Consider the following 56,323-nt stretch of genomic DNA (forward strand, 5'->3'; position numbering starts at 1 on the left):
AGTGATAGCACAGCGTATGCCAAGTAGAGATATCTATTTTTATTGTTATATAACAATGACTTAATAAAATACTCAGTTAAATTCAAGGTGTTTTGGCAGGTCAATTCACTGCCAGACTGCCAAGATGACAGACATTGACAGTCAAGATGCGGTACGGGGACGCCGTGTTCAATCCTCGAAACCATATGTCCCACGACAGAAATCAATGAGATTTGTCCTATGTCATCTGCCGGGGAGTCGAACGTGGTCAAACTGACTGAGCTCATAGCGGGACGACGCTATCGCATTTCTGCGGATACTGCTGATTGGCACATTGCTGTTTACTGCGCTGGCCCCCGGCGCAGCCATTGATCGGGAGATCGCCATGCACGCAAACATTGGAACACTTGATCGTAGTCTACGCATTGCCGTCGGCCTGCTGCTCATTGGCCTCAGCCTGTCCGGCGTGATCGGTTTGTGGGGCTGGATCGGCCTGGTGCCGCTGGCCACCGGCGTTTTCCGTTTCTGCCCGGTCTATACGCTGCTGGGCATCAGAACCTGTAAGCGCAGTTGAAAGATAACAGCCGCGGGCACCTGGGTTGCCCGCGGCTGTTCAGGTATTGCGGCGCTGATCAGGTTCTTCGCTCACGGCTGATCAACCATCATATTTTTCGCGGTTTCACTCTAGCCGTTGCCTCGGCGACCAATGGATCATCCGGCCAATAATGCTTGGGATACCTCCCCTTCAGATCCTTCTTCACTTCGGCATAGGTACTGCGCCAGAAGTTCGCCAGGTCCTGGGTCACCTGCACCGGTCGCCGGGCCGGCGACAGCAGGTGCAGTTTCACCACTTGGCGACCGCCGGCAATCCGCGGCGTCTCGGCCAGACCGAACAATTCCTGCAGGCGTACCGCCAGAATCGGCGGCTGCTCGCTGTAGTCCAGGCGGATCGACGAGCCCGAGGGCACGCTCAGATGGTGTGGCGCCAGCTCGTCCAGGCGTTGCGGCAACGGCCAGGGCAACAGGCTGTGGAGGATCCCGGCCAGTTCCAGGTTGGCAAAATGACTGAGCCGCGAGACCCGCCCCAGATACGGTTTGAGCCACTGCTCCAGGGTCGCCAGCAAGATCTTGTCACTGACATCCGGCCAGTCGCTCTTGCCCGGGCCGCCCAGGTCGAGTTGGCGTAACAAGGCCACCCGCGCCTGCCATTGGCGCAGCTCCGGGGTCCAGGGCAACAGCTCCAGCCCCTTGCGCCGGACCAGGTTGACCAGCGCCTGGCTACGCGCCGCCTCGTCCAGTCCGGTCAAGGGTTCGCGGCTGAGGATCAACTCACCGACCTTGCGCTGGCGCTCGGCCCGCAGCACGCCTTCGCGCTCGTCCCAGTCGAGTTGGTCGACCGTGCTCACCTGCTCGGCCAGCACCGTGTCAAACAGGCCAGGATCGAATTCCGCCGCCAGGTAGATACGCTCTTCGCGCTGGCCTTGCCGGCTGCCCAGGTCGGCCACCACCAGCCAGGGCTGCTTCATCAAACTGTCGGTTTCGCTGAACAAGGCCGCACGACCGTTGGCCAGCCGATATTCCGCTCCGCCCTCGCGGCGCTGTTGCGCGACCCGGTCCGGATACGCCAGGGCCAACAGGGCTCCCAGCCAGCGCGGGTGATTCGGGTCGACCACCGGTGCACTCGCCACGCCGCGCAAGTAGCCGCGATACTGCCGCGCCAGTTGCCGGGCACGCTGCACACCGCCCTGGGCACTACGTGCCGCGCGCTCCTCCCCCGCCAACAGGGCCAACCGCGTGTGCAGGTCGGCACCGCCACCACGCTGGATATCCCGTTCGCCCAGCAGTGCCGCGACGTCGCAGGCCATGCTCGCCAGCCCCAGCGCCTGACCGCGCAGGAGCAAATGGGCGATACGCGGGTGCGCCGGCAACTCGGCCATGGCCTGACCATGGTTCGTCAATACGTACTCGGCGTCGGCCTTCTCAGCCAGCGCACCAAGCCGCTGCAACAGTTCCTGGGCCTGGGCATAAGCAGCCACCGGCGGCGCATCCATCCAGACCAACTCGCCGGGCGCCACGCCCCAGCGCGCCAGTTGCAAGGCCAGCCCAGCCAGGTCCGCCTGGAGGATTTCCGCGCTGCCATAGGCCGCCAATTGCTCATGCTGGGCCTCGGACCACAACCGATAGCACACCCCCGGCTCCAGGCGCCCGGCACGGCCGGCACGCTGGGTGGCGCTGGCCCGGGAGATGCGTTGAGTGTCGAGACGGGTCATGCCGCTGCCAGGGTCGAAACGCGGTACCCGCGCCAGCCCGGCATCGATCACCACCCGCACGCCGTTGATCGTCAGGCTGGTTTCCGCGATGTTGGTAGCCAGCACCACCTTGCGCTTGCCGGCCGGAGCCGGCTCGATGGCCGCACGCTGGGCCGCGAGGTCCAACTCGCCATGCAACGGGCACAGCAACACATCAACCCGCCCGCCCAGGCTCTCCTCCAGTTGCTGGTGCACCCGACGGATCTCCGCCTGGCCGGGCAAAAACACCAGCAGGCTGCCGTGCTCGGCGTCCAGCGCCTCGTGCACCGTCTGCACCACCCGTGGCTCGATAAATTCGCCGGGTTGAAAGGCCCGCCCCCAGCGCAGGGCCACCGGAAACATGCGCCCCTCGCTACGCACCACCGGTGCGTCGTCCAACAGCCCGGCCAGGCGCTCACCTTCGAGCGTGGCGGACATCAGCAGGATCTTCAGCGGCTGCTCGTCACGAAACATCTGCCGCCCGTTGAGACTCAGGGCCAGAGCCAGGTCGGCGTCCAGGCTGCGCTCGTGGAATTCGTCGAAGATCACCAGCCCGACGCCCTCAAGGGCCGGATCATCATTCAGGCGACGAGAGAGAATGCCTTCGGTCACCACTTCAATGCGCGTCCTGGGGCCGACCCGGCTTTCCAGGCGGATACGATAGCCGACGGTTTCACCGACCTTTTCCCCCAGCTCGCTGGCCAGCCGCTCGGCCGCCGCACGCGCCGCAAGGCGCCGGGGTTCGAGCATCAGGATGGTTTGCCCGGCCAGCCACGGCTCGTTCAGCAGCGCCAGCGGCACCCGAGTGGTTTTACCGGCCCCCGGGGGCGCTTCCAGCACCGCTTCATGGCGTTCGCTCAACGCCTGGCGCAAAGCCGGCAATACTTCATCAATCGGCAACGAATTCATGGTGGCTCCAAAACAGTGAGCCGAGTATAACGGCGAACTGCCCGGTCTTAATCGCGGTCTTAACAACTGATCCAGACGCGGCCCCAGCGGCTTCACGTTTCCTTCAGGAGATATCCATGCGTATTGCTTCCCGTGTTATTGGCACCGTTCTGGTTGCTACCCTGCTGACCCAACTGAGCGCTTGTGGCTCGATTTTCTACCCGGACCGTCGCGGCCAGATCGAAGGGCAGATCGACCCGCTGATCGCCGGTCTCGATGCCATCGGCATCCTGTTCTTCGTCATCCCCGGCCTGATCGCGTTCGGCATCGACTTCGCCACGGGCGCCATCTACCTGCCCCACGGCAAGACGGCGCAGATCGCCCCGGAAAAACTCCAGCAAGCCATCACCGCCGATGGCCAGGTCGACAACCTCAAGTTGCAGGCGATTCTCAAGACCGAACTGCACCAGACCCTGCCGCTGAACGACCCGCGCCTGATCCAGCAGAAAGGCAATCTGCAACAGTTGGCGATGTACAACCTGCGCCCCGCGGCCTGAGCCCCGGGTCACTGAAAGAGGACCGCGACCTTCATGACCAGCAGTCCGGAACACGCCCGCCTGTTACGCCTGGCCACCCGGGCGTCGATGGCGGTAGCCTGTACCCTGATCGTGATCAAGGCCATCGCCTGGTGGCTGAGCGGCTCGGTGAGCATGCTCGCTGGCTTGACCGATTCGCTGCTCGACGGCGTCACCTCGTTTCTCAATCTGCTGGCGGTGCACTACGCGCTGCGTCCGGCGGATAACGATCACCGCTACGGGCACGGCAAGGCCGAGTCCCTGTCGGGCATGGCCCAGGCGCTGTTCATTGCGGTGAGTGCGGTGCTGATCGCGATCCAGGCATACGAGCGCCTGAAAAACCCGGAGCCGATCGGCGCACCGTGGATAGGTATCGCCGTGATCGTGTTGTCGCTGATCCTGACCGCCGGGTTGCTGCTGTTGCAGCACAAGGTGGTCCGCGAGACCGGCTCCACCGCCGTGCGCGCCGACTCCCTGCACTACCGCTCGGACCTGCTGCTCAACGGCAGCATCCTGCTGGCATTGGTGCTCGCCGGCTTCGGCTGGCCGCAGGTAGACGCCTGGTTCGGCCTGGGGATCTCGGTCTATATCCTCTGGAACGCGATCCAGATCGGCCGCAAAAGCTTCGCCGTGCTGATGGATGAGGAGCTGTCACCGGATATCAGCCAGCACATGCTGGAGCTGGCCTGCGGCGTGCCCGGGGTATTGGGTGCCCATGACCTGCGAACACGGATATCCGGCAACCGCTGGTTTGTGCAGTTGCACCTGGAGTTGCCGGGAGAATTGACGCTGTCGGTGGCCCACGGCCTGAGTGACCAGGCCGCCGATGCCATCCAGACCGCCTACCCGCAAGCCGAGGTGCTGGTGCACGCCGACCCGCGAGAAGAGGTAACCCCCCGCCACTGATCCGTCAGTAGTTGACCTGGTAGCCGCGACTGCTCAGGCAGTTGCCCTGGGCCTGGCGATAGGCCTGGACCACCGCCGGTGCCGGCGCATAGGTCACGTTGGCCGGGTCGAAGCCGCTTTGCTGCACTGCCCAGCGATAGCAATCCTCGCCATCCTGCTGGACCTGCTGCGGGCTCTGGCCGTTGGCCGGATAGGCCACCACATCGTAGCCGTTGCCTTGCGGCTCGGGCGCCACCTGTGGAGCGGCGGCCGGTGGATCGACCACCACGTAGTCCTGGGTATCTTCCTGGTAGAGGTAATAGGCGCCGGCCGCGAGGAAAAACAGCGAACCACCGATCCAGACTTCCCGCGCATAGTCAGGCAGGTAAGTGGTGCGAATCCCTCGTGGCGGAGCGACGACTATGTAGCGTTCGCCCTGGGGGCGATACCAGTAACCGCCGGAGAAGAAATAGTCCTGCCCACGGTAAGGCACCCGCCAGTTGCGATCAGGAAAGCGATCGATCACATAGCCCGGGCGATATTGCGGGCCTGGACCCCAGCCATTGCCATGGCCGTCGGGACGACCTGGCCAGCGACGATCATCGTGGTGCTCGAAGTTGCCGCCAGGGCGGTTGTTGTTGCCACCCTGCCAGTTCGGGTTGTTGCCGTTGCGCCGGGGGATATCGGAATAGTTGCCACGCAACGGTTCCTGGGTCTGGCGCACGCTATCAGGGTGAGGCTGGATCGGCAGGTTGTTCTGCGGAGCCGGACGCGGCGCTTGATTGGGCTCGTTCTGCGGCGGGCGACCTTGCCATTGGCCGCCTGGGTTCTGGTCGTGTCGCTCGAAACGCTGATTGTTTTCCGGGCGAACCTGCGGCGCGGGCGCAGGAACAGGTGGTCGCGGTTGCGGTGCCTGGGGACGGACTTCGGGAGCGGCTGGCCGCGGAGCCGGCGCCTGGGGGCGGACCTCTGGCGCGGCTGGCCGTGGGGCCGGAGCCTGGGGACGCGGTTGATTGTTTTGCGGATGCGCCTCGTTACCTCCCGGGCGTCCTTCAGGGCGATGCTCACCCTCGTGTTTCTGATTATCTTCACCCTGGTTTTCTGCCAGCGCCTGCGCACCAACACTCATACAGAGCAAGCCAACACCTGCCAGACGCCAGATGCGCGATTTCATTCCATTCCTCACTGCGGTTCAGGGCTTAACCATAAGACTGGTAAAGCGGATTCCGGTTCTGTGACACTCTACCAGTCGCGCAACTTATTTTTCGCCCATTAAAAAAGGGAGACCCGTCGGCCTCCCCTTGAGAACTTCGTCCGTGCTCGGCGCTTTTGACGCCGGCTCACCTCACACCGTCTTCTGGACAGCGTGTAGCCCGGTGGCCGGCGCAACCCTGTGGGATTGTCGGCCGCGGCAGGCCTGATTCGGCGAGCCGCATTGGACTGGGGTGTCTGTCTCGAATGTGAACAGGCTTGCGAGACAGGACACTTGTCCGGGCAGTGATTCTGCTGATAAGCATAGGCCCGGGGCAGCGGCACAGGATTGCGAACATTGCTCAAATAAACATCTCTTGCGCAATTTTTAACTTCAGATAGATAATTTGCCGCAATAGTTATTGTAAAGGCCCTGATGATGAGCAAACTCGACCGATACGACCTGAGCATTCTGGCGGAATTGCAGCGCGATGCCCGTATCTCCAACCAGGAACTGGCTGAGCGTATCGGCCTGTCGCCGTCGCCCTGTTCGCGGCGGGTCAAGCAATTGGAGGACGACGGTTATATCTCCCGCCAGGTGGCCTTGCTCGACCGCAAGATGCTCGGTCTGAGCCTGACCGCCTATGTGCTGATCGGCATGGACCGGCATACGCCGGAGCGCTTCGAAAACTTCGAGGCGGCGATCCGCAGTTTGCCGCAAGTACTGGAGTGCAGCCTGGTGACGGGGATGGACGCTGACTACCAATTGAAAGTGGTGGTGCCGGACATGGACCACTATCAAAAACTGCTGCTGGGGCACCTGACGCGCATCGAAGGGGTGACCAGCGTGCGCTCCAGCTTTGTGCTGAACCAGGTACTCAACAGCACGGAGTTGCCGTTGACCCATCTGCGCAACTGATCGCTACGGCCGCGATCGCCCGTAGGAGCCTGCGGTTGACCGATAGCGCGCTTTATTGCCGGAGATCAGATGCGCTGCCGCTAGCGGCGTATAATCAGAGGGTTTTCCACCCCGCTCACGCTGGAGAGGTTTGATGGATCCTGCCGTTTTCGAAGAGTGGATGATGACCAGCCTGGTCAGCATCCTGATTATTTTCATGGGCTTTATCGTCTGGGACCTGGCGAAGAAATCCAAGGCCGGGCGCTTCGGCACCTTTATCCTGTTCTTCGTGCTGGGCCTGGGCATTTTCGCGTTTGTGGTCAAGAGCGTGGTAATCGGACTGATCGAGTCCGGCTCACTGTAACGCCACGGCCCGCTACAAGCGCGCCGGCACTTCCCGCCACTGACCTTGATCCAACCCGTCCAGGGTCCAGTCGCCGATGCGCACCCGCACCAGGCGCAAGGTCGGCAGGCCTACCGCCGCCGTCATGCGTCGAACCTGGCGGTTACGCCCCTCGCGAATAATCAACTCCAGCCAGCCAGTGGGAATGCTCTGGCGAAACCGCACCGGCGGGTTGCGTGGCCATAGCGCAGGCTCGTCGATCTGCCGCGCCTGGGCGGGCAGGGTCATGCCGTCGTTCAGTTCCACGCCCTTTTGCAACCGCTCGATCTGCTCGGCGCTCGGCACACCCTCGACCTGCACCCAATAGGTCTTCGCCAACTTGTGCCTGGGGTCGGCAATGCGCGCCTGGAGCTGGCCGTCATTGGTCAGCAATAGCAGCCCTTCGCTGTCGCGGTCGAGCCGGCCGGCGGGGTAGACGCCGGCCACGTCGATAAAATCCTTGAGGGTCGCGCGCCCTTCGCCATCGCTGAACTGCGTCAGCACATCGAAGGGTTTGTTGAACAGGATCAGCTTGGGTTCGGCCGGCGGGGCCTTGGCGACCCGACGCGGCGCGACAGGAGCTTTCGCGGCCGAACGGCGCGCAACGGGACGGGGTGGACGAGACATGGCAACGAGGACATCTGAGGATCAGGAGCCGCCATGCTAGGGCGTGTCGGTCATTATTTCCAGAAGTGCGTCCATAGACTCATTGGCTACTACCTTCTCAAGGCCGCCAGAAGCTTCGCGGGCAAGCTCCGCTCCCACATTAGTTTCGTGTCGTACACAAAACTCGTGATCGGCATCCAACTGTGGGAGCGGAGCTTGCCCGCGAATAGGCCCTCAAGATCGCTAAAAATCCGAGCCCTTAACGGAACGGCGGCTCGTCAAAGCTGCGCAGCTTGCGCGAGTGCAGCGAATGCAGCTCGGTACGCAGCAGGTCCACCGCGGCGATGCCGATCTTCAAATGCTGGCTGACGGCGCGCTCATAGAACGCGTTCGCCGAACCCGGCAGCTTGATTTCACTGTGCAGCGGTTTGTCCGAGACACAGAGCAAGGTGCCATAGGGTACCCGCAGGCGATAACCCTGGGCGGCGATGGTGCCGCTTTCCATGTCCACGGCCACCGCGCGGGACAGGTTGATCAACGGCCGTTCCTGAGCCCAGCGCAGCTCCCAGTTGCGGTCGTCGTAGGTCAGCACGGTACCGGTGCGCAGACGCTTCTTCAAATCGTCGCCACGCTCGCCGGTGACATTCGCCGCCGCCTGCTGCAAGGCCATCTGCACTTCGGCCAGGGCCGGGATCGGGATATTCGGCGGCACCACCCGGTCGAGAATCCCGTCGCGACGCATATAGGCGTGGGCCAGCACATAGTCGCCGATGGTCTGGGATTGGCGCAGGCCGCCACAGTGGCCGATCATCAGCCAGCAATGCGGACGCAGCACCGCCAGGTGATCGGTGATGTTCTTCGCGTTGGACGGACCAACGCCGATATTCACCAGGGTCACGCCATGGCCGTCGGCGGCCTGCAGGTGATAGGCCGGCATCTGGTAGCGGTGCCAGACCACCCCGGCGGCCACGGCCTGGGCCTCGCCGTAGTCCATGCTCTGGTCGATAATCACGTTGCCCGGCAAGACCATGCGCACGAAACGCGGGTCGTCACGCAGTTGCTGCAGGCCATGAAGGATGAACTGGTCGACATAGCGATGGTAGTTGGTCAGCAGGATCCAGGGCTGCACATGGCGCCAGTCGCTGCCGGTGTAATGCACCAGGCGGCGCAGGGAGAAGTCCACCCGGGCGGCGTCGAACAGGGCCAGGGGCAAGGGCGAGGTGTTTTCCCAGTCGTGCAGGCCATCGGCGATATCATCGGTGGCGGCCGACAGGTCGGTGCTGGGGAACACCCGCGCCAGGGCCGAGGCGGTGACGCCGGAGCCGGCCAGCTCATCGCCCTGCTCGACTACGTAAGGGTACGGGATGTTCTGTTCGCTGACGCCCACTTCCACCGTCACGGTGAAGTCGCGCATCAGCGGCACCAGTTGTTCCAGCAGATATTTGCGGAATGCCGCCGGGTGCGTGACGGTGACGCTATAGGTCCCCGGCAACTGGACCTTGGCGTAGGCCCGGGTGGTGGCGGGAACTTCACCCTGGTAGGTGTAGGTCAGGCGCAGTTCGGGGTAGCGGAACAGGGCACGTTGCTCGGCGTCAGGCTCGACGCGGTCCTTGAGGTAGCGCTTGAGCGCCTGACTCAGGGATCGGGTGGCACGCTCGTGGAGTTCGGCCAGACGGTCCACGGCTTGTTCAGGGGATTGCACGACAATAAAAGCTTCGGTCACGGGGAGCATCCTGTCTTCTGATGTTGCAGACCTTCATCTTGCCTGCAACAGCGTCGGACGGGAACACTGGGTTATAGTTCATTGCCACAACCTTGTGGCGAGCGGGCTTGCCCGCGCTCGACTGCGAAGCAGTCGTATAACCTAGCACCGTGATATACCGATACTGCGCGCCCGCAGGTTTTAGGGTGGCTTCGCAACCCAGCGCGGGCAAGCCCGCTCGCCACAATATCCGTGCAAACGCTCAAATATCCGGGCGCCCCCTCAAAAACCCCGCGGCGTCGAGCGGGCGACGATCGCCTCGACATTCACACCACGGGGCAAGGTACCGTAGACCCGCCCACCGGCCTCCAGCCGACTGGCGATAAAACCATCGCTGACCTCGGCATTGCCCGCTTCCAGCAACAACTTGGCCTGCAACGCCAGGGCGATGTCCTCGGTCAGTTGCCGGGCGCGGTACTGGATATCGTGGGTGTCGGTAAACGCCAGTTTCAACTGTTCGATATGCCGGGCCAGGCGCTTGTCGCCATGGCCGTCACCCAACTCGCTGAACAACACTTCCAGCACACCGGGTTCCTTGGACAGCGAACGCAGCACATCCAGGCACTGCACGTTCCCCGACCCTTCCCAGGTCGAGTTGACCGGCGCTTCGCGGTACAGTCGCGGCAGGATGCTGTCCTCCACGTACCCCGCGCCGCCCATGCACTCGGCGGCCTCGTTGATCATCGCCGGGGCGCGCTTGCAGATCCAGTATTTGCCCACGGCCGTCACCAGCCGGGCGAACTTCGCTTCATGCTCATCCCCCAGACGATCCAGCGCCCGGCCCATGCGCAGGCTCAAGGCCAGCGCCGCCTCGCTTTCCAGCGCCAGGTCGGCCAGCACATTCTGCATCAACGGCTGCTGGCTGAGCACGCGGCCGCCGACCAAACGATGGGCGCAATGATGGCTGGCCTGGGTCAGCGCCTGGCGCATCAAGGCACTGGAGCCGACCATGCAATCGAAACGGGTCATCGCCACCATCTCGATAATGGTCGGCACACCGCGCCCTTCCTCGCCAATCATCCAGGCCAGGGCGCCGCGGAACTCCACTTCGCTCGACGCGTTGGAGCAGTTGCCCAGCTTGTTTTTCAAGCGCTGGATATAGAACTGGTTGCGGCTGTCATCCGGACGGTGGCGCGGCAGCAGGAAACAGGTCAGGCCCTTGTCGGTCTGGGCCAGGGTCAGGAAGGCATCGCACATCGGCGCCGAGCAGAACCATTTGTGCCCCACCAACTCGTAAGGCTGTCCCGGGCCGCCGGCGCCGACGGGATAGGCCCGGGTGGTGTTGGCGCGCACGTCGGTACCGCCCTGCTTCTCGGTCATGGCCATGCCGATGGTCGCGCCGTTTTTATGGGCGATGCCGATATTGCGCGGGTCGTATTGGCTGCTGAGGATGCTCGGCAGCCAGTGTTCGGCGATATCCGGCTGCAGACGCAAGGCCGGCACACAGGCGAAGGTCATGGTCAGCGGGCAACCGGTGCCGGCCTCGGCCTGGCTGTGCAGATAGGTCATGGCCGCGCGAGCGACATGGGCGCCGTCCTGCGGATCAGTCCAGGGTAACGACGGCAAGCCGTGTTCGACAGCGGTACGCATCAGTTCGTGATACGCCGGGTGAAACTCCACCAGATCCTGGCGATGGCCATAACGGTCATGACTGACAAACACCGGTTTGTTCTGGTTGGCGAGAAAACCCGCCTCCATCAACGGCCCGCCGGCCAGGGCGCCATAGGCCTCGATCCGCGACTCGGCCCAAGCGGCACCGAAACGCCGCGCCCACTCTTGCAACGGCAGATCGATGCGATAGAGATTGGTCCCGTCCAGTGACGGTGGCTGGTTGGTGACTTCGTGAGTTTCGGCGTATTGATGAAGGTTCATGTCGGGCTCCTTTGAGAAGTGGCTTCGCAGAGAAAGGCCAGGGAACCCAGTGAATCACGCGTGCTGTCGCGAAAAAAGTGACATAAGCGCCTAAGTACCGGCGCTTTCACCCTGTACCGACGTCAACAGACGACGAGCCAGCAGGTTCTTCAACTCCTCGAAACGCACCGGCTTGGACAAGGTGTCCGTGACACCGGCCTCCAGGCAACGCTCACGCTCGCTGACCTCCGTCGAGCTGACCAGGGCCAGGATCAACAGCCCGGCACCGCCGGGCATCGCCCGCAACTGCCGGCAGAGCAACACCTCGTCCACCGGCTGCGCCGGGCAATCGAACAACAGCCCGTCCACGGCTTGCCCGTGCAGGACATCGAGCGCCGCTCGGGCGTCGACCGCGGTGAACACCCGATAGCCCAATTTGAGCAACATGCCGCGCACCACCAGTTGGCTGACGTTGTTGTCATCCACCAGCAAAAGGGTGCAGTCATAGGGATAACGCGCCACCGACGGCATCGAAGGCCGCACCACCCTCGGGATCAGCGCTTCGACCTCCACCTCGAGTTGGAAGCGGCTGCCCATGCCCGGCTCCGACTGATGGGTGAGGTGACCGCCGAGCAAGTCGATCAATTGCCGGCAGATCGCCAGGCCAATCCCCAGACCGCCATATTCGCGGGTCATCGAGCCATCCAACTGGAAGAAACGCTGATAGAGCGTGGCTTCATCCAGGTCGATGAAACCGATGCCGCTGTCGATCACCGCAAACGACAGGGCCCATCGCTGCTCCGCGACCTGCTGGCCGTGCACCCGCAACACCAACCCGCCCTCGCGGGTGAACTTGATGGCGTTGTCCACCAGGCACTCCAGGCATTGCAGGATCTTCTGCGCGTCGCCATGGAGACTGTCCGGCACGTCATCGTCGACTTCAATGGCGAAATGCAGGCCCTTGCCCTGGACGCGGCCGGCAAACTGCTCCTGCAGGCCATCGAGCATGCGTCGCAGGCCGAACGATTGTGTCATCACCTTGAGCCGGCCGGCCTGCAATTCGGTCAGGGTCAGGATGCCATTGACCATGCGCATCATGTCCCGGGCGGAACCGGCCGCCGTCTGCTGGTATTGCGCCAGCTCCGAGTCCAGTTCCAGGGTTTGCATCAGCTCCAGGGAGCCGATCACCCCATTCATCGGTGTGCGCAGTTCATGGGTGACGGTGGCGAGGAACTCGTCCTTGAGCCGGTTGCTGTTGGCCAGCTCGCGGTTCAGCCCTTCCAGCTTCTGCCCGGACTCGAGCAAGGTCTGTGCCTGTTGCTCGCGCATGGTGTTGATCCGATCGGCCAGGGCCAGGGACAACAGGCCGACCTCCAGGGCCGAGCCGATCTGACTGGCGTACATGGTCAGGAACACGTTCGGCAGATAGCCCAGCACCATCAGCGTATTGATCAGGCCGCCGATCAGAAACGCCGACCAGGCGATGATGAAGTAGCGCGCCACTCGCAATCCGCAATACCAGGCGCAGAACCCGGCGACGAAAATGGTCACGGTGAACGCCAGCGCGAGAACGGTCGCCAGGCGCAGGGCCAGGGCATAGCCGGTCATCAGCGACAGCGCCGTGACCACCACGCTGTAGGCCATCAACAGCAGCAACAGCCGGTCCAACCAGCGACTGTGGGTGGCGGTACGCAGGAAACTGCGGGTGAACTGACAGCCGAAGAAGCCTGCCAGGCCGATGAAGAAAGGCGTCGAGGCATTGGCCCACCAAGGGTTGTTCGGCCAGAAATACTGCGCCGCGGCGCCATTGACCGACAGTTGGTAGAAGCCGAACGAGGCAATGTAGAAGATGTAATAGAGGTAGCTGGTGTCACGCACGCTGAGGTAGATGAACAGGTTGTAGACCAGCATCCCCAGCAACACGCCATAAATCAGCCCCAGGACATACAGGCGCACCGGCTGGTTTTCGAGGTAGGCCTGCATCGACCAGAGGGTCAGCGGCGCTTGCATCGAACCTTCGGTTTGCAGGCGCAGGTAGACGGTCTTGCTTTCGTTGGGGGCGAACGCCAGCTGGAACAGGTAGTTGTTCTGCTTGATCGGACGACTGGCGAACGGCAGTTCATTGCCGGTGCGCTGGGCCAGGCGGTAGCCACCCTTGATGTCCGGCACATAAAGCTCGATGTGCTGCATCGGCGGATAGGCCAACTCCAGCAACCAGATGCGCGGGACGTTGGGGGCCTGGGGCTTGTAGGTCAGGTCGACCTTGAGCCAGAACGCCGATAGCGTGTAGCCGGCATTCAGCGAGGCCTTGTCGTGCGAGTGGAACCGGGCGGCCATGGCAGGCGAAGCGACCTGCGCGATATCGGCCTGGCCGCTCGCGTCTTCGAATACCTGCATGACCCGACCCAGAGGCAAGCTCTGAGTGGACTCATCAAACTCGACCGCGCTCGCCGACAGCGGCAGCCAGCTCAACAAAATCAGCAGCAAATAGCGCATACAGCCCCAGCATGGTCAATCAAGTCGCGTCAGGAGCCCCCCTTCCCTTTGAGACGACGTGAAACCTCATGACCTGTTATTCGTTTGGATCCACTCTAGCATAGCCACTGATGGCTAAAACACACCATTGAAATATTTTATCCAAAGGCTCTAGAACGGGCGTCCCAGCGCAAGAACGCGCCCTATAACGAGGGGTTATCGGCCGCATTTTGAAAAGCTTCAGGGCTGACATTCAACGCCCGGCGGGCACTCCCGAAAAAAGCGTTTGGTGGTAAGCTCGCGCTCCATGAATACCTACAGCTCCCGTCCCGTTGTCCTCTGTCTGTCCGGCCACGATCCCAGTGGTGGTGCCGGCCTCCAGGCAGATATCGAAGCCCTGCTCGCCCAGGGTTGCCATGCCGCTCCCGCGGTGACCGCGTTGACCGTGCAAGACACGGTAAACGTCAGCGACTTCCGCGTGCTCGACCGTGAGTGGGTGTTGGCCCAGGCCAATGCCGTGCTCAACGACTCGACCGTGGCGGCCGTCAAGCTGGGCATGCTCGGCTCCCTGGAAATGGTCGACACCGTGGTCGAACTGCTCCTGGCGCATCCGCACCTGCCGCTGGTCTGCGACCCGGTGCTGCGCGCCGGCGGCGGCGGACGCCTGGGCAAGGACGAAGTCGGCTATGCCATGCGCGAACGCCTGCTGCCACTGGCGACCATTGCCACCCCCAACCTCCCGGAAGCGCGCATCCTCGCCGAATTGCCCGAGGGCAGCGCCGACGAATGCGCGGAAAAACTCCTGCCGTTCTGCCAACACCTGCTGATCACCGGCGGACATGGCGATGAAGACGAAATCCACAACCGCCTGTACAGCCGCGACGGCACCCGCCAGACCTTCAAATGCCAGCGCCTGCCCGGCAGCTATCACGGCTCCGGCTGCACCCTGGCGAGCACCCTCGCCGGACGCCTGGCCCTGGGCGAAAACCTGGTCAGCGCCGTACAGACCGCGCTGAACTACACCTGGCGGACCTTGCGCGATGCCGAGCAACTGGGCAAGGGCCAGTTCGTACCCCGACGCCTGCCCCTGGATTTCTGCTCGTAACTTTCAGCGCTACCCAACACCCCGAGGCTGACCCGATGAAACTACGCGGCCTGTATGCCATCACCGACAGCCAGTTGCTGGCCGGTAAGTTCCTGTCTTATGTCGAGGCGGCACTGGATGGCGGCGTGACCTTGTTGCAGTACCGCGACAAAAGCACCGACGAGGCCCGCCGCCTGCGGGAGGCCGAGGCCTTGCGAGTGCTCTGCGAACGCTACAAGACCCGCCTGATCATCAACGACGACGCTGAGCTGGCGGCGCGGCTGGGGGTCGGCGTACACCTGGGGCAGACCGACGGCCCGCTGACACCGGCCCGCGCGCTGCTTGGCAGCCGGGCCATCATCGGCTCCACCTGCCACGCGCAGCTTGAGCTCGCCGAACAGGCAGCCCGGGAAGGTGCCAGCTATGTCGCCTTTGGGCGCTTCTTCAACTCCAACACCAAGCCCGGCGCACCGGCCGCCGACGTGGCGCTGCTGGAACGCGCCCGTCCACGGCTGCAACTGCCGATCGCGGTGATCGGCGGCATCACCCTGGACAATGCCGCTGCGCTGGTGGCCCACGGTGCCGACCTGCTGGCCGTGATCCATGGTCTGTTCGGTGCCGACAGCACCCGGGAAGTGACCCGCCGCGCCCAAGCCTTCAACGCCCTCTTCACTTCATGACTCCTGAGAGCCCGCCCATGTCTCGTTCCGAAACCCTGTTTGCCAGTGCCCAGAAACACATCCCCGGCGGCGTCAACTCGCCGGTTCGCGCGTTCAAGAGCGTCGGCGGCACCCCGTTGTTCTTCAAGCACGCCGAAGGCGCCTACGTCACCGACGAAGACGACAAGCGTTATGTCGACTACGTCGGCTCCTGGGGCCCGATGATCCTCGGCCACAGCCACCCGGACGTGCTCGACGCCGTGCGCAAGCAGCTGGAGCACGGTTTGTCCTATGGCGCGCCGACCGCCATGGAGACCGAGATGGCCGACCTGGTCTGCTCGATCGTGCCGTCGATGGAAATGGTCCGCATGGTCAGTTCCGGCACCGAAGCCACCATGAGCGCCATCCGCCTGGCCCGTGGTTTCACCGGCCGCGACAGCATCATCAAGTTCGAAGGCTGCTACCACGGCCACTCCGACAGCCTGCTGGTCAAGGCCGGCTCCGGCGCACTGACCCAGGGTGTACCGAGCTCGGCCGGCGTCCCGGCGGACTTCGCCAAACACACTCTGACCCTGCCGTTCAACGACATCGACGCAGTGGCGAAGATGCTTGGCGAAGTCGGCCAGCAAGTCGCCTGCATCATCGTCGAGCCGGTGGCCGGCAATATGAACTGCGTGCCGCCGGCACCGGGTTTCCTCGCCGGCCTGCGGACCCTGTGCGACCAGCACGGCGTGGTGCTGATCTTCGACGAAGTGATGACCGGTTTCCGCGTTGCCCTCGGCGGCGCCCAGGCCCACTATGGCGTCACGCCGGACCTGAGCACCTTCGGCAAGATCATCGGCGGCGGCATGCCGGTGGGCTGCTTCGGCGGCAAGCGCGAGATCATGTCCTGCATCGCCCCGCTGGGCCCGGTCTATCAGGCCGGAACCTTGTCCGGCAACCCGCTGGCCATGGCCGCCGGCCTGACGACCCTGCGCCTGATCAGCCGCCCGGGCTTCCACGCCGAGTTGAGCGACTACACCAGCCGCCTGCTCCAGGGCCTGCAAGAACGCGCCGATGCGGCGGGCATTCCGTTCGTGACCACCCAGGCCGGCGGCATGTTCGGCCTGTACTTCAGCGGTGCCGACGATATCGTCACCTTCGACGACGTGATGTCCAGCGATGCCGAACGCTTCAAGCGCTTCTTCCACCTGATGCTCGACGGCGGCGTGTACCTGGCGCCGAGCGCCTTCGAAGCCGGCTTCACGTCCATTGCCCATGGCGAAACCGAGTTGAAACTGACTTTGGATGCAGCTGAAAAGGCTTTTGCCGCACTGAAGTAACCGATGTCCCCGACGCCGGTTTCAGCTGGCGTCGGTTTTCCCGCTTAAACTCCCCCACGTTTCCTACCATCCTCTGTCCAGATACTTGCAAAACAAGGCCATATAGCGCCCGTGCAGCAGAAAAACGAGTAAAGACTTTGTAAGGTGGCCCCCGCTTATTTCATAATGCGCGCCATAGTCATCCCCTGGCCGGGTCCGCCCGCCCTTCAGAGGTACGTCGATTCCCATGAACCGCACCGGCCGCGCCCTTGCATTGGGCTGCCTGTTGCTCCTTCAGCCGCTGCTGGCCTATGCAGGCGGTAACTCGTTGTTGATCCCGGCGATGGGCCGTTGCACCCTCAACTCCCAGCCACAGGACCTCGCCGAGGCCCTGGCCGCCTGCGAAGAAGCCGCGAAGAGTGGCGATGCGCAAGCACAATATGAGTTGGGCGCGTTCTATCACGACGAGAAAAACCCGCAACACGACCTCAACAAAGCCCTCAGCTACTTCGAACAGGCTTCCCTGCAAGGTCACGCCCAGGCACAGTTCCAACTCGGCACCATGTTCTACAAGGGTGAAGGGGTGCCCGCCAATAACGTCCAGGCCTATATCGTGCTGAAGATGGCGGCGGTCAACGGTGCGGAGGATGCACTGGACACGGCGGATGAGGTCGCGGCGCAGATGCCCCGTGACCAGCTGGAGATGGCAACCCAGGTGCTGGGGCAGATCTTCCGCAAATACCTGCTGGAATTGCAGACGGTTGACGGCCGTACGCCGTTTTCACCTCTTCCCTGAATCTGTAGCGTCTGGACCGGCCTCTTCGCGGCGGTCCGGCGTCCCGGCAAGCACCGCTCCCACGGTGTTTGCGGCAGCGCACAAAATCAGAGCTCGACTCAGGGCATTGTGGGAGCGGTGCTTGCCCGCGAAGAGGCCCTGAAGGGCAGCACAAAACTCCCAGGCTTTTTATTTATCGGGCATCGGCATCGGGAACGGCATCACATTGCTCATGCCGCGCGCCTCGCTGATCTTCGGCGTACCCAGGCGCTCGACCTCGTCGATCCGCACGATCGAATGCATCGGCACGAAACTGCGCACCACGCCTTCGAACTGGGCCTTGAGCTTTTCCTCGCCGGGATCGACCACCAGTTGCGTGCGCTCGCCAAAGACAAATTCTTCGACTTCCAGGAAGCCCCACAGATCGCTCTGATAGATCTGCTTGGCGTACATTTCGAACACCTGGCCCTGATTGAGGAAAATCACCTTGTAGATGGGGGCTTCACGTTTGGTCATGGTGGGCGGGCAACACATCGGGGGATAAAAAGAGGGCGCGAACTATAGCATAGCCGCCGAACGCACAGCGCTAGGAAGCAAGCGCGATGACCACTATAATGCGCGGTTCTTTGAACCACATTGATGAATCTCCATGGCCAAGAAGCTTTACATCGAAACCCACGGCTGCCAGATGAACGAGTATGACAGCTCGCGCATGGTCGACCTGCTGGGCGAACACCAGGCCCTGGAAGTCACCGCCCGCGCCGAAGACGCGGATGTCATCCTGCTCAACACCTGCTCGATCCGCGAGCGCGCCCAGGACCGGGTCTACTCCCAGCTGGGCCGCTGGCGCGAACTGAAACTGGCGAACCCGGAGATGGTGATTGCCGTCGGCGGCTGCGTCGCCAGCCAGGAAGGCGCCGCCATTCGCGACCGCGCGCCCTATGTCGACGTGGTCTTCGGCCCGCAGACCCTGCACCGCCTGCCGGAAATGATCGATGCCGCGCGCCTGACCAGACTGCCGCAGGTGGACGTGTCGTTCCCGGAAATCGAAAAGTTCGACCACCTGCCCGAACCGCGCATCGATGGCCCGAGCGCCTATGTCTCGGTGATGGAAGGTTGCAGCAAGTACTGCACCTTCTGCGTGGTGCCCTACACCCGGGGCGAAGAAGTCAGCCGGCCGTTCGACGATGTGATCGCCGAGATCATCCACCTGGCCGAACATGGCGTGCGCGAAGTGACCCTGCTGGGGCAGAACGTCAACGGCTATCGCGGCACCACCCATGACGGTCGCCTGGCGGACCTGGCGGAGCTGATCCGCGTGGTCGCCGCCGTCGATGGTATCGAGCGGATCCGCTACACCACTTCGCACCCGCTGGAATTCTCCGACAGCCTGATCCTGGCCCACGCCGAGGTCCCGCAACTGGTCAAGCACCTGCACCTGCCGGTGCAATCGGGCTCGGACCGGATCCTTTCGGCGATGAAACGCAACCATACGGCGCTGGAATACAAGTCCAAGCTGCGCAAGTTGCGCGCCGCCGTGCCGGGTATCTGCATCAGCTCGGACTTTATCGTCGGCTTCCCCGGTGAAACCGAGAAAGACTTCCAGCAGACCATGAAGCTGATCGAAGACGTCGGTTTCGACTTCTCCTATTCCTTCGTCTATAGCCAGCGCCCCGGCACGCCTGCGGCGGATTTACCGGACGAAACCCCGGAAGCGGTAAAGAAAGAGCGCCTCAACGCCCTGCAACATCGCCTGAACCAGCAGGGATTCGAGATCAGCCGACAAATGGTGGGTACGATCCAGCGCATCCTGGTGACCGATTATTCGAAAAAAGACCCTGGAGAACTGCAGGGCCGCACCGAGAATAATCGTATCGTCAACTTCCGCTGCGACAATCCCCAGCAGATCGGGCAGTTTATCGACGTGCGTATCGATGCGGCGCAACCGCACTCACTGCGCGGCTCGATGCTGCAATGAAGCCCTCCCGGGCTGCTGTGGCGAGCGGGCTTGCCCGCGCTGGGCTGCGAAGCGGCCCCAAAACCGGCGAATCCGGTGCATCAGGCAGACCGAGGTAGCCGGTTTTACGACTGCTGCGCAGCCGAACGGGGGCAAGCCCCCTCGCCACAGGGGACATTCAGCGCTCATAAGAGCTTTCACCCCCGGGCTGCTAGCGTTATCCTTGATTTCATCTCAATTGCCGTCGGGCGGCTAAAAACGACCTTGAACGCACCCATCGAACCTCATCGTTTCATCCTCGAGCCTTTCGAGGCTCGCCGCTTCGCCAATCTGTGCGGGCAGTTCGACGAGCACTTGCGCTTGATCGAACAGCGCCTGACCATCGAGATCCGCAATCGCGGCAATCAGTTCGAACTGATCGGCGAACCCAAGCTCACCTCCTCCGCGGAAAACCTGCTGCGCCGCCTGTACCGGGAAACCAAGGGTACCGAGCTGTCGCCGGACATGGTCCACCTGTTCCTGCAGGAATCGAGTGCCGAAGACCTGCGCAACAACCCGGTGGCCGAAGCCAGCGTGGCGCTGCGCACCAAGAAAGGCATGATTCGCCCCCGAGGCCTGAATCAGCAGCTCTACGTGAAGGAAATCCTCGGCAACGACATCAACTTCGGCATCGGCCCGGCGGGTACCGGCAAGACCTACCTCGCCGTGGCCTGCGCCGTGGACGCGCTGGAGCGCGAGCAGATACGCCGTATCCTGCTGGTGCGTCCGGCGGTCGAAGCCGGTGAAAAGCTTGGCTTCCTGCCCGGCGACCTGGCCCAAAAAATCGACCCGTACCTGCGCCCGCTCTACGACGCGCTGTATGAAATGCTCGGCTTCGAATACGTGGCCAAGCTGATCGAACGTCAGGTCATCGAGGTCGCGCCGCTGGCCTACATGCGCGGTCGGACCCTGAACAACAGCTTTATCATCCTCGACGAAAGCCAGAACACCACCGTTGAACAGATGAAAATGTTCCTGACCCGAATCGGTTTCGGCTCCACGGCGGTGATCACCGGCGATATCACCCAGGTCGACCTGCCCAAGGGCACGAAATCCGGGTTGGCCCACGTGATCAAGGTCCTCAAGGACGTACCGGGCATCAGCTTCACCCATTTCATGCCCAAGGACGTGGTCCGCCACCCGTTGGTGCAGCGGATTGTCGAAGCCTACGAGCGCTTTGAGAACAGTGCCGACGCAGACACCCAAGGTGCCCGCCGCGATGCTTGAGCTTGATCTGCAACGGGCCTCTGACGCCCCCGCACCGACCGACGCCGAGTTTCGCCGCTGGTGCGAACTGGCCCTGCGCCAGCGCACGGCCGATTCCGAGCTGACCATCCGCCTGGTGGATGAAGCCGAGGGCCGTGAACTCAACCACACCTGGCGGCACAAGGACTACGCGACCAACGTGCTGTCCTTTCCCGCCGACGTCCCGGACGAATTGCTGGATATCCCGCTGCTGGGCGACCTGGTGATCTGCATTCCGGTGGTCACGCGCGAAGCCAGCGAACAAGGCAAGGCACTGGAAGCCCATTGGGCCCATCTGGTCATTCACGGCTGCCTGCATCTATTGGGCTACGACCACATAGATGACGAGGAAGCCGAGGAAATGGAAGCACTGGAACGAACGTTGCTTGCCGAATTGGGTCATCCCGACCCTTATATCGATGACGAACACTGATCATTCCACCACCAAGGGATACGAGTAAATCGCTATGAGCGAAGATCGATCGAGCAACGGGCAGAAGTCCTGGCTGGGTAAACTGACCCAGGCTTTTGCCCATGAGCCGAAAAACCGTCAGGAGCTGCTGGAGCTGCTGCGCGAAGCCCACCAGAACAAGTTGCTGGACAGCGAAGCGCTGGCCATCGTCGAGGGCGCCATCCAGGTCGCTGACCTGCAAGTCCGGGACATCATGGTCCCGCGCTCGCAGATGATCAGCATCAAGGCGACCCAGACCCCCCGCGAATTCCTCCCGGCGGTCATCAACGCCGCGCACTCGCGCTACCCGGTGATCGGCGAAAGCCATGACGATGTCATGGGTGTGTTGCTGGCCAAGGACCTGTTGCCGCTGGTGCTGCAGGAAAACGGCGACACCTTCAACATCAAGGACCTGCTGCGCCCGGCGACCTTCGTCCCCGAGTCCAAGCGCCTGAACGTGTTGTTGCGCGAGTTCCGCGCCAACCATAATCACATGGCCATCGTCATCGACGAATACGGCGGCGTGGCAGGCCTGGTGACCATCGAGGACGTGCTGGAACAGATCGTCGGCGATATCGAGGACGAGCACGACGTCGAGGAAGACAGCTACATCAAGCCCCTGCCCAGCGGCGACTTCCTGATCAAGGCGCTGACGCCGATCGAGAACTTCAACGAGTTCTTCGACAGCGAATTCTCCGATGATGAATTCGACACCGTCGGCGGCCTGGTGATGAGTGCGTTCGGGCACTTGCCCAAGCGTAATGAAATCACCGAAATCGGCGCGTATCGTTTCCGCATCCTGAATGCCGACAGCCGTCGCATCCACCTGATCCGCCTGACCCCCATTAGCCGCTAAGGACTGACATGCTGCGCTTAACCCGCCCCGGCTGGCCCGGTAATCTGCTGGCCGTGGTGGCCGGCGCACTGACCACCCTGGCCCTGGCACCGTACGATATCTGGCCCTTGGCGTTGCTGGCGGTGGGCGTGTTCTACGCCGGCCTGCGCGAGCTGTCGCCGCGCCAGGCGCTGGGGCGCGGCTGGTGCTTCGGGTTCGGCCTGTTCGGCGCCGGCACCAGCTGGATCTACGTAAGCATCCATACCTACGGCGATGCTTCGGTGTTGCTGGCGGGTTTCCTGATGCTGGCGTTCACCGCTGCAATTGCCTGGTTCTTCGCCCTGCCCGCCTGGCTCTGGGCGCGCTGGATACGCCGCAACGAAGCGCCGCTGGCCGACGCCCTGGCCTTCGCCGCCTTGTGGGTGGGCCAGGAAGCCTTTCGCGGTTGGTTCCTGACCGGTTTCCCCTGGCTCTATTCCGGTTACAGCCAACTCGACGGCCCGCTGGCGGGTCTCGCGCCGCTGGGTGGGATCTGGCTGATTTCCTTCACCCTGGCCCTGACCGCCGCGCTGCTGTACAACGCCCGCCGCTTGTTCAAGGCCGGGCGCAAGGCTTTTATCGTCCTGGGTGCAGCGTTGTTGGTCGGTCCCTGGGCAGTCGGGATCGCACTCAAGCATCACGCCTGGACCAGTCCTTCGGGCGAGCCGCTGACAGTGGCGGCGATCCAGGGCAATATCGAACAGAGCATGAAGTGGGATCCTACGCAGATCGACGCCCAACTGGCGCTGTACCGTGACATGAGTTTCCGTTCCAAACGCGTGGACCTGCTGGTCTGGCCGGAAACCGCCGTGCCGGTACTGAAGGAATCGGCCGAAGGCTACCTGGCGATGATGGGCCGCTTTGCCGCGGACCGGCGGTCGGCGCTGATCACCGGCGTACCAATCCGCCAGGTGGTGAACAACCAAAAGCGCTATTACAACGGCATCACCGTAACCGGTGAAGGCGATGGCACCTACCTGAAGCAGAAGCTGGTGCCCTTTGGTGAATACGTGCCGTTGCAGGAGCTGCTGCGCGGGCTGATCGACTTCTTCAACCTGCCGATGTCCGACTTCGCCCGCGGCCCGGCCGACCAGCCGTTGCTGCAAGCCAAGGGTTACCAGATCGCCCCGTTCATCTGCTACGAAGTGGTCTACCCGGAGTTCGCCGCCAGCCTCTCGGCGCGCAGCGACCTGCTGCTGACCATCAGCAACGACACCTGGTTCGGCAGCTCGATCGGTCCCTTGCAGCATCTGCAAATGGCCCAGATGCGCGCGCTGGAAGCCGGCCGCTGGATGATTCGGGCCACCAACAACGGTGTCACCGGGCTGATCAACCCATTCGGCGAGATCACCACGCGGATTCCACAGTTCGAACAGGGCATCCTGTATGGCGAAGTGGTCCCGATGCACGACCTGACGCCGTACCTGCACTGGCGTTCGTGGCCGTTGATCATTCTATGTGGCTTGCTGTTCGGCTGGGCCTTGCTGGCCAGCCGTATCGCCAAGACGGTGTAGCTTAAGAGGTAGCCCACACTTGTGGCGAGCGGGCTTGTCGGGACGCCGCACCGCCGCTCTGGGGCGCGAAGCGGCCCTGAAACCAGTGAGCGCGGTGGAACAGCCAGAACACGGTGATCGGTTTTACGACAGCTTCGCAGCCGAACGGGGGCAAGCTCCCTCGCCACAAAATAGCGCCTACGACACACATTTGTGTCCCGTCCTGGTCTAGCGGTAGAACAGCCGGTAACCCACCTGCCCCACCGCCTCATTGATCAAGTGCCCGCTACGCCAGATTGCCTTGAACTCCGGCATCCAGCCGCCCAACGGGCTCGAGTTGTCCCGTCCGTAAAACCCCACCGGCGCCGGCACCACGGTAAAACCGGCCTTCTCGAAACTCCACACCGAACGCGGCATATGCGCGGCATGGGTCACCAGCACCACCCGCTTGATACCCAGCGGCGCCAGCAGCTCATAACTGAATTGGGCATTTTCCCAGGTCGTGGTGCTACGCCCTTCCTGCCAGCGTACCGTCACGTCGAAATCACTCTTCATCGACGCCGCCATCAACGCCGCCTCACTCGGCGGCGTACCGTAGTGCAAACCGCCACTGGTCAGCACCGGCAGCCCTGAAGCCTTGGCCAGGCGCGCCGCATAGCGCTGGCGCTCCAGGCCGATGCCGGTTGGTTGATCGTCGCCCCACGCCGAATCACCGCGCTCACGTCCCGAGCCCAACACCACAATGGCGTCGGCCCGCTGCGCCAATCCCGCCCACTCACTGCGCTCAAGCGGGGGCACCGTCTCCAGCGCCCGCGCGCTCCATTCCACCACCACCGGCAGGCTCATCAACCAGAACCCGCCCAGGCCGAGGGCAAAGCACAGCCCGGCCAGGCGCGGGCGAGTGCGCCGAAACCACCAGGCAAACAGCAGCAAGAGCAACAGAAGGCCGGGCGGCAGGAGCAATTGTTTAAGGATGTAACGAACAGGCATCGGGCATCTCCAGTAGATGCCCGAAGCCTAAGTGCATCGGGGTCAATCAACAACCTCTGGAACAATGACTTCAAATCGAAGCCAGGTTAGCGACAGGAAACAGCATACCGCTGGGCGAACCTTACTTGCCCCCCGCGGACTTGAACTTCGCCGAACCGGGATTGGGCATTTTGTCTTTCAACCAGATGATCTCGGCCGAACGGGGTGGCACCTTGTGCTCCACAACGGAAGGCGGCACAGGTACATCCTGCCCACTGAGATCCAGGTAGGCCCTGATCAATTCGAACTCGGCGTGGCTCAAACCACGCAACTCCAACTCGGCAGGCCGCTCATCACGCAAGCGCGCCGCCGTGCTGGCTGCGTCCAGGGCATTCCCCAGACGGACGATCAAACGCTCATACAACTCAGGTTTCATGACATATCGCTGCGACTCCACCATCCGCTCACCTCATTGAAGATAAGAATCACTCCCCCTCTTCCAAGCTTAGCGGTGTCCGGCAAACCAGCCGACCGCCGCGACCAACGGCTGCGGCGCTGCAATCAGGGTTTCCCTCGATAGAGCAGCGTCATGTATGCTACGGCGCTTCCTGTAACTCCACTTCCAGCACCGCCTGACGGATGCGTTGAAGAGGATTAGGCCACCCTTTCCAGTACAAGTAGCCATGCACGAACACTATCAGCCCCGTGAAATCGAAAACGCCGCCCAATCGTTCTGGGACGCGCAAAAGTCCTTTGAAGTCAGTGAACAGCCAGGCAAGGAGACCTATTACTGCCTGTCGATGTTCCCTTACCCCAGCGGCAAGCTACACATGGGGCATGTGCGCAACTACACCATCGGTGACGTGATCGCGCGTTATCAGCGCATGCAAGGCAAGAACGTCCTGCAACCCATGGGATGGGACGCCTTCGGCATGCCGGCGGAAAACGCCGCGATGAAGAACAATGTCGCACCGGCCAAGTGGACCTACGAAAACATCGCCTACATGAAGACCCAGCTGCGCAGCCTGGGGCTGGCAGTGGACTGGTCCCGCGAAGTGACCACCTGCAAGCCGGATTACTACCGCTGGGAACAATGGCTGTTCACCCGCCTGTTCGAAAAAGGCGTGATCTACCGCAAGAACGGCACCGTCAACTGGGACCCGGTGGACCAGACCGTACTGGCCAACGAGCAAGTGATCGACGGCCGCGGCTGGCGTTCCGGCGCGCTGATCGAAAAGCGCGAAATCCCGATGTACTACTTCAAGATCACCGCCTACGCCGATGAGCTGCTGGAAAGCCTCGACGAACTGCCGGGCTGGCCCGAGCAGGTCAAGACCATGCAGCGCAACTGGATCGGCAAGTCCCGCGGCATGGAAGTGCAGTTCCCGTACCACGTCGACTCCATCGGCGAAGCCGGCAGCCTGAAAGTCTTCACCACCCGTCCGGACACCCTGATGGGCGCGACCTACGTCGCCGTGGCCGCCGAGCACCCGCTGGCGAGCCTGGCCGCCCGCAACAACCCCGAGCTGCAAGCGTTCATCGCTGAATGCAAAGGCGGCAGCGTCGCCGAAGCCGACGTCGCCACCCAGGAAAAGAAAGGCCTGCCGACCGGCCTGTTCGTCGAGCACCCGCTGACCGGCGAGCAACTGCCGGTATGGGTCGCCAACTACGTGCTGATGCATTACGGCGATGGCGCGGTCATGGCCGTACCGGCCCACGACGAGCGTGATTTCGAGTTCGCCCACAAATACAACCTGCCGATCAAGTCGGTGGTGCGCACCAGTTCGGGCGATACCAACCCGGCTCCGTGGCAAGACGCCTACGGCGAACACGGCAGCCTGATCAACTCCGGCGAGTTCGACGGCCTGGACTTCGCCGGTGCCTTCGACGCCATGGAAGTCGCGCTGATCAAGAAAAACCTCGGTGCCTCGCGCACCCAGTTCCGCCTGCGCGACTGGGGCATCAGCCGCCAGCGCTACTGGGGCTGCCCGATCCCGATCATCCACTGCGACAGCTGCGGTGACGTGCCGGTCCCGGAAGACCAACTGCCGGTGGTGTTGCCGGAAGACGTGGTACCGGACGGCGCCGGTTCGCCGCTGGCGCGCATGCCCGAGTTCTACGAATGCAACTGCCCGAAATGCGGCGCGCCGGCCAAACGTGAAACCGACACCATGGACACCTTCGTCGAGTCGTCCTGGTACTACGCCCGCTACGCCTCGCCACACTACGAGGGTGGTCTGGTCGACCCGAAAGCCGCCGACCACTGGCTGCCGGTGGACCAGTACATCGGCGGTATCGAACACGCGATCCTGCACTTGCTCTACGCGCGCTTCTTCCACAAGCTGATGCGCGACGAAGGCCTGGTCAGTTCCAACGAACCGTTCAAGAACCTGTTGACCCAGGGCATGGTGGTCGCCGAGACCTACTACCGCCGCGAAGCCAACGGCGGCTACACTTGGTTCAACCCCGCGGATGTCGAACTCGAGCGCGACAGCAAGGCCAAGATCATTGGCGCCAAGCTGATCAGCGATGGCCTGCCGGTGGAAATCGGCGGCACCGAGAAGATGGCCAAGTCGAAGAACAACGGCGTTGATCCACAGTCGATGATCGAGCAGTACGGTGCCGACACCTGCCGCCTGTTCATGATGTTCGCCTCACCGCCCGACATGAGCCTGGAATGGTCCGACTCCGGCGTCGAAGGCTCGCACCGCTTCCTCAAGCGCGTCTGGCGCCTGGCCCAGGCCCATGTGACCCAGGGCCTGCCGGGCAAGCTGGAACTGGCGACGCTGAACGATGAGCAAAAAGCCATTCGCCGTTCGATCCACCTGGCGATCAAGCAAGCCAGCCAGGATGTCGGCCAGCATCACAAATTCAACACCGCCATTGCCCAGGTGATGACGCTGATGAACGTGTTGGAAAAAGCTGCGCAAGGTACCGCGCAGGATCGTGCGCTGGTCCAGGAAGGCCTGGAAACCGTGGCCCTGCTGCTGGCGCCGATCACCCCGCATATCAGCCACGAGCTGTGGCATCGCCTCGGTCATGACGGCGCCATCATCGACGCCGGCTGGCCGGTGCTGGATGACAGCGCGCTGGTTCAGGACAGCTTGCAACTGGTGATCCAGGTCAACGGCAAGCTGCGCGGCCAGATCGACATGCCGGCCAGCGCCAGCCGTGAAGAAATCGAAGCGGCGGCACGGGTCAACGAAAATGTACTGCGCTTCACCGATGGCCTGACGATTCGCAAAGTGATCGTCGTGCCCGGCAAACTGGTCAATATCGTCGCCAGCTAACTTAATGGGATCGGGCGCCGGCTACCGCAGGCGCCTTGCAAGACTTCCGCGGTCGCACCGTCGACCCACAGGGTTTCAAGGGGAGCAACAAGATGATCAAACGCAATCTGCTGGTAATGGGCCTCGCCGTGCTGTTGAGCGCCTGCGGCTTCCAGCTGCGCGGCACCGGCACCAACGAACTGACCATCAAGGAACTGTCGGTCAGCGCCCGTAACTCGTACGGTGATACGGTCAAGCAGTTGACCCAGGTACTGGAGCACAGCGGCGTCAAAGTCTACAACGGCGCGCCCTACAAGTTGGTCCTGACCGATGAACAGGAAACCCAGCGCGACGCCAGCTATTCGGGCTCCGGTCGTAACGCCGAGTACGAACTCAATACCGCGCTGTACTATGAGGTCCGCGGCGACCACGACCGGCAACTGCTCACCGGCAAGCTGCAAGTGCAGAAGTACTACGTGCATGATGGCAACAACATCACTGCCGGCGACGCCGAAGCGGGCCAACTGCGCAAGGAAATGCGTCGTGACCTGATTCAACAGATGGTCCTACGCCTGCAATTGCTGACGCCGACGCAACTGGACGCCCTGCAACAGACCGCCGACGCCAAGGCCAAGGCCGATGCCGACGCCCTGGAAGCCGCGCGCAAGTACGAAGCGTCGCAACCGCAGCAATCTCCGCTGCAACTGCCGAAGCAGTAAGCATGTCGGGGCGCCCTCGGTGCCCCGCCTTTGCCCGCCTATGAAGCTCGCCCCCGCCCAACTCGCCAAACACCTGCAAGGCAGCCTTGCGCCGGTCTACGTCATCAGCGGCGACGATCCGCTGCTGTGCCAGGAAGCGGCCGACGCCATTCGCGCGGCCGCCCGCCAACAAGGTTTCGACGAGCGCCAGGTGTTCAGCGCCGACGCCAACTTCGACTGGGGCACACTGCTGCAAGCCGGTGCCAGCATGTCGCTGTTCGCCGAAAAACGCCTTCTGGAACTGCGCTTGCCTTCGGGCAAGCCTGGGGACAAGGGCGCCGCAGCACTGATCGAATACTGCTCGCGTCCGGCCGAAGACACCCTGTTGCTGATCAGCCTGCCCAAGCTCGATGGCAGTGCGCAGAAGACCAAGTGGGGCAAGGCCCTGGTCGAAGGCCAGGACACCCAGTTCATCCAGATCTGGCCGGTGGATGCCGCCCAGTTGCCGCAGTGGATTCGCCAGCGCCTGTCCCAGGCCGGCCTTTCGGCCCAGCAGGATGCGGTGGAACTGATTGCCGCACGGGTCGAAGGCAACCTGCTGGCGGCGGCCCAGGAAATCGAAAAGCTCAAGTTGATGGCCGAGGGCGGGCAGATCACCCTGGAAACGGTACAGGCCGCCGTGGCCGACAGCGCACGTTTCGATGTCTTTGGCCTGGTGGATGCGCTGCTTAACGGCGAAGCGGCCCATGCCCTGCGGATGCTCGAAGGGCTGCGGGGCGAAGGGGTCGAGCCACCGGTGATCCTCTGGGCCCTGGCCCGGGAGCTGCGGCTGCTGGCCAACCTGTCGCTGCAATACAGCCAGGGCGTGCCGCTGGACAAGGCCTTCAGCCAGGCCCGACCACCGGTCTGGGACAAGCGCAAGGCGCTGATGAGCAAGGCCCTGCAACGGCATTCGGCGCAACGCTGGAGTCAGTTGTTGCTGGACGCGCAGCACATCGACGCACAGATCAAGGGACAGGCCTCGGGCTCGCCATGGAGCAGCCTGAGCCGACTGAGCCTGTTGATGTGCGGCCAACGCTTGACGTTACCGGCGCAATAGCCCCTCTGTAGGCGCTGGCTTGCCAGCGACGGGGCCGCCAAGCCTTGTGCTGTTCTCGCGGACGCCATCGCCAGCAAGCTGGCTCCCACAAGTTGGCGTTTCGCCGCAACCTCTCGGCAACCCCATGCGGGCGGTCCATGATCGCCAAATGCCCCCACTGGACAACGATAAAAATCTGCCCGATGATTCGCACTCTTCAACACACCTCAAGAGTGTACGCCCATGAGCAAGCCGTCCCGGCATCGTCCCAATAAAGCCAAATCCATCATCGCCCAGCCACTGTTCCGCAGCCGTCAGGAACAACCGGCGAAAGGCAAAGGCAGCTACCGCCGCGAAGCCTTCCAGTCTAAAAGCTGGGAGGCTTCTTACTTTCTGGCGGCCTGAAAGCATAGAACCCCCTCAGGACTGCACCCCCTCAAGCATGATAAGGTCAGCACCTGATTCGCATTATCCGGAACCGCGCATGCCCTTTTGCCTTACCCTTCGTCGACCGCTACGCCGATTGTTCGCCGCCACCAGCTTTATCCTGTTAGTTGCCTGCGCGGAAAAGCCCACCGCTGCCGACGCCGAGCCGCTGCAAACCCTTCCAGCAGCCCCGGTCCCGACCCTGCCGCAGGTCAATGACGACCTGACGATCCAGCCTGCGCAAAGCTTCGGCGAATGGATGTCGGCGTTCCGTATCGAGGCCTTGAGGGCCGGCATCACGCCCGCCATCTTCGATGCAGCCTTTGCCGGCGTCACCCCGGACATGAGCGTGATCAAGGCCGACCGCAGCCAACCGGAATTCACCCGCCCGGTCTGGGAATACCTCGACGGCGCCCTGTCTCCCGTGCGTGTGCGCAAGGGCCAGGCCCTGCTGGCGCAGAACAGCGCGCTGCTGACGAGCATCGAACAACGTTATGGCGTCGACCGCGAGGCCCTGGTGGCGGTGTGGGGCATGGAAAGCAATTTCGGCCAGTTCCAGGGCGACAAGTCGGTGATCCGTTCGCTGGCGACCCTGGCCTACGAAGGCCGTCGTCCGGGATTCGCCCAGGCCCAATTGCTGGCAGCTCTACAGATTATCCAACATGGCGATATCCAGCCTGAGCAGATGCTCGGCTCCTGGGCCGGCGCCATGGGCCAGACCCAGTTTATCCCCACCACCTACAACAGCTATGCGGTGGACTTCGACGGCGATGGTCGCCGCGATATCTGGAACGACCCGGCCGATGCCCTGGCCTCCACCGCCAACTACCTGCAAAGCTCCGGCTGGCAGCGCGGGCAGCCGTGGGGGCTGGAAGTGGTGTTGCCAGCGTCCTTCGACTACGCCCAGGCCGACGGTACGACCCGCAAGACGGTAAGCGAGTGGCTGCAGATGGGCATCAGCTTGCCGGCCGGGAGCGCCTTGCCAAACGGCGCGGCGCCACTGTCCGCCGCCCTGCTGCTGCCGGCGGGCTATCGCGGCCCGGCGTTCCTGGTACTGGACAACTTTCGCGCCATCCTCAAGTACAACAACTCGTCGTCCTATGGGCTGGCGGTGGCCTTGTTGTCCCAGCGCTTCAACGGCGCCGGTTTGATTCGTGGCGAATGGCCGAAGGATGATCTGCCGCTGAGCCGTTCCGAACGGGTCGAGTTGCAGACGCTGCTCAGCAGCCAGGGTTATGACGCCGGCAATCCCGATGGGATTATCGGGGCGAATACCCGCAAGGCGATTCGTGGCGCCCAGCAAAAACTGAGCTGGCCGGCGGATGGTTATCCGAATCACAAGCTGCTGGACAGCTTGCGTAATCGCTGACAGCCATCGGCAAGTCTTGAGGATCTCTGGCGCGGTCCTGTGGCGAGCGGGCTTGCCCGCGCTGGGGTGCCAAGCCCCCCCAAAACCTGCAATTGCGGTGTATCAGAAATAACCGGGATTGTTGTTTTACGACTGCTTCGCAGCCGAGCGCGGGCAAGCCCGCTCGCCACAAGCCCGTTCGCCACAAGTCAGCAGTCAGCAGTCAGCAGTCAGCAGTCAGCAGTCAGCAGTCAGTCAGCAGAATCGTCACATCCTGCTCCAACACCAACTGCCGGGCATCGGCATCCAACCTCACCTGCGCCCCCAACGGCAACGTCAGGTTCGGGTCGCAATGCCCGCTGCGCCATCCCGCCAGCACCGGAATGCCCAGGGCCCCCAGCTCCTGCTTGAGCAAGCGCGCCAGCGCATCGGCGTCGACCCCGGCGAAATCCCCCACCAACACGCCATTCAAACCTTCCAGCTTGCCCGCCAGGCGCAGATGAGTCAGCAACCGGTCGACCCGGTACAGCGGCTCGTTGACGTCCTCAATCAGCAGGATCACACCGCGGGTATCGATTTCATAAGGCGTGCCCAGCGTGGCGCAGATCAACGACAGATTGCCGCCCTGCAGGCGCCCCGAAGCCGCGCCCGGCACCACAGTGGTCAGTGGAAACGCCGCGGGATGCTCGAAGTGGCTACCGGCGCGCACCTGCCCGCTCAGCAGGTTGAACAGCGAGGACTCGGTCGGCGGCAGCTTGTCCCCGAGCAGATCCGCATTGAACAGCGGCCCATGAAAGGTCATGAACCCCGTATAACGAGCAATAGCCAGGTGCAACGCGGTGATGTCGCTGTAGCCGACCAAAGGTTTTGGATGTTTTTTGAGCAACTCGAAATCAATATCGTCCAACAGCCGCGGACAACCATAACCTCCACGCAGGCAGAGAATCGCATCGATTTCAGGATCGGCAAAGGCATCGTGCAGGTCGCGCAGGCGGACCTCATCACTGCCGGCCAGGTAACCGTCGCGTTGCGCGACACCCGGAAAAATCCGCAGCTCGTAGCCACGGGCCTGCACCCACTGCTGCGCCTTGAGAGGATCAAGGGCAGCGGGGCCGGCCGGGGCGATCAAACCGATCACCCCACCCTGACGCAGCGCCGGCACCGCGCTCTGGACCGGATAGGAAGCCTGCACGGGTCGACGGCGGTTCAAGGGTTACGCTCCGATCAGTTCAGCCTTGACCAGCTTGGCCTGCTCGTCGGCATGATAGGAAGAACGCACCAACGGCCCGGAAGCCACGTTCTTGAAGCCCATCTTGTAGCCTTCCTCGGCGAACCAGGCGAAGGTGTCCGGGTGTACGAAACGCTGCACCGGCAGGTGGCTGCGGGACGGTTGCAGGTACTGACCAAGGGTCAGCATGTCGATGTCGTGCTCGCGCATGCGCTGCATGACTTCGATGACTTCCTCGTCGGTCTCGCCCAAGCCGAGCATCAAGCCGGATTTGGTCGGAATATGCGGCATCATCTGTTTGAAGCGTTGCAGCAGGGTCAGCGACCACTGGTAGTCCGAACCCGGACGCGCGGCCTTGTACAGCCGCGGCACGGTTTCCAGGTTGTGGTTGAACACATCCGGCGGCTCGGCGGCGGTGATTTCCAGCGCGATGTCCATACGCCCACGGTAGTCGGGGACCAGGGTTTCGAGCTGCACGTTCGGCGACAGCTTGCGGATCTCGCGGATGCAGTCGGCGAAGTGCTGGGCACCACCGTCACGCAGGTCATCGCGGTCCACGGAGGTGATCACCACGTACTTCAGACGCAGGTCGGCAATGGCGATGGCCAGGCTTTGCGGCTCGTTGACGTCCAGGGGCTTCGGCCGGCCGTGACCGACGTCGCAGAACGGGCAACGACGGGTGCAGATATCACCCATGATCATGAAGGTCGCGGTACCGCCGCTGAAGCACTCGCCCAGGTTCGGGCAGGAGGCCTCTTCGCAGACGCTGTGCAGCTTGTGCTTGCGCAGCAATTGCTTGATACGGTCGACTTCCGGCGAAACCGGGATGCGCACGCGAATCCAGTCGGGTTTCTTCGGCAGTTCGGTGGTCGGAATGATCTTCACCGGAATGCGTGCGACTTTCTCGGCGCCACGCAGCTTGACGCCGGTTTCGACTTTCGCACGGGCCGGGCGCTCGGAAACGTCCGGCGTCGGGATCAGGGTTTGCACAGCGTCTTGCGCAGTAGTCATATCAATCGATTCCGCCCGTGAGGGTCGTCTGCTCAGCATAGTCGAGGTGTTTGACGAGCTGCGCGCGCAGCCGGGCACTTACCTCGGCAAATTCAATCGGTCCTGTGTGGTCACGCAGCTGGGTCATCGCCAGCCCCGCATAACCGCAGGGGTTAATCCGTCGAAACGGCCCGAGGTCCATGTCGACATTCAGCGCCAGGCCATGGAACGAACAGCCGTTGCGAATCCGCAGGCCCAGGGAGGCGATCTTCGCCCCGTCGACATACACGCCAGGCGCATCGGCCTTGGCCTCGGCGTTCACGCCATATTCGGCCAGCAAATCAATCAGGCAACGCTCCATCCGGCTGACCAGCTCGCGCACGCCAAAACCCAGGCGGCGAACGTCCAGCAACAGATAGGCCACCAGTTGGCCGGGACCATGATAAGTCACCTGGCCGCCACGATCGACCTTGACCACCGGAATATCTCCCGGCAGCAGCACATGCTCGGCCTTGCCGGCCTGGCCCTGGGTGAACACCGACGGATGCTGCACCAGCCAGATTTCGTCCGCCACGTCAGCGTTCTTGCGCCCATCGGTAAAATGCTGCATGGCATGCCAGACCGGCTCGTAAGGGGTCTGACCGAGCTCGCGAAAGCCCAGCACGTCGCCCATCACAGCACCATGTGCACGAAACCGGTGGCCCGCAACTCGCTGTTGATGTCGTATAACTGGTCCTGACCAGTGGCCACGATGTGCAGCTGGATCGTAGTGTACTTGCCGTTGGTGCTCTGGCGTTCGTCCACCCGGTTATCGTTGATCGTGGCGTGTTTCTTGACGATCTCGACGATCCTGTCCTTGTTGCCCACACCCGTGTCGCTGATGACCTTGACCGGGTAGTCGGTAACGGGGAATTCGATTTTCGGTGCTTTTACTTCAGTGTCTGTCATGACAATAACGGCCTCGTAAGCCCAGGCAACGGACATACCTCACGCCCGGGTCAGGCGCGAGGTACGCAAATCGACACTTTCTGCCAGCGGTCGACCTTAGTTGAACATGCCGTAGAAGAACATACGGATGCTGTCCCACAGGCGACGGAAGATACCACCTTCCTCGACCGCGTCCAGCGCGATCAGATCAGCGCTGTGTACCACTTTGTCGTCCAGTTTGACTTCCACCTTGCCGATCACGTCGCCCTTGGCGATCGGTGCGACCAGTTTCGGATTCATGGTCATGCTGGCGGCGAGCTTCTTGAGCTGGCCTTTAGGCATGGTCATGGTCAGGTCTTCGGCCAGGCCGGCCTTGACTTGATGGGTGGTGCCTTTCCAGACCGGTGCCTGGGCCAGTTCCGCACCCTTCTGGTAGAAGGTCTGGGTTTCGAAGAAACGGAAACCGTAGGTCAGCAGCTTCTGGGTTTCAGAAGCGCGTGCCGATTCGCTGTTGGTGCCGAACACCGCGGCAATCAGGCGCTGGCCATCACGCACGGCCGAGGCCACCATGCAGAAACCGGCTTCTTCAGTGTGGCCGGTTTTCATGCCGTCAACGGTTTTGTCCCGCCACAGCAGCAGGTTGCGGTTAGGCTGCTTGATGCCGTTCCAGAAAAATTCTTTCTGCGAGTAGATCGCGTAGTGCACCGGGTCGAGACGAATGATCGCCCGAGCCAGGATCGCCATGTCGTGAGCTGACGAGTAATGATCCGGGTTCGGCAGGCCGGTCGGGTTCATGAAGTGGCTGTTGGTCATGCCCAGTTCGGCGGCCGTCTTGTTCATCATGTCGGCGAACGCGTCTTCGCTGCCGGCGATGTGCTCGGACAGCGCCACGGTGGCGTCGTTGCCGGACTGAATGATGATGCCGTGCAGCAGGTCACTGACGGTCACCTGCGAGCCGACCTTGATGAACATCCGCGAACCGCCAGTGCGCCAGGCGTTTTCGCTGACGGTCACCGGATCGTTCTCGCCGATCTGCCCGCGACGGATTTCCTTGGTCGCGATGTAGGCGCTCATCAGTTTGGTCAGGCTGGCTGGGGGCAGGCGCTGGTCGCCGTTGTTCTCGACCAGCACGTTGCCGCTGGCGGCATCCATGAGCACGTAGGATTTGGCGGCCAGTTGCGGCGAAGCCGGCAGGGCCATTTCATCGGCGGCCCAGGCGGCAGGCGCAACGATCAGGGGTACAAGCAGGCACAAACGTTTGGCAAAGGTGGTGATGTTCATCCGTCTCTCGAAATCGCTAATGGAAACTTGCCCTCGCGGGCAAAAATAAATCCGGCAGTTTTCCAACTGCCCCGTGTCAGGTTGCTCGCTCCACCACCCTTTCCAGGCTTTTATTATCAAACGAACCAACAACCCAGGACCCGACCCCTTGAAAGCGGCCCAATCCACAATTGTGCCTGTGTTACTCCGAGGTCACCAGACTTGGCGAACCGAGATTGGCCAGACGCACGCTGTTCTGCACTTGCTGCACTTCACCCGGCGTGCCGATCGGCCCCATCCGCACCCGATGCAGGGTCTGCTGGTTGCGCACGAATGAACTGACGAAGACCGGCGCCTTGACCATCGAGCTCAGCTTCGACCTCAACAGTTCGGCAGCGTCCGGGTTGGCGAACGCGCCCACCTGGAGATACTGGCCAGAGGCTGGTGCAGAAGCGTTTTTTTTTGCGTCAGCCTGTACCGGCACAACGTCGCTGGCGTGTTGCTGCGGTGGCGGTGTCCATTGTTCGATCGTCCCGGTGGACGCGCTCAGGGCTGGGGCCTGGGACTGCGCCACCTGCGGCTCGTTGAGCATCAACGGCGCCGGACGACCGCGCTGGGCCCACCACTCCTGTGGGTCGATGCCCTCGACCTTGACCCGCGCCGTGCCGATCTCGGCATAACCGAGTTTCTTCGCGGCGGCGTAGGACAGGTCGATGATCCGGTCCGAATAGAACGGCCCGCGGTCATTGACCCGCAGGATCACGCTGCGGTTGTTGTCCAGGTTGGTCACCCGCACATAGCTGGGCAACGGCAGGGTCTTGTGCGCGGCACTCATGCCATACAGGTCATAAACCTCGCCATTGGCGGTGTTCTGGCCATGGAACTTGGTGCCGTACCAGGACGCCGTGCCCTGAGCCACGTAGCGCTTGGAATCGGTCAGGGGGAAATAGGTCTTGCCCAGCACCGTATAGGGGTTGGCCTTGTACGGCCCGGTGTGCAGGGTCGGCGTGGCATCCGGGATCCGCGACACATCGACGTCCCACCACGGCGCGCCGTCTTTATGGGCGCGGTTGATGTCCAGGCCCGGCTTGGCGCGAATGATATTGGAGGAAGACGACGACTGATACGGCGAGCGACTGGTCGAGCAACTGACCACCAGCACCGCCAACGCGGTGTAAGCCAACAGCTTCAGTGGTTTTTGAATCGGCAAAGCCTGCATTACTTGACGCCCCGTGCTTGGACCAACAGGTCAGACAGCTGATGCACGGCCATGGCGTACATTACGCTGCGGTTATAGCGCGTGATCGCATAAAAATTTTTCAGGCCCATCCAATATTCGGGGCCATTGTCGCCTTCCAGGCGAAACGCCGTCACTGGCATATCATCGCGCAACGCATCATGACTCGACCAGCCCAGCGCCCGCAACTCCCCAACGGTCTTGACCGGCTCGATCCCCGGGCTCAGCCCCTGGTCAACCTGGTCGCCGCGCACATCCGCGCGACTGACCACCGGCTCCCCGGCCACCCAGCCGTGACGCTTGAAATAGCTGGCCACGCTGCCGATGGCGTCGTCGGCGTTGGTCCAGATATTGATATGGCCGGTGCCGTCGAAATCCACCGCATAGGCGCGGAAACTGCTCGGCATGAACTGCGGCAGGCCCATGGCCCCAGCGTAGGAACCCTTGAGGCTCAGCGGGTCGAGTTGTTCTTCCCGGGCCAGCAGGAGGAACTCGCGCAACTCCTTGCGGAAGAATTCGGCCCGCGGCGGATAGTCGAAGCCCAGGGTCGACAAGGCGTCGATCACCCGGTAATTGCCGGTATTGCGGCCGAAAAAGGTTTCCACGCCGATGATCGAGACAATCACCTGGGCCGGCACGCCGTATTCCTGCTCGGCACGGGCCAGGGCCGCTTCATGCTGGCGCCAGAAGTCGACGCCGCGGGCCACCCGCGCATCGGTGATGAAGATCGGCCGATATTCCTTCCATGGCTTGACCCGTTCCGCCGGGCGGGAAATCGCGTCGAGGATGCTCTGCTTGCGCTCGACCTGACGGAACACCTCCATCAGTTGCTCACCGGCAAAACCGTAGTCGCGAGTCATTTCCGCGACGAACTGGGCCACTTGCGGCGAACCTTCGTAGTCACCGGCCAGCGCGCCCGTCCCTGCCCCCAGACAGCCGACCAGGCCTATCCAGGGCGCATACCGAGCCGCCCAACCGCGCAATACTTGCATTGAATTGTTCACCTTGCTCAAACCTGTGCGATCCACTTGCGGTGGGTATGGATCGACATCAAAACCCCAAACGCTGACAGCAGTGTCACCAGCGAAGTTCCGCCGTAGCTAATGAATGGCAACGGCACCCCTACTACCGGCAGCAGACCGCTGACCATACCGATATTGACGAAAACATACACAAAAAACGTCATGGTCAGGCTGCCGGCCAGCAGTTTGCCGAACAGCGTCTGGGCCTGGGCGGTGATCACCAGCCCGCGCCCGATCAGCAGCAGGTAGAGCAGCAGCAAGGCGCAGATGCCCACCAGACCGAACTCTTCGCCCATCACCGCGATAATGAAGTCGGTGTGGCTTTCCGGCAGGAAGTCCAGGTGCGACTGGGTGCCCAGCAGCCAGCCCTTGCCGAACACGCCGCCGGAACCGATGGCGGCCTTGGACTGGATGATATTCCAACCGGTGCCCAGTGGATCGCTCTCCGGGTCGAGGAAGGTCAGGATCCGCTGTTTCTGATAGTCGTGCATGATGAAGAACCACATGCCCACCGCCACCGGCACCGCCGCCGCCAGCACGCTGATGATCCAGCGCCAGCGCAGACCGCCCATGAACAGCACGAACGCGCCGCCGGCCAGCACCAGCAGCGAGGTACCGAGGTCGGGCTGGCGGACGATGAGGATAAACGGCACGCCGATCAACATCAGACTGATAGCCACATGTTTGAGCTGCGGCGGCAGGGTGCGCTTGGACAGGTACCAGGCGATGGTCGCCGGCATCAGGATCTTCATGAATTCCGACGGCTGGAAGCGGATCACCCCGGGAATATTGATCCAACGCGTGGCGCCCATGGCGTTGTGGCCCATGACGTCCACCACCACCAGCAGCATCACCCCCAGCACGTAGGCCAGCGGCACCCAGCGGGCCATGAAGCGCGGCTCGAGCTGGGCGATCACGAACATCGAGACCAGGCCGATGCCGAAAGAGGTGGCCTGCTTGATCAGCAGGTCCCAGCTCTTGCCGCTGGCCGAATAAAGGACGAACAGGCTGCCGGCCGCCAGGGTCAGCAGCAGGACCAGCAAGGGGCCATCGATGTGCATGCGTTGCAACAAGGTGGCCCGGCGGCGCATCACATCTTCACTGGAGAGGATGCGGTCGAAATTGGCGATCAAGGCATCACCTGCAAGGGGGTTGAGTCGGCATATTCGGGTTTGAGCTTGCCATCCGGGCCGAGCAGCCAGGCGTCCATGACCTGGCGAACCACCGGCGCGGCGACGCCGGAACCGGACTCGCCGTTCTCGACCATCACTGCCACGGCGATTTTCGGGTTGTTGGCCGGGGCGAAGCCGACGAACAGGGCATGGTCGCGATGACGCTCCTGGACTTTCGAGCGGTCGTACTTCTCGCCCTGCTTGATCGCCACGACCTGGGCGGTACCGCTCTTGCCGGCGATCAGGTACTGCGAACCGACGGCCGCCTTGCGCGCGGTGCCGCGGGCGCCGTGCATCACTTGCTGCATACCATGGCTGACCTTGTCCCAATCCGCCGGGTTACGCAGAACGATATCCGGCATCGGGTCGGGGTCCAGCGGTTTCTGGCCTTCGATGGTCTTGGCCAGGTGCGGGCGGTTCCACACGCCCTTGTTCGCCACCAGCGCCGTAGCCTGGGCCAGTTGCAAGGGCGTGGCCTGCATGTAGCCCTGGCCGATCCCGAGGATCAGGGTTTCGCCCGGGAACCAGGCCTGGCGTCGGGTGGTGCGCTTCCATTCGCGCGAAGGCATCAGCCCCGGTGACTCCTCGAACATGTCCAGGGAGACCTTCTGGCCCAGGCCGAACTTGTTCATGTAGGTGGACAGGCGGTCGATGCCCAGCTTATGGGCCAGATCATAGAAGTAGGTGTCGTTGGAACGCATGATCGCCGTGTCCAGGTCCACCCAGCCATCGCCAGTGCGGTTCCAGTTGCGGTATTTATGATCGTAGTTGGGCAATTCGTAGTAACCGGGATCGAAGACCCGCGTCGAGGCGTTGACCACCCCGCTGTCGAGCCCGGCAATCGCCACCGCCGGCTTGATGGTCGAGCCCGGCGGATAGAGGCCGCGCAACACCCGGTTGAACAGCGGCCGGTCGATGGAGTCGCGCAGCTCGGCATAGGCCTTGAAACCGATCCCGGTGACGAACAGGTTCGGGTCGAAACTCGGCTGACTGACCATCGCCAGCACCTCGCCGGTGGCCGGGTCCAGCGCCACCACGGCGCCACGCCGGCCGCCGAGGGCCTCTTCGGCGGCTTCCTGCAACTTGATGTCCAGGCTCAGGACAATGTCCTTGCCCGGCACCGGGTCGGTGCGCTTGAGCACCCGCAGGATACGCCCGCGGGCGTTGGTCTCGACTTCCTCGTAACCGACCTGGCCGTGCAGCTCGGGCTCGTAGAAACGCTCGATGCCAGTCTTGCCGATATGGTGGGTACCGCTGTAGTTCACCGGGTCCAGGGCCTTGAGTTCCGCCTCGTTGATTCGTCCCATATAGCCCACCGAGTGCGCGAAGTGCGCGCCCTGGGGATAGTGGCGAACCAATTGCGCGACCACCTCGACCCCCGGTAGACGGAACTGGTTCACGGCCACCCGGGCGATCTGCTCTTCGGTCAACTCGAACAGGATCGGCACCGGCTCGAACGGCCGCCGCCCCTGGCGCACGCGCTTCTCGAAGAGCACGCGATCTTGCGGGGTGAGTTGCAGGACCTCGACCAGCACATCCAGCACCTGGCGCCAGTCACCCGAGCGCTCACGGGTCACGCTGAGGCTGAAACTGGGTCGGTTATCCGCCACCACGAGACCGTTACGGTCGTAGATCAGGCCACGGCTCGGCGGAATCGACTGAACATGGACACGGTTGTTTTCCGACTTGGTCGAGTGATAGTCGTACTGGATCACCTGGAGGAAATACAGCCGGGCGATCAGCACGCCGATCAGCGCCACCACCACAATTGCGCCGACCACGACACGGTTACGCACCAGGCGGGCGTCTTTCTCGTGGTCCTTGAGGCGAATCGGCTGGGTCATTCGGCAGGCTTATTTATGGTAAGGATGCCCGGACAGCACGGTCCAGGCGCGATACAGCTGTTCACCGATCAGGATCCGCACCAACGGGTGCGGCAAGGTCAGCGGCGACAGCGACCAGCGCTGATCGGCCCGCGCACAGACCTCCGGCGCCAGCCCCTCGGGGCCGCCGACCATGAAGTTGACCGTACGCGAATCCAGCCGCCAGCGATCCAGCTCGACCGCCAACTGCTCGGTACTCCACGGTTTGCCATGGACCTCCAGCGTGACGATCCGCTCGTTCGGACCGACCTTGGCCAGCATCGCTTCGCCTTCCTGACGGATAAAGCGCGTCACGTCGGCGTTCTTGCCCCGGGTATTGAGCGGAATCTCCACCAGTTCCAGCGCCAGCTCGGATGGCAGACGCTTGGCATACTCGTGCCAACCCTCTTCCACCCACTTGGGCATGCGTGAACCGACAGCAATCAGGCGCAGGCGCACAACGCCACCTTATTCCTGGTCTTTGTTGAGCTTGATGAAATGCTCATGGGTGTTTTCCGGGCTGTGGTGCGCGGCACTGGCCGAACGGCTCTGCTCGGCACCCTGCCACAAGCGCTCCAGGTCATAGAACTGACGCGCGCTGGCGGTCATCATGTGAACGATCACATCGTCCATGTCCAGCAGGACCCAGTCGCTGTCGCCCTTGCCTTCTTCACCCAGCGGCCTGATGCCCAGGGCCTTGACCGCTTCGCGGACCTTGTCCAGCATCGCGCCGATCTGGCGGTTGGAAGTACCGGTGGCGATGATCATGAAGTCGGTGATGCTCTGCTTTTCACGAACGTCGATCACCAGGATGTCCTGGCCCTTGACGTCTTCCAGGGCCGCTACGGCAATCTTGACCAGCTCTTCGCCCTTGAGGGGCTCGCCGCTGAGGACTTTCTCCGGCAACGGAGCACTCTTGAACGTGCCTTTGCGCTTTACTTTGTTTACGTCGTTGTTGGTCATATAAAACTCGTTTTGCTCATATATTCGGGCGTTTCAATACACGACTATTCGTGCTTTCAAGCGCGCCGTTTCAGTTCGACGCACGGTACAGCCCGTGCGCATCGATATAGGCCAGGACCGCGTCAGGCACCAGGTAACGTACCGACTTACCGCTGGCCAGCAGTTGACGGATCTGGGTGGCCGACACCGCGAGGGGTGTCTGCCAGACGAATGTAATATGCCCGCCAGGCCCCGGCAGGGCCTTCGGGTCGCTGACCGACCGCGCGGCCAGCAGGTTGCGCAAGGCATCCGGCGGTTCGCTGTCGGCATCCGGGCGTTGCAGCACCAGGATATGGCAATGCTGGAGCAACTCCTCCCAGCGGTGCCAAGTGGGCAGGCCGCAAAATGCGTCCCAGCCCAACAACAAGAATAACTGGTCCTCGGCGGCCAGTTCGGCGCGCATCAGTTCCAGGGTGTCGATCGTGTAGGACGGCTTGTCCCGTTGCAGCTCGCGGTCATCCACCACCAGCGGTCTCACGCCGGCCACCGCGCAATCGACCATCGCCAGCCGATCGATCGCCGAGACCTGCGGTGTATCGCGATGCGGTGGCCGGGCACTGGGGGTCAGGCGCAACTCATCGAGGTCCATCAGTTCCGCAACTTCCAGGGCACTGCGCAAATGACCGATGTGCACCGGATCGAAGGTTCCACCGAGCACGCCGATGCGCCGGGGCGGAACCTGGCGCGGGTTGTCGACGGCAGACAGACGTTTGCTCACTCGATCAGACCGCGGCCTGACCGCGCAACTGCCCGTCACCGACCACGATGTACTTCTCGCAGGTCAGGCCTTCCAGCCCTACCGGGCCGCGGGCGTGCAGCTTATCAGTAGAAATGCCGATCTCGGCACCCAATCCGTATTCGAAGCCGTCGGCGAAGCAGGTCGGGGCATTGAGCATTACCGAACTGGAGTCGACTTCGGCCATGAAGGCCCGGGACTGCGCCAGGTTTTCCGTGACAATGGCGTCAGTATGGTGCGAACCGTAGTGGTTGATGTGCTCGATGGCCGCGTCCAGCCCGTCGACCACGCGAATCGACAGGATCGGCGCCAGGTATTCGGTGCTCCAGTCCTCTTCGGTGGCGGCGACGGCCTCGATCACCGCACGAGTCCGCTCGCAACCGCGCAGCTCGACGCCCTTGGCGCGCAGGCGCTCGGCCATGGCCGGGAGGAATTCGGCGGCGACCGCTTTATCCACCAACAGGGTTTCCATGGCACCGCAGATGCCGTAACGGTAGGTCTTGGCGTTGAAAGCGATGTCGCGGGCCTTCGTCAGATCGGCGTGAGCGCTGACATAGACGTGGCAGATGCCGTCCAGGTGCTTGATCACCGGCACCCGCGCCTCGCGGCTGACCCGTTCGATCAAGCCCTTGCCACCGCGCGGCACGATCACGTCGACGTACTCGGGCATGCTGATCAGCGCCCCGACGGCGGCGCGGTCGGTGACTTCCACCACCTGCACCACGGCCGCCGGCAGGCCGGCTTCGTCCAGGCCGCGCTGGATGCAGGCGGCAATGGCACGATTGGAATGAATGGCTTCGGAGCCACCGCGCAGGATGGTGGCGTTGCCCGACTTGAGGCACAGGCTGGCGGCATCGATGGTCACGTTCGGCCGCGACTCGTAGATGATGCCGATCACGCCCAGGGGCACGCGCATCTTACCGACCTGAATCCCCGATGGCCGGTAGCTCATATCGCGGATCGCCCCCACCGGGTCGGGCAGGCTCGCCACCTGGCGCAGGCCGACAATCATGCCGTCGATACGCTCAGGGGTCAGGGCCAGACGCTCGACCAGCGCCGGCTCCAGGCCATTGGCGCGGGCGGCGGCCAGATCGAGCTCGTTGGCGGCACTCAGCTCGGCGCGGGCGGCGTCCAGCGCGGCGGCGGCAGCCAGCAGGGCGCGGTTCTTCTGCGCGGTGCTGGCACGGCCGATCACACGGGAAGCCTCGCGGGCAGCGCGACCCAGACGGGTCATATAGTCGAGAACGGACTCAGTCATGGCTCTAAGGGGGACTTGGCAAAGAGGAAAGCGGCCGATTATAGCTGTCGCGCCGCCTGACGGACAGCGGTGCCGGGCGGATGGTCGAAATGGAGGGCAAATAGCGGGTGTTCAGACCTGATTAAGGCATAAAACGTTATGATTCCCCTCCGATCAGCCGTCAACAGTCTCGCGCCCACGATGTCCAGCCTCCCCCCCGCGCCCTTGCCGAATGCCCTGCCCGACGCTTTTTTCGACCGCGATGCGCAGCTGCTCGCCCGTGAATTGCTGGGTAAAGTCATCCGCCACAAGGTCGGCGACCTCTGGCTGGCAGCACGGATCATCGAGACCGAAGCCTATTACCTCGAGGAAAAAGGCAGCCATGCCTCCCTCGGTTATACAGAAAAGCGTAAGGCTTTGTTTCTGGATGGCGGACATATCTATATGTATTACGCCCGCGGCGGCGACTCGCTGAACTTCAGCGCCTGGGGGGCGGGCAACGCAGTGCTGATCAAATCCGCCTATCCGTGGGTCGATACACTGTCCGACGCGGCAAGCCTGGCGCAGATGCTGCTGAACAACCCGGCGGCCAATGGCACGGCGCGCCCCGCGCAGAAGCTGTGCGCGGGGCAGACCCTGCTGTGCAAGGCCCTCGGGCTCAAGGTGCCGATGTGGGACGCCAAGCGTTTCGACCCGCAAGGGTTGGTAGTGGAAGATGTCGGTACCCAGGTGGCGCAGATCATCCAGACCACCCGCCTGGGCATCCCCGGCGGGCGTGACGAGCACCTGATGTACCGCTTCGTCGACGCCAGCCATGCGCGGTATTGCACGCGCAACCCGCTCCGGCGCGGGCAGGTGGAAGGTCGCGATTACTTTTTGCACAGCTGAAAAATGCCACCTATCCACCCTGCCGACACGAAACCTGTAGGCGCCGACTTGCCGGCGATGGCGGTCGAACAGTCGATGCAAGACTTGCGGACCTCATCGCTGGCAAGCCAGCGCCTACATTTGGAGTGCATGACTCGATGTTTGTGTTTGACCTAAAAAAGGAAGTCACCCCATGGGCCCATGGCTCGATAGCATCACCGGCTGGCTGACCGCCAACCCACAATGGTTGGGCCTGGCAATTGTCATCGTCGCTTGCCTGGAATGCCTGGCCATCGTCGGGAGCATCGTGCCGGGCACGGTCCTGCTGTTCGCCATCGCCGTGCTGGCCGGCAGCGGCGCCCTGCCGTTGGGCGAAACCCTGCTGCTGGGGTTCATCGGTGGCCTGGTCGGCGACGTGGTCTCCTACACCCTCGGCCGACGGTTCCACCAGAATATCCGGCGCCTGCCGGGCTTGCGCAGTCACCCACAGTGGATGAGCGGCGCGGAAAGTTATTTCCAGCGCTATGGCATCGCCAGCTTGCTGGTCGGGCGCTTTATCGGTCCCTTGCGCCCGATGCTGCCGATGATCGCCGGCATGTGCGACATGCCATTACCGCGCTTTATCGGCGTCAGCCTGATCGCCGGCGCCGGCTGGTCGGTGGTCTACCTGCTGCCGGGCTGGGCCACTGGCGCGGCCATCCGCCTGCCCTTGCCCGAAGGGTTCTGGGCGCAGGCCGGTGTGGTCGCAGCCGGGCTCGTCGCGCTGATCGGGCTGTGCATCCATTGCAGCGTGAAGCGTCATCCCCGGGCCACCCTGCTGATTTCAGGCTTGAGCCTGGCGTTGCTGGTCGGCCTGCTTCTCGGCTACCCCCACCTCAAGGCCTTCGACCAGGGCCTGATGGCGCTGGTCCAGGAACATCGCGACAAGACGCTGGACGTAGCGGCGGTGATCGCCACCCGCCTCGGCGACTTCCGCATCCAGTTCATTGTCGCCGGGGTTCTCACCGTCCTGCTGTTTCTCGCTCGCCAATGGCGCCAGGGGCTGTTTTTCGGCGCCACCCTGGCGGTGACGGCACTGGGCAATACCGCCGCCAAATACTTCTTCGCGCGAATCCGCCCGGAAGTCCTGGCCGAACCGATCACCAGCTTCAGCATGCCCAGTGGCCACAGTTCGGGCTCGTTCGCGTTCTTCCTGGTACTCGCGGTACTGGCCGGCCGCGAACAACCGCCACGGATGCGCGTGAGCTGGCTGCTACTCGGCTGCCTGCCGGCGCTGGTGGTCGCGTCGTCGCGGGTGTACCTCGGGGCGCACTGGCCTACCGATATCCTCGCCGGCGCCCTGCTCGCCGTGGGTGTACTGGCGGCCAGCCTGAGCCTCAGCCAGCGCTACATGCCGCTACCGGCCACGCCACCCCGGGCCTGGTGGCTGATCCTGCCGGCCGCCGTGGCGATCTATGGTGTTTATGCCCAGTGGCATTTACCGCATGCGATCGTTCGATATGCCTATTAACCCGTCGTTTCGGACAGGTCACTTTCCACGACTTCAAGATTGACGGCATAGAACTGGCCGTCTTCGCCCCGCACAACGTCATAGCTCACGGTGTCGCCGGCCTTCAACTCCGGCCCACCGTCAGTAGCGGACTTCACGTGAAAGAAAAGTTCTCGTCCGCCCACATGCGCCGTGATCACGCCGATTCCGCCGCGGGCGGAGTCATAACGCTCTTCACCGTACTTATCCATGACTGTTTCTCCCAAGAAGGAAGAGGCCCCCCCAGGCGTCGCCCCGAGGAAGTTCAGTTACCCTGGGGAGGCATGGAGCGCCGTGTCTTGACAGCACACCCTTAAATCAACTTAACGCTTTCCGCTTGCAGGCCTTTTTGTCCTTGAGCCACTTCGAAACTGACTTTCTGCCCTTCAGCGAGGGTTTTGAAACCGGTCGACTGTATCGCTTTGAAATGAACAAAAACATCTTGCGATCCATCATCTGGCGAAATAAAACCAAACCCTTTCGCATCGTTGAACCACTTGACCTTGCCTTCTTTGTGCTCTGACATTTCCAATCTTCCCAGTGACTGAATGACGCAAGCTCATCCGTGGACGACTTTTGCCCTGCGAGCTTTCTATATTTCCGCCGTTCAATCCTGGATCCATTGCGCCTATCGGGCTACTGTCATTTCTGACAGGTTTTCAGATTTTTTCTATATAACGGTTATTCCATGCCATTGCATGGGCCCGCTCAAGCAAACAACTCGCCCTGCAATTCGTCCAATAACACTTGAATCGCATCCAGGCGTTGTTGAGGATCATCCAGTTCCAACAGGTCGATCTTGTCCAGCTCGGAAAACGGCAGCAGATAGGCCAACTGATTGGCCAGCGACTGCTGCCCGGTCGCTTCGGTGCCCATGTTCAGGGCCGCGACCATCGGGTGTTCGGCCAGCGCCTTGAGCAGCGCCACCAGGTCTTCATCCTCATCCTGCAAAGGCTGCTCGGGGATTTCATCCAGCCACTCGACCTCGGCGACCGTCAGCTGGTCGCGCTGCAACTCACTGTGCAGTACGCGGAAACGCCGAGCGCCTTCGACCCGAATACCCAGCAAGCCGTTGTCCTGCTGCTGGAAGTCGCGGATCAAAGCCTCGCAGCCGACCAGGGCAAAGCCTTCCGGCGCATCGCCAACCTCCTGGCCTTCAAGAAGGCAGACCACGCCAAAACCGCAGCCCTGTTTCATGCAGCGACTGATCATGTCCAGGTAGCGCGCCTCGAAAATCTGCAGGTCGAGGATGCAGCCGGGAAACAGCACGGTGTTCAGGGGAAACAACGCCAGGCTCATAACGATTTCCTTAAACCACCAAAGTTACCGCCAACGGCAGCAAAACTGCCGTGGCCACACCCATCAGGCTCATCGCCAGCGCGGCGAAGGCGCCGCACTCCTCACTTTCCTGCAAGGCCACCGAAGTGCCCACCGCATGGGCGGTCATGCCCAGGGCCATGCCTCGGGCCTCCGCGGCCTGTACCCCCAGCCGCGTCAGCAGCCAGGGCCCGGCAATGGCGCCGATCACCCCGGTAATCAACACGAACACCGCGGCCAGGGCCCCGACACCGCCGATCTGTTCGGCCACCAGCATGGCGATGGGTGACGTCACCGACTTGGGCAGCAAGGTCATCAGGATCATATGGTCGGCGCCGAACAACCAGCCGAGCAACACGCCCAGGCCTGTCGCCAGTATCCCGCCAATCACCAGCGTAGTAAAAATCGGCCAGAACAACTGCCGGATCCGCCGCAGGTTCAGGTACAGCGGCACCGCCAGCGCCACCGTGGCCGGCCCCAACAGCGTGCCGAGGATCTCGGTACTCCTGCGGTACTCGGCGTACTCCAGGCCGCAGAGCAACAAGATGCCGACCACCAGCGCCATTGAGGCCAACACCGGCTGCAGGAAGATCCAGCGGGTCTTCTCGAACCCCGCCAGCACCAATTGATAGGCGCCCAGGGTAATGCCGATGCCAAACAGTGGATGATGGATCACCGCCGCCCAGGCGCCCTGCCAATCAAGGTTCATGGTCGCTCTCCGCGCTTGCCGTGACGCTTGATCAAGGCATTCATGAACACCCCGACAAACGCCATGGAGATCAGTACCGACAACACCAGCGCACCCGCGATCGCCCAGAAGTCCGCGGCGATCTGCCTGGCATAGACCATGACGCCTACCGCCGGCGGCACCAGCAACAGTGGCAGATAACGCAACAAACTGGACGCCGCCTCGTTCAGCGGCGCGCTGACTTCGCCATTCACCATCAGAAACACCAGCAAGAGCAACAGACCGATAATCGGCCCCGGCAACACCGGCACACACAAATGATTGAGGGCGGTGCCGAGCAATTGAAACAGCACCAGCCAGGTCAGGCCGCGTAACAACATCCGAACTCTCCCGTGAAGATGCCAGCATTATAAGCATGCCCATGCACCGCCATTCGCCAAAGGTATGGTGGCTTGACCGGGCACATGTCCCATGATGATCTACAGTGGATGCCAAGGGCTGCAACCCGAGGCCCGATAACTCGAAAGACCAAGGAGTGTGTCAATGCCCTATGTACCTGTAGCGCAGCTCAAAGATTATGTCGGCAAGGAACTCGGATACTCCGAATGGCTCACCATCGACCAGGCGCGGATCAACCTGTTCGCCGAAGCCACCGGCGACTTCCAGTTCATCCATGTCGACCCGGTCAAGGCCGCGCAAACGCCGTTCGGCAGCACCATCGCCCACGGTTTCCTGTCGTTGTCGCTGATACCGAAACTGATGGAAGACATCTTCATCATGCCCGAAGGCCTGAAGATGGCCGTCAACTACGGCCTCGACAGCGTGCGCTTCATCCAGCCGGTGAAGGTCGACTCGCGGGTGCGCCTGAAGGTCGAACTGACCGAGGTCACCGAGAAAAAACCCGGCCAATGGTTGCTCAAGGCCACTGCCACGCTGGAAATCGAAGGCCAGGAAAAACCCGCCTATATAGCTGAACCGCTGTCCCTCTGCTTCGTCTGATAGCCAGTACTCACGAAACAGAGTGCACTCTGTTTCGTGCAGGACACTGGACACGCCATATTGCTACGGCATACTCGGTCCCCTAATTATCCGGATCCCGTTATGCGCCCACTCGTCCCCCTGGTTTTGACCCTGCTGCTTACCGCCTGCGGTGATGGCGAATCGCTATTGCCGCCGGACGCTCGTCTGCCGGACGGCGGTCGCTATCGCGGCGACGTGGTCAATGGGCTGTTGCAAGGCCAGGGCCGCATCGACTACCCCAGCGGCAGCTGGTACGCCGGCCAGTTCGACCACGGCCAGTGGCAAGGCGACGGCGAGTGGCATGGCAGCAATGGCGAGGTCTACAAGGGTCAGTTCCAGCAGGGCCTGTTCCACGGCCAGGGCACCTTGACCGTGCACGACAGCAACTACACCGGCGGTTTCAAGCAGGGCCGACGCGACGGCGAAGGTACGCTCAAAGAAGCCGGCATGACCTACCGTGGCGAATTCAAGGACGACCAGTACTCAGGCCTCGGCCATCTGGAACTGGAAGACGGCAGCCAGTACCAGGGTGAATTCGCCCATGGCAAGCCCAACGGTGAGGGCCAGCGCAGCGATGCCAATGGCAACCTGTTCACCGGCCACTTCGTCAACGGCCAGCTCGAAGGCGTCGGCACCTTCAACAGCGCCGACGGCGACCAGTATGCCGGCGGCTTCAAGCGCAACCAGCTCAATGGCAAGGGTCGCTACGAAAACGCCGATGGCGATGTCTGGATCGGTGAATTCAAGGAAGGCGTGCTCAGCGGCAAGGGCGAGCTGATCGGCGTCGACGGCAGCCGTTACAGCGGCGAGTTCAGCGAGTGGCGCTTCAACGGCCAGGGTCATTTGACCCTGGCCGACGGCAGCGTCTATATCGGCGAATTCGCCAGCGACACCTACAACGGTCGCGGTAGCCTGATCCTGGCCGACGGCAGCGTGCAAAGCGGTATCTGGACCAACGGCCAGCGAGTCCGCGATGCCGACGGCAAGCTGCTACCCGACCTGCTGGAACTTGGCCTGCTGGCCCAGGGCCCGCTGCTGGAAAAGGCCCTGGCCGCCGTGCCGGCATCGACCCCGGCGATTGAGCTCTACAGCCTGGTGCTGGCCGGCGACGGCAAGCAAAGCGTGTTTATGCGCGAGGCCGATTACGTCAACCGGATGCTCGCCACCCGCTTCGGCGCCCATGGTCAGATCAGCCTGGTGAACCATCGCGACCACCTCGGCGATCGCCCGATGGCCACCCGCGAGAACCTGCGGCGCGCCGCCCAGACCCTGGCCGAGCGTAGCGGGCCGGAAGACCTGATCTTCATCTATCTGACCAGCCATGGCACCCATGAGCACGAGTTCGTGCTGGATCAGCCACGCCTGGAGCTGGCCGACCTGCCGGCCGACGAGCTCGCCTCGGCGCTGGCACCGCTGAAGAACCGCGACAAGGTCATCGTGATTTCCGCCTGTTATTCCGGCGGTTTCATCCCGGCGCTCAAGGATGAAAAAACCTTGATCATGAGCGCGTCCCGCGCTGACCGAGTGTCCTTCGGCTGCTCCGAGGAAGCGGATTTCACCTATTTCGGCGACGCCCTGTTCGCCCAGGCGCTGAACCAGACCGATGATTTGCAGCAAGCCTTCGCCCTGGCCAAGGCCCATGTCGCCGAGCGCGAGCAGGCGGATAATTTCGAAGCGTCGGAGCCACAGATCTGGGCGCCCAAGGGCGTGCTTGCGCACTGGCAGGCATTGCGCAAACAACAAGCAAGAAAAGCGCTGCAAAGCGCATCGCTAGACAGCAAGGAAGCCAAGAGCAACTAAGCTGAACTGTATCAAGGGAGGTATTTTATGTACTTGACGCCTCAGCACATCCTGCTCGCTGGAGCCACCGGTTTGACCGGTGAACATCTACTCGACCGTCTGCTCAACGAGCCGACGGTCAGCCGTGTACTGGCGCCCTCGCGCCGACCATTGGCCAAACATCCGCACCTGGAAAATCCGGTGGGCGATCCGGCAGTTTTCCTGCCGCAATTGAGCGGTCGTGTCGACCTGGCGATCTGCTGCCTGGGCACCACCATCAAACTGGCGGGTTCCGAAGAAGCGTTCCGCGCGGTGGACCATGACATGGTCGTGGCCTTTGGCAAGCGCGCGCGGGAAATGGGCGCGCGACATCTGATCGTGGTCAGCGCCATCGATGCCGATCCGAAATCCAAGGTGTTCTACAGCCGGGTCAAGGGTGAGATGGAGCAGTCGCTGCGGGCGCAGAACTGGCCGCAGTTGACCATCGCCAGGCCTTCGCTGCTGCTGGGTGATCGGATCGAACCACGCCTGGCGGAACAGTTGGCGGCGCCGCTGTCGAAACTGATCCCAGGGAAGTATCGCGGCATCGAGGCCTGCCAACTGGCGCGGGCGCTGTGGCGACTGGCGCTGGAGGAACAGGATGGCGTGCGGATAGTCGAGTCGGATGAGTTGCGCCGACTGGGTAAATAACACGGCCCCATTGCCCCCCGCAGCAGAGCAATGAAATGCATACCTTGTGGGAGCGGTGCTTGCCCGCGAAGCTTTTAGTGGCCTCACCGCCGTCTTCGCGGGCAAGCTCCGCTCCCACAGTTCATCACTCGGCCCTACAGGCCCTACAGGCCCTACAACCCACCTGTCGCCTGATACCCCACACCCAATACTGTCAACACCGACAGCGGCAGCAGCAGCGTATCCAGCAACGCGCTGGCCGGCAGATCCACCCCGGGATAACTCGGCGCCTGCGCGCCGAAGCGGTCATAGGCGCAACAACCGCCCTGCAACGCATACAGATCCAGGCGCACCCCCGAATACACCACCGGCGCCCCGGCCTTGCCGGCGTCCAGGGTCCGCACCGTCGCACACCCCACCAGTTGCAGCGCCAGCAGCAGACACAGCAGCGGCTTACTCATCGCTGCTCAAATGGTGTTCACCCCAACGCGGCAGCATGTCCTGGGGGATATTCAACAGGTTGAGAATCCGCGCCACGACAAAATCCACCAGGTCATCGATGGTCTGCGGCTGGTGATAAAAGCCCGGCGACGCCGGCAGGATGGTCACGCCCATATTCGACAGCTTGAGCATATGCTCCAGATGAATGCTCGAATACGGCGCCTCGCGCGGCACCAGGATCAACTGGCGGCGCTCCTTGAGGGTGACATCCGCCGCCCGCTCGATCAGGTTGTTGCAGGCTCCCGTGGCAATGGCCGACAGAGTCCCGGTGGAACACGGCACCACCACCATCGCCGCCGGCGCGCCGGAGCCCGAGGCCACCGGCGACATCCAGTCCTCCTTGCCATACACTCGAATCTGCCCGGCAGCCGCGCCGGTGTATTCAGTGAGGAAGGTTTGCATCATCTGCGGCTTGGCCGGCAGCGCCACGTCGGTCTCGGTGGCCATCACCAGCTGTGCGGCCTTGGAGATCAGGAAGTGCACCTCACGGTCCTCGCGCACCAGGCAGTCCAACAGCCGCAGACCATAGGGCGCGCCGGAAGCGCCGGTCATCGCCAGGGTAATGCGTTCCGGTCCGTTGTTCATTGCAGCGCCTCGGCCAGTTTGCCGTGCAGGCCGCCGAAGCCGCCGTTGCTCATGATTACCACGTGGGTCCCGGGCTTGGCCTGGCTTTTCACCCGTTCGATGATGCCATCGAGGGAATCGCTGACGATCGACGGCACCGAACACAGTGCCGCCGTGGCGCCCAGGTCCCAGCCAAGATTGGCCGGCGCATACCAGATCACCTGGTCGGCCTGGACCACACTGTCCGGCAGACCGTCGCGGTGGGCACCGAGCTTCATCGAGTTGGAACGCGGCTCGATAATGGCGATCAACGGCGCATCGCCGATTTTCTTGCGCAGGCCATCAAGGGTGGTGGCGATGGCCGTCGGGTGGTGGGCGAAGTCATCGTAGATCGTTACGCCGTGGACTTCGGCAACCTTTTCCATCCGCCGCTTCACACTCTTGAACGCGCTGAGGGCGGCAATGCCCATGGCCGGCACCACGCCGACATGCCGCGCCGCCGCCAGGGTGGCCAGGGCATTGGCGACGTTGTGCTGGCCGGTGAGGTCCCACTCGACCACGCCTTGGGCCACGCCCTCGAACATCACTTCAAAACGCGAGCCGTCTTCGCTCAGTAGCTTGACCTGCCACTGGCCGCCGGCGCCGGTGGTCTGCACCGGGGTCCAGCAGCCCATTTCGATCACCCGCTGCAAAGCCGGTTCGGTGGTGGGATGGATCACCAACCCCTCGCTCGGAATGGTCCGCACCAGATGGTGGAATTGCCGCTCGATCGCCGCCAGGTCCGGAAAAATATCCGCGTGGTCGAACTCCAGGTTGTTCAGGATCGCGGTGCGCGGGCGGTAGTGGACGAACTTGGAGCGCTTGTCGAAAAAGGCGCTGTCATACTCATCGGCCTCGATCACGAAGAACGGTGTGCTACCCAGGCGCGCCGACACCGAGAAATTCTGCGGCACGCCGCCGATCAGGAAACCCGGGCTCATGCCGGCGTGCTCCAACACCCAGGCCAGCATGCTGCTGGTGGTGGTCTTGCCGTGGGTGCCGGCCACCGCCAGGACCCAGCGGCCTTGCAGCACATGGTCCGCCAGCCATTGCGGGCCGGACACATAGGGCAGGCCCTTGTTCAACACGTACTCGACCGCCGGATTGCCACGGGACATGGCATTGCCGATCACCACCAGGTCCGGGGCCGGATCGAGTTGCGCCGGATCGTAGCCCTGGGTCAGCTCGATACCCTGGGCCTGGAGCTGGGTACTCATGGGCGGATAGACGTTGGCATCGGAACCGGTGACGTGATGGCCCAGTTCCTTGGCAAGAACCGCCATCGAACCCATGAACGTACCGCAGATACCCAGAATATGAATGTGCATAGTCGACCTCGTAAAACGTGGTCGCAGGTTAGCCCAGGGCGGGGGAAATCGCACCTGGTGTTTCAGGCTCACGTGTACTCAAGGCCGAAGCAGGTCTAGCGGGCGATCCCATGCTTGCGCAACTTGCGATACAAGGTGTTGCGACTCACCCCCAACTGCTCCGCCGTATGGGTCATATGCCAGCGCTGCTGTTCCAGGGCATTGAGCAAAGCCAGACGCTCGGCGTCTTCCAGGGGATGCGCGGACGGCTCGTCGACCGCCACCGCGACCAGGCTCGGCCGCGCCTGACGGATCAGCGCCGGCAGGTCCTCAACACCGATCCGACCGTCCTCGCACAACGCCGCCAACGTGCGCAACACCGTGCGCATCTGCCGTACATTGCCCGGCCATTCGAACGCCAGCAGTGCCTGACGCGCCGCCGTATCGATCAACACCTGCTGCTCACCGGCCTCCTCCGCCAGCAGAAAATCCAGCAACTGCGACTTGTCGCTGCGCTCACGCAACGCCGGCAGGCCGACCTCCAGCCCATTGAGCCGGTAGTACAGATCCTCGCGGAAGCTGCCGTCGCCGACCCGCTCCATCAGGTTGCGGTGCGTGGCACTGATGATGCGCACATTGACCGCCTCCGGCTCGCCGCCGATGGGCACCACCTGACGATCCTCCAGCACCCGCAGCAAGCGGGTCTGCAGCGCCAGCGGCATATCGCCGATCTCGTCGAGAAACAGCGTGCCGCCATCGGCCTGTTGCAGCTTGCCGCGCATGCCTTCCTTGCGCGCGCCGGTAAAGCTGCCACCGCGATAACCGAACAGCTCGCTTTCGATCAGGCTCTCGGGAATCGCCGCGCAGTTGAGGGCGACAAAGGCTTTCTCGGCGCGCTGGCTGGACTGGTGCACCGCCTTGGCGAAGGCCTCCTTGCCCGAACCGGTTTCACCGTTGATCAGCAACGGCACATCACGTTCGAAAACCCGCAGCGCCCGGCGAAAATCCGTCTGCAAGACCGGATCGCCGAGGCAGATGTTGGACAACTTCGCGCGTGCCAGCGGTGCCGGCGTCGGAACCAGCACCTTGGGCACGCTGCGTGGCTGGCCGCGCAACACCGCGAACAGGGCCCGGCCGTCGCGGGTCCGCAACGGCCAACTGGCACTGGCCTGGGCACTGGCGCGGCCAAGCAGCTCATCCAGCGAGCAATCGAAGAACACCTCCACCGGCTGCCCCAGCAAACCGCTGCGCCCCTGCCCCAGCAGGTTCAGGGCACTCTGGTTGACGGCACTGATCCGACCTTCGCCGTCGAACGCCAGCAAGCCCTCGCTGAACAGCCCCACCGACTCGGCCTGCAAGTGAAAACGCAGCAGCCAGTGGTTGTCGTAATGACGCAGGAAATAGCAGCTCTCGATCATCTTCGCCGAGAGGTTGACCAGCGCCATGGTGTGAAACTGGCTCTGGCGCGACACTTCCGGACGGGCCGAGGACACATCGAGCACCGCCATCAATTCGCCATGGGGATCGAAGACCGGGCTGGCGGAACAGGTCAGGCCGGTGTGGCGCCCGCGAAAATGCTCATCCTGATGGATGGTCAGGGACTGGCGCTCCACCAGACAGGTGCCGATACCGTTGGTGCCTTCGCAGGCTTCGCTCCAGTCGGCGCCGAGCCAGAGGCCGGCGCGCTCGAAGATCTTGCGTTCGGCGGGAGCCGTGACGCAGTTGAGGATCACCCCGCGGGCATCGGTGAGCAGCACCGCGTGACCGGCGCCGGAGAGCTGCTGGTGCAGGCTGGTCATTTCAGTGCCGGCGATCTGCAGGACCTGGTGCAGGTGCTCGCGGCTTTCCAGCAGGCGACCGTGCTCGAGCACGGTGGGGGCGATGCTCAACGAGGGGTCGAGGTGATAGTCCTCCAGGCAACGCAG

55 protein-coding genes (1 of these 55 cut by a window edge) are annotated in these 56,323 nt (G+C 62.8%); 24 read left to right on the plus strand and 31 right to left on the minus strand.

All coding sequences use genetic code 11. The features are described 5' to 3' along the window. Positions 1–364: 364 nt before the first annotated feature. Entirely contained in the window at positions 365–553 is a 189-nt protein-coding gene (locus M5B99_RS23660) for a DUF2892 domain-containing protein (protein WP_248806333.1), read from the plus strand. A gap of 88 nt (positions 554–641) precedes the next feature. On the opposite strand, the gene hrpB is transcribed toward M5B99_RS23660, so the two are convergent. Then, on the minus strand, positions 642–3,176 hold the full coding sequence (gene hrpB, locus M5B99_RS23665; protein ID WP_248806334.1) for an ATP-dependent helicase HrpB: 2,535 nt from the start codon (positions 3,174–3,176) through the stop codon (positions 642–644). A 116-nt stretch (positions 3,177–3,292) separates the two neighbouring features. Here hrpB and M5B99_RS23670 point away from each other — a divergent pair, with 116 nt between their 5' ends. After that, positions 3,293–3,712: a polyribonucleotide nucleotidyltransferase gene (locus M5B99_RS23670; RefSeq protein ID WP_248806335.1), complete on the plus strand. Its 420-nt coding sequence runs from the start codon at positions 3,293–3,295 to the stop codon at positions 3,710–3,712. A 33-nt stretch (positions 3,713–3,745) separates the two neighbouring features. Further along, positions 3,746–4,636: a cation diffusion facilitator family transporter gene (locus tag M5B99_RS23675; RefSeq protein ID WP_248806336.1), complete on the plus strand. Its 891-nt coding sequence runs from the start codon at positions 3,746–3,748 to the stop codon at positions 4,634–4,636. A 4-nt stretch (positions 4,637–4,640) separates the two neighbouring features. Here M5B99_RS23675 and M5B99_RS23680 read toward each other — a convergent pair whose 3' ends face one another. Next, complete coding sequence (locus M5B99_RS23680; RefSeq protein WP_248806337.1) at positions 4,641–5,789, minus strand: DUF6515 family protein; 1,149 nt, start codon at positions 5,787–5,789, stop codon at positions 4,641–4,643. A 456-nt stretch (positions 5,790–6,245) separates the two neighbouring features. Here M5B99_RS23680 and M5B99_RS23685 point away from each other — a divergent pair, with 456 nt between their 5' ends. Then, positions 6,246–6,725 carry an Lrp/AsnC family transcriptional regulator gene (locus M5B99_RS23685; RefSeq protein ID WP_009045772.1) on the plus strand — a complete coding sequence of 160 codons (480 nt, stop codon included), beginning with the start codon at positions 6,246–6,248 and terminating at the stop codon, positions 6,723–6,725. Positions 6,726–6,858: 133 nt separating this feature from the next. Continuing rightward, the gene (locus tag M5B99_RS23690; protein WP_248806338.1) at positions 6,859–7,068 is read left to right on the plus strand and encodes a DUF2788 domain-containing protein; all 210 of its coding nucleotides are present in this window, start codon (positions 6,859–6,861) and stop codon (positions 7,066–7,068) included. A 12-nt stretch (positions 7,069–7,080) separates the two neighbouring features. On the opposite strand, the gene M5B99_RS23695 is transcribed toward M5B99_RS23690, so the two are convergent. The 4 genes from M5B99_RS23695 to M5B99_RS23710 all read right to left on the minus strand — a co-directional run bounded on the left by M5B99_RS23695 (position 7,081) and on the right by M5B99_RS23710 (position 13,801). After that, positions 7,081–7,713, minus strand: coding sequence for a pseudouridine synthase (locus tag M5B99_RS23695; RefSeq protein ID WP_248806339.1), 633 nt, complete (start codon positions 7,711–7,713; stop codon positions 7,081–7,083). Between the two features lie 238 nt (positions 7,714–7,951). After that, positions 7,952–9,424 (minus strand): AMP nucleosidase, encoded by a 1,473-nt coding sequence (gene amn / locus M5B99_RS23700; protein WP_248806340.1) that lies wholly within the window; start codon positions 9,422–9,424, stop codon positions 7,952–7,954. A gap of 252 nt (positions 9,425–9,676) precedes the next feature. Beyond that, the gene (locus M5B99_RS23705; protein WP_248806341.1) at positions 9,677–11,326 is read right to left on the minus strand and encodes an acyl-CoA dehydrogenase family protein; all 1,650 of its coding nucleotides are present in this window, start codon (positions 11,324–11,326) and stop codon (positions 9,677–9,679) included. Between the two features lie 90 nt (positions 11,327–11,416). Then, complete coding sequence (locus tag M5B99_RS23710; RefSeq protein ID WP_248806342.1) at positions 11,417–13,801, minus strand: hybrid sensor histidine kinase/response regulator; 2,385 nt, start codon at positions 13,799–13,801, stop codon at positions 11,417–11,419. A 286-nt stretch (positions 13,802–14,087) separates the two neighbouring features. On the opposite strand from M5B99_RS23710, the gene M5B99_RS23715 reads away from it, so the two are divergent. From M5B99_RS23715 to M5B99_RS23730, 4 genes are all read left to right on the plus strand, one after another. Then, positions 14,088–14,885, plus strand: a complete 798-nt coding sequence (locus M5B99_RS23715) for a hydroxymethylpyrimidine/phosphomethylpyrimidine kinase (protein WP_248806343.1) — start codon at positions 14,088–14,090, stop codon at positions 14,883–14,885. 35 nt (positions 14,886–14,920) lie between these two features. Next, entirely contained in the window at positions 14,921–15,544 is a 624-nt protein-coding gene (gene thiE, locus M5B99_RS23720) for a thiamine phosphate synthase (RefSeq protein WP_248806344.1), read from the plus strand. Between the two features lie 17 nt (positions 15,545–15,561). Further along, entirely contained in the window at positions 15,562–16,845 is a 1,284-nt protein-coding gene (gene hemL, locus M5B99_RS23725; protein WP_248806345.1) for a glutamate-1-semialdehyde 2,1-aminomutase, read from the plus strand. A gap of 226 nt (positions 16,846–17,071) precedes the next feature. After that, a complete protein-coding gene (locus tag M5B99_RS23730; protein WP_248806346.1) occupies positions 17,072–17,620 on the plus strand; it encodes a tetratricopeptide repeat protein in 549 nt (182 codons plus the stop codon). A 168-nt stretch (positions 17,621–17,788) separates the two neighbouring features. On the opposite strand, the gene M5B99_RS23735 is transcribed toward M5B99_RS23730, so the two are convergent. Continuing rightward, the gene (locus M5B99_RS23735; RefSeq protein ID WP_103495828.1) at positions 17,789–18,115 is read right to left on the minus strand and encodes a DUF1820 family protein; all 327 of its coding nucleotides are present in this window, start codon (positions 18,113–18,115) and stop codon (positions 17,789–17,791) included. A gap of 133 nt (positions 18,116–18,248) precedes the next feature. Between M5B99_RS23735 and miaB the strand changes: the two genes are divergently transcribed. The 5 genes from miaB (at position 18,249) to lnt (ending at position 23,679) form a co-directional block, all read left to right on the plus strand. Continuing rightward, a complete protein-coding gene (gene miaB, locus M5B99_RS23740) occupies positions 18,249–19,577 on the plus strand; it encodes a tRNA (N6-isopentenyl adenosine(37)-C2)-methylthiotransferase MiaB (RefSeq protein ID WP_248806347.1) in 1,329 nt (442 codons plus the stop codon). A gap of 243 nt (positions 19,578–19,820) precedes the next feature. Further along, the gene (locus M5B99_RS23745) at positions 19,821–20,822 is read left to right on the plus strand and encodes a PhoH family protein (protein ID WP_248806348.1); all 1,002 of its coding nucleotides are present in this window, start codon (positions 19,821–19,823) and stop codon (positions 20,820–20,822) included. After that, a complete protein-coding gene (gene ybeY, locus M5B99_RS23750) occupies positions 20,815–21,273 on the plus strand; it encodes an rRNA maturation RNase YbeY (protein ID WP_248806349.1) in 459 nt (152 codons plus the stop codon). Before M5B99_RS23745 ends, ybeY begins: the two co-directional genes overlap by 8 nt. 34 nt (positions 21,274–21,307) lie before the next feature. Continuing rightward, a complete protein-coding gene (locus tag M5B99_RS23755; RefSeq protein WP_248806350.1) occupies positions 21,308–22,147 on the plus strand; it encodes an HlyC/CorC family transporter in 840 nt (279 codons plus the stop codon). An 8-nt stretch (positions 22,148–22,155) separates the two neighbouring features. Then, on the plus strand, positions 22,156–23,679 hold the full coding sequence (lnt, locus tag M5B99_RS23760) for an apolipoprotein N-acyltransferase (RefSeq protein WP_248806351.1): 1,524 nt from the start codon (positions 22,156–22,158) through the stop codon (positions 23,677–23,679). A 207-nt stretch (positions 23,680–23,886) separates the two neighbouring features. Here the strand turns inward: lnt and M5B99_RS23765 are convergent, their stop codons facing one another. Both M5B99_RS23765 and M5B99_RS23770 read right to left on the minus strand, forming a co-directional pair. Further along, the gene (locus tag M5B99_RS23765; RefSeq protein ID WP_248806352.1) at positions 23,887–24,648 is read right to left on the minus strand and encodes a YdcF family protein; all 762 of its coding nucleotides are present in this window, start codon (positions 24,646–24,648) and stop codon (positions 23,887–23,889) included. A gap of 121 nt (positions 24,649–24,769) precedes the next feature. After that, entirely contained in the window at positions 24,770–25,087 is a 318-nt protein-coding gene (locus M5B99_RS23770) for a hypothetical protein (RefSeq protein ID WP_248806353.1), read from the minus strand. Positions 25,088–25,310: 223 nt separating this feature from the next. On the opposite strand from M5B99_RS23770, the gene leuS reads away from it, so the two are divergent. The 5 genes from leuS (at position 25,311) to M5B99_RS23795 (ending at position 31,467) form a co-directional block, all read left to right on the plus strand. Next, entirely contained in the window at positions 25,311–27,917 is a 2,607-nt protein-coding gene (gene leuS, locus M5B99_RS23775) for a leucine--tRNA ligase (RefSeq protein ID WP_248806354.1), read from the plus strand. Positions 27,918–28,009: 92 nt separating this feature from the next. Next, complete coding sequence (lptE, locus tag M5B99_RS23780) at positions 28,010–28,615, plus strand: LPS assembly lipoprotein LptE (RefSeq protein ID WP_248806355.1); 606 nt, start codon at positions 28,010–28,012, stop codon at positions 28,613–28,615. Between the two features lie 40 nt (positions 28,616–28,655). Further along, positions 28,656–29,693: a DNA polymerase III subunit delta gene (gene holA / locus M5B99_RS23785; protein WP_248806356.1), complete on the plus strand. Its 1,038-nt coding sequence runs from the start codon at positions 28,656–28,658 to the stop codon at positions 29,691–29,693. 222 nt (positions 29,694–29,915) lie between these two features. Then, a complete protein-coding gene (gene arfA / locus M5B99_RS23790; RefSeq protein ID WP_100941520.1) occupies positions 29,916–30,077 on the plus strand; it encodes an alternative ribosome rescue factor ArfA in 162 nt (53 codons plus the stop codon). 79 nt (positions 30,078–30,156) lie between these two features. Then, on the plus strand, positions 30,157–31,467 hold the full coding sequence (locus M5B99_RS23795; protein ID WP_248806357.1) for a lytic murein transglycosylase: 1,311 nt from the start codon (positions 30,157–30,159) through the stop codon (positions 31,465–31,467). A 223-nt stretch (positions 31,468–31,690) separates the two neighbouring features. On the opposite strand, the gene M5B99_RS23800 is transcribed toward M5B99_RS23795, so the two are convergent. The 13 genes from M5B99_RS23800 to M5B99_RS23860 form a co-directional block, all read right to left on the minus strand. Beyond that, complete coding sequence (locus M5B99_RS23800) at positions 31,691–32,656, minus strand: S66 peptidase family protein (RefSeq protein ID WP_248806358.1); 966 nt, start codon at positions 32,654–32,656, stop codon at positions 31,691–31,693. A 3-nt stretch (positions 32,657–32,659) separates the two neighbouring features. Then, positions 32,660–33,685: a lipoyl synthase gene (gene lipA / locus M5B99_RS23805; protein ID WP_248806359.1), complete on the minus strand. Its 1,026-nt coding sequence runs from the start codon at positions 33,683–33,685 to the stop codon at positions 32,660–32,662. 1 nt (position 33,686) lies between these two features. Then, positions 33,687–34,337, minus strand: coding sequence for a lipoyl(octanoyl) transferase LipB (gene lipB, locus M5B99_RS23810; protein ID WP_248806360.1), 651 nt, complete (start codon positions 34,335–34,337; stop codon positions 33,687–33,689). Beyond that, the gene (locus M5B99_RS23815; protein ID WP_248806361.1) at positions 34,337–34,612 is read right to left on the minus strand and encodes a DUF493 domain-containing protein; all 276 of its coding nucleotides are present in this window, start codon (positions 34,610–34,612) and stop codon (positions 34,337–34,339) included. Before M5B99_RS23815 ends, lipB begins: the two co-directional genes overlap by 1 nt. A gap of 96 nt (positions 34,613–34,708) precedes the next feature. After that, on the minus strand, positions 34,709–35,872 hold the full coding sequence (locus M5B99_RS23820) for a D-alanyl-D-alanine carboxypeptidase family protein (protein WP_248806362.1): 1,164 nt from the start codon (positions 35,870–35,872) through the stop codon (positions 34,709–34,711). Positions 35,873–36,053: 181 nt separating this feature from the next. Continuing rightward, the gene (locus M5B99_RS23825; protein WP_248806363.1) at positions 36,054–37,070 is read right to left on the minus strand and encodes a septal ring lytic transglycosylase RlpA family protein; all 1,017 of its coding nucleotides are present in this window, start codon (positions 37,068–37,070) and stop codon (positions 36,054–36,056) included. Next, the gene (gene mltB, locus M5B99_RS23830; protein ID WP_248806364.1) at positions 37,070–38,080 is read right to left on the minus strand and encodes a lytic murein transglycosylase B; all 1,011 of its coding nucleotides are present in this window, start codon (positions 38,078–38,080) and stop codon (positions 37,070–37,072) included. The genes M5B99_RS23825 and mltB overlap by 1 nt, the downstream gene beginning before the upstream one ends. A gap of 17 nt (positions 38,081–38,097) precedes the next feature. Continuing rightward, a complete protein-coding gene (gene rodA / locus M5B99_RS23835) occupies positions 38,098–39,201 on the minus strand; it encodes a rod shape-determining protein RodA (protein ID WP_248806382.1) in 1,104 nt (367 codons plus the stop codon). A 38-nt stretch (positions 39,202–39,239) separates the two neighbouring features. Then, positions 39,240–41,126 (minus strand): penicillin-binding protein 2, encoded by a 1,887-nt coding sequence (gene mrdA / locus M5B99_RS23840; RefSeq protein ID WP_248806365.1) that lies wholly within the window; start codon positions 41,124–41,126, stop codon positions 39,240–39,242. 9 nt (positions 41,127–41,135) lie between these two features. Further along, on the minus strand, positions 41,136–41,603 hold the full coding sequence (gene rlmH, locus M5B99_RS23845) for a 23S rRNA (pseudouridine(1915)-N(3))-methyltransferase RlmH (protein WP_040071182.1): 468 nt from the start codon (positions 41,601–41,603) through the stop codon (positions 41,136–41,138). A 9-nt stretch (positions 41,604–41,612) separates the two neighbouring features. After that, positions 41,613–42,107, minus strand: a complete 495-nt coding sequence (gene rsfS, locus M5B99_RS23850) for a ribosome silencing factor (protein WP_248806366.1) — start codon at positions 42,105–42,107, stop codon at positions 41,613–41,615. 70 nt (positions 42,108–42,177) lie between these two features. After that, positions 42,178–42,852 carry a nicotinate-nucleotide adenylyltransferase gene (gene nadD / locus M5B99_RS23855; RefSeq protein WP_248806383.1) on the minus strand — a complete coding sequence of 225 codons (675 nt, stop codon included), beginning with the start codon at positions 42,850–42,852 and terminating at the stop codon, positions 42,178–42,180. 16 nt (positions 42,853–42,868) lie between these two features. Continuing rightward, complete coding sequence (locus M5B99_RS23860) at positions 42,869–44,140, minus strand: glutamate-5-semialdehyde dehydrogenase (RefSeq protein WP_248806367.1); 1,272 nt, start codon at positions 44,138–44,140, stop codon at positions 42,869–42,871. A 180-nt stretch (positions 44,141–44,320) separates the two neighbouring features. Between M5B99_RS23860 and M5B99_RS23865 the strand changes: the two genes are divergently transcribed. Both M5B99_RS23865 and M5B99_RS23870 read left to right on the plus strand, forming a co-directional pair. Continuing rightward, positions 44,321–45,007 (plus strand): DNA-3-methyladenine glycosylase, encoded by a 687-nt coding sequence (locus M5B99_RS23865; RefSeq protein WP_248806368.1) that lies wholly within the window; start codon positions 44,321–44,323, stop codon positions 45,005–45,007. A 172-nt stretch (positions 45,008–45,179) separates the two neighbouring features. Continuing rightward, the gene (locus M5B99_RS23870; RefSeq protein WP_248806369.1) at positions 45,180–46,496 is read left to right on the plus strand and encodes a bifunctional DedA family/phosphatase PAP2 family protein; all 1,317 of its coding nucleotides are present in this window, start codon (positions 45,180–45,182) and stop codon (positions 46,494–46,496) included. On the opposite strand, the gene M5B99_RS23875 is transcribed toward M5B99_RS23870, so the two are convergent. The 5 genes from M5B99_RS23875 to M5B99_RS23895 form a co-directional block, all read right to left on the minus strand. After that, positions 46,493–46,726, minus strand: a complete 234-nt coding sequence (locus M5B99_RS23875) for a cold shock domain-containing protein (protein WP_248806370.1) — start codon at positions 46,724–46,726, stop codon at positions 46,493–46,495. The two genes, M5B99_RS23870 and M5B99_RS23875, sit on opposite strands and share 4 nt — an antisense overlap. 101 nt (positions 46,727–46,827) lie before the next feature. Then, entirely contained in the window at positions 46,828–47,040 is a 213-nt protein-coding gene (locus M5B99_RS23880; protein WP_248806371.1) for a cold-shock protein, read from the minus strand. Between the two features lie 182 nt (positions 47,041–47,222). Next, positions 47,223–47,813 (minus strand): LON peptidase substrate-binding domain-containing protein, encoded by a 591-nt coding sequence (locus M5B99_RS23885; protein ID WP_248806372.1) that lies wholly within the window; start codon positions 47,811–47,813, stop codon positions 47,223–47,225. 10 nt (positions 47,814–47,823) lie between these two features. Further along, the gene (locus tag M5B99_RS23890; protein ID WP_248806373.1) at positions 47,824–48,540 is read right to left on the minus strand and encodes an LrgB family protein; all 717 of its coding nucleotides are present in this window, start codon (positions 48,538–48,540) and stop codon (positions 47,824–47,826) included. Continuing rightward, positions 48,537–48,899 (minus strand): CidA/LrgA family protein, encoded by a 363-nt coding sequence (locus M5B99_RS23895; RefSeq protein ID WP_248806374.1) that lies wholly within the window; start codon positions 48,897–48,899, stop codon positions 48,537–48,539. Before M5B99_RS23895 ends, M5B99_RS23890 begins: the two co-directional genes overlap by 4 nt. Positions 48,900–49,062: 163 nt before the next feature. On the opposite strand from M5B99_RS23895, the gene M5B99_RS23900 reads away from it, so the two are divergent. The 3 genes from M5B99_RS23900 to M5B99_RS23910 all read left to right on the plus strand — a co-directional run bounded on the left by M5B99_RS23900 (position 49,063) and on the right by M5B99_RS23910 (position 52,008). Beyond that, positions 49,063–49,518, plus strand: coding sequence for a MaoC family dehydratase (locus M5B99_RS23900; protein ID WP_248806375.1), 456 nt, complete (start codon positions 49,063–49,065; stop codon positions 49,516–49,518). Between the two features lie 102 nt (positions 49,519–49,620). Beyond that, entirely contained in the window at positions 49,621–51,339 is a 1,719-nt protein-coding gene (locus tag M5B99_RS23905; RefSeq protein WP_248806376.1) for a C13 family peptidase, read from the plus strand. Positions 51,340–51,366: 27 nt separating this feature from the next. After that, the gene (locus M5B99_RS23910; RefSeq protein WP_248806377.1) at positions 51,367–52,008 is read left to right on the plus strand and encodes an oxidoreductase; all 642 of its coding nucleotides are present in this window, start codon (positions 51,367–51,369) and stop codon (positions 52,006–52,008) included. A gap of 152 nt (positions 52,009–52,160) precedes the next feature. Here the strand turns inward: M5B99_RS23910 and M5B99_RS23915 are convergent, their stop codons facing one another. The 4 genes from M5B99_RS23915 to M5B99_RS23930 form a co-directional block, all read right to left on the minus strand. Then, entirely contained in the window at positions 52,161–52,448 is a 288-nt protein-coding gene (locus M5B99_RS23915; protein WP_248806378.1) for a YceK/YidQ family lipoprotein, read from the minus strand. Then, entirely contained in the window at positions 52,441–53,073 is a 633-nt protein-coding gene (gene ubiX, locus M5B99_RS23920; RefSeq protein WP_248806379.1) for a flavin prenyltransferase UbiX, read from the minus strand. The genes M5B99_RS23915 and ubiX overlap by 8 nt, the downstream gene beginning before the upstream one ends. Next, positions 53,070–54,419: a UDP-N-acetylmuramate:L-alanyl-gamma-D-glutamyl-meso-diaminopimelate ligase gene (gene mpl, locus M5B99_RS23925; RefSeq protein WP_248806380.1), complete on the minus strand. Its 1,350-nt coding sequence runs from the start codon at positions 54,417–54,419 to the stop codon at positions 53,070–53,072. Before mpl ends, ubiX begins: the two co-directional genes overlap by 4 nt. A gap of 95 nt (positions 54,420–54,514) precedes the next feature. Continuing rightward, positions 54,515–56,323: the 3' portion of a sigma-54-dependent Fis family transcriptional regulator gene (locus tag M5B99_RS23930; RefSeq protein WP_248806381.1), read on the minus strand. It continues 108 nt past the right edge of the window; the window shows 1,809 of its 1,917 coding nt (coding positions 109–1,917); the start codon falls outside the window, past its right edge; it ends in the stop codon at positions 54,515–54,517.

The organism is Pseudomonas sp. MWU13-2100, assembly GCF_023242365.1.
In the GTDB taxonomy this organism is placed as follows: Bacteria; Pseudomonadota; Gammaproteobacteria; order Pseudomonadales; family Pseudomonadaceae; genus Aquipseudomonas.

Excerpts from the sequence above, each read along its gene's own strand:
- M5B99_RS23660 (WP_248806333.1), top strand. The coding sequence starts at position 365 with ATGCACGCAAACATTGGAACACTTGATCGTAGTCTACGCATTGCCGTC.
- hrpB (WP_248806334.1), bottom strand. The coding sequence starts at position 3,176 with ATGAATTCGTTGCCGATTGATGAAGTATTGCCGGCTTTGCGCCAGGCG.
- M5B99_RS23670 (WP_248806335.1), top strand. The coding sequence starts at position 3,293 with ATGCGTATTGCTTCCCGTGTTATTGGCACCGTTCTGGTTGCTACCCTG.
- M5B99_RS23675 (WP_248806336.1), top strand. The coding sequence starts at position 3,746 with ATGACCAGCAGTCCGGAACACGCCCGCCTGTTACGCCTGGCCACCCGG.
- M5B99_RS23680 (WP_248806337.1), bottom strand. The coding sequence starts at position 5,789 with ATGAAATCGCGCATCTGGCGTCTGGCAGGTGTTGGCTTGCTCTGTATG.
- M5B99_RS23685 (WP_009045772.1), top strand. The coding sequence starts at position 6,246 with ATGAGCAAACTCGACCGATACGACCTGAGCATTCTGGCGGAATTGCAG.
- M5B99_RS23690 (WP_248806338.1), top strand. The coding sequence starts at position 6,859 with ATGGATCCTGCCGTTTTCGAAGAGTGGATGATGACCAGCCTGGTCAGC.
- M5B99_RS23695 (WP_248806339.1), bottom strand. The coding sequence starts at position 7,713 with ATGTCTCGTCCACCCCGTCCCGTTGCGCGCCGTTCGGCCGCGAAAGCT.
- amn (WP_248806340.1), bottom strand. The coding sequence starts at position 9,424 with ATGCTCCCCGTGACCGAAGCTTTTATTGTCGTGCAATCCCCTGAACAA.
- M5B99_RS23705 (WP_248806341.1), bottom strand. The coding sequence starts at position 11,326 with ATGAACCTTCATCAATACGCCGAAACTCACGAAGTCACCAACCAGCCA.
- M5B99_RS23710 (WP_248806342.1), bottom strand. The coding sequence starts at position 13,801 with ATGCGCTATTTGCTGCTGATTTTGTTGAGCTGGCTGCCGCTGTCGGCG.
- M5B99_RS23715 (WP_248806343.1), top strand. The coding sequence starts at position 14,088 with ATGAATACCTACAGCTCCCGTCCCGTTGTCCTCTGTCTGTCCGGCCAC.
- thiE (WP_248806344.1), top strand. The coding sequence starts at position 14,921 with ATGAAACTACGCGGCCTGTATGCCATCACCGACAGCCAGTTGCTGGCC.
- hemL (WP_248806345.1), top strand. The coding sequence starts at position 15,562 with ATGTCTCGTTCCGAAACCCTGTTTGCCAGTGCCCAGAAACACATCCCC.
- M5B99_RS23730 (WP_248806346.1), top strand. The coding sequence starts at position 17,072 with ATGAACCGCACCGGCCGCGCCCTTGCATTGGGCTGCCTGTTGCTCCTT.
- M5B99_RS23735 (WP_103495828.1), bottom strand. The coding sequence starts at position 18,115 with ATGACCAAACGTGAAGCCCCCATCTACAAGGTGATTTTCCTCAATCAG.
- miaB (WP_248806347.1), top strand. The coding sequence starts at position 18,249 with ATGGCCAAGAAGCTTTACATCGAAACCCACGGCTGCCAGATGAACGAG.
- ybeY (WP_248806349.1), top strand. The coding sequence starts at position 20,815 with ATGCTTGAGCTTGATCTGCAACGGGCCTCTGACGCCCCCGCACCGACC.
- M5B99_RS23755 (WP_248806350.1), top strand. The coding sequence starts at position 21,308 with ATGAGCGAAGATCGATCGAGCAACGGGCAGAAGTCCTGGCTGGGTAAA.
- lnt (WP_248806351.1), top strand. The coding sequence starts at position 22,156 with ATGCTGCGCTTAACCCGCCCCGGCTGGCCCGGTAATCTGCTGGCCGTG.
- M5B99_RS23765 (WP_248806352.1), bottom strand. The coding sequence starts at position 24,648 with ATGCCTGTTCGTTACATCCTTAAACAATTGCTCCTGCCGCCCGGCCTT.
- M5B99_RS23770 (WP_248806353.1), bottom strand. The coding sequence starts at position 25,087 with ATGGTGGAGTCGCAGCGATATGTCATGAAACCTGAGTTGTATGAGCGT.
- leuS (WP_248806354.1), top strand. The coding sequence starts at position 25,311 with ATGCACGAACACTATCAGCCCCGTGAAATCGAAAACGCCGCCCAATCG.
- lptE (WP_248806355.1), top strand. The coding sequence starts at position 28,010 with ATGATCAAACGCAATCTGCTGGTAATGGGCCTCGCCGTGCTGTTGAGC.
- holA (WP_248806356.1), top strand. The coding sequence starts at position 28,656 with ATGAAGCTCGCCCCCGCCCAACTCGCCAAACACCTGCAAGGCAGCCTT.
- arfA (WP_100941520.1), top strand. The coding sequence starts at position 29,916 with ATGAGCAAGCCGTCCCGGCATCGTCCCAATAAAGCCAAATCCATCATC.
- M5B99_RS23795 (WP_248806357.1), top strand. The coding sequence starts at position 30,157 with ATGCCCTTTTGCCTTACCCTTCGTCGACCGCTACGCCGATTGTTCGCC.
- lipA (WP_248806359.1), bottom strand. The coding sequence starts at position 33,685 with ATGACTACTGCGCAAGACGCTGTGCAAACCCTGATCCCGACGCCGGAC.
- lipB (WP_248806360.1), bottom strand. The coding sequence starts at position 34,337 with ATGGGCGACGTGCTGGGCTTTCGCGAGCTCGGTCAGACCCCTTACGAG.
- M5B99_RS23815 (WP_248806361.1), bottom strand. The coding sequence starts at position 34,612 with ATGACAGACACTGAAGTAAAAGCACCGAAAATCGAATTCCCCGTTACC.
- M5B99_RS23820 (WP_248806362.1), bottom strand. The coding sequence starts at position 35,872 with ATGAACATCACCACCTTTGCCAAACGTTTGTGCCTGCTTGTACCCCTG.
- M5B99_RS23825 (WP_248806363.1), bottom strand. The coding sequence starts at position 37,070 with ATGCAGGCTTTGCCGATTCAAAAACCACTGAAGCTGTTGGCTTACACC.
- mltB (WP_248806364.1), bottom strand. The coding sequence starts at position 38,080 with ATGCAAGTATTGCGCGGTTGGGCGGCTCGGTATGCGCCCTGGATAGGC.
- rodA (WP_248806382.1), bottom strand. The coding sequence starts at position 39,201 with ATGCGCCGCCGGGCCACCTTGTTGCAACGCATGCACATCGATGGCCCC.
- mrdA (WP_248806365.1), bottom strand. The coding sequence starts at position 41,126 with ATGACCCAGCCGATTCGCCTCAAGGACCACGAGAAAGACGCCCGCCTG.
- rsfS (WP_248806366.1), bottom strand. The coding sequence starts at position 42,107 with ATGACCAACAACGACGTAAACAAAGTAAAGCGCAAAGGCACGTTCAAG.
- M5B99_RS23860 (WP_248806367.1), bottom strand. The coding sequence starts at position 44,140 with ATGACTGAGTCCGTTCTCGACTATATGACCCGTCTGGGTCGCGCTGCC.
- M5B99_RS23865 (WP_248806368.1), top strand. The coding sequence starts at position 44,321 with ATGTCCAGCCTCCCCCCCGCGCCCTTGCCGAATGCCCTGCCCGACGCT.
- M5B99_RS23870 (WP_248806369.1), top strand. The coding sequence starts at position 45,180 with ATGGGCCCATGGCTCGATAGCATCACCGGCTGGCTGACCGCCAACCCA.
- M5B99_RS23875 (WP_248806370.1), bottom strand. The coding sequence starts at position 46,726 with ATGGATAAGTACGGTGAAGAGCGTTATGACTCCGCCCGCGGCGGAATC.
- M5B99_RS23880 (WP_248806371.1), bottom strand. The coding sequence starts at position 47,040 with ATGTCAGAGCACAAAGAAGGCAAGGTCAAGTGGTTCAACGATGCGAAA.
- M5B99_RS23885 (WP_248806372.1), bottom strand. The coding sequence starts at position 47,813 with ATGAGCCTGGCGTTGTTTCCCCTGAACACCGTGCTGTTTCCCGGCTGC.
- M5B99_RS23890 (WP_248806373.1), bottom strand. The coding sequence starts at position 48,540 with ATGAACCTTGATTGGCAGGGCGCCTGGGCGGCGGTGATCCATCATCCA.
- M5B99_RS23895 (WP_248806374.1), bottom strand. The coding sequence starts at position 48,899 with ATGTTGTTACGCGGCCTGACCTGGCTGGTGCTGTTTCAATTGCTCGGC.
- M5B99_RS23900 (WP_248806375.1), top strand. The coding sequence starts at position 49,063 with ATGCCCTATGTACCTGTAGCGCAGCTCAAAGATTATGTCGGCAAGGAA.
- M5B99_RS23905 (WP_248806376.1), top strand. The coding sequence starts at position 49,621 with ATGCGCCCACTCGTCCCCCTGGTTTTGACCCTGCTGCTTACCGCCTGC.
- M5B99_RS23910 (WP_248806377.1), top strand. The coding sequence starts at position 51,367 with ATGTACTTGACGCCTCAGCACATCCTGCTCGCTGGAGCCACCGGTTTG.
- M5B99_RS23915 (WP_248806378.1), bottom strand. The coding sequence starts at position 52,448 with ATGAGTAAGCCGCTGCTGTGTCTGCTGCTGGCGCTGCAACTGGTGGGG.
- ubiX (WP_248806379.1), bottom strand. The coding sequence starts at position 53,073 with ATGAACAACGGACCGGAACGCATTACCCTGGCGATGACCGGCGCTTCC.
- mpl (WP_248806380.1), bottom strand. The coding sequence starts at position 54,419 with ATGCACATTCATATTCTGGGTATCTGCGGTACGTTCATGGGTTCGATG.